The 41,295-nt window shown below is 71.4% G+C and carries 25 protein-coding genes and 5 pseudogenes (1 of these 30 running past the window's edge); 16 read left to right on the top strand and 14 right to left on the bottom strand.

Annotated elements, in window-relative coordinates:
- Positions 1-243: 243 nt before the first annotated feature.
- A complete protein-coding gene (locus ACF09K_RS31700; RefSeq protein ID WP_392248763.1) occupies positions 244-693 on the top strand; it encodes a hypothetical protein in 450 nt (149 codons plus the stop codon).
- On the opposite strand, the gene ACF09K_RS31695 is transcribed toward ACF09K_RS31700, so the two are convergent.
- Both ACF09K_RS31695 and ACF09K_RS31690 read right to left on the bottom strand, forming a co-directional pair.
- Positions 675-1,259, bottom strand: coding sequence for a YrhB domain-containing protein (locus ACF09K_RS31695; protein WP_392248762.1), 585 nt, complete (start codon positions 1,257-1,259; stop codon positions 675-677). The two genes, ACF09K_RS31700 and ACF09K_RS31695, sit on opposite strands and share 19 nt — an antisense overlap.
- Positions 1,260-1,424: 165 nt before the next feature.
- Positions 1,425-2,087: a hypothetical protein gene (locus ACF09K_RS31690; protein ID WP_392248761.1), complete on the bottom strand. Its 663-nt coding sequence runs from the start codon at positions 2,085-2,087 to the stop codon at positions 1,425-1,427.
- Between the two features lie 85 nt (positions 2,088-2,172).
- Here ACF09K_RS31690 and ACF09K_RS31685 point away from each other — a divergent pair.
- Positions 2,173-2,316 (top strand): annotated as a pseudogene (locus ACF09K_RS31685) (IS982 family transposase); the annotation flags it as partial.
- 14 nt (positions 2,317-2,330) lie between these two features.
- On the opposite strand, the gene ACF09K_RS31680 reads toward ACF09K_RS31685, so the two are convergent.
- Positions 2,331-2,534: a transposase gene (locus ACF09K_RS31680; RefSeq protein ID WP_392248760.1), complete on the bottom strand. Its 204-nt coding sequence runs from the start codon at positions 2,532-2,534 to the stop codon at positions 2,331-2,333.
- Between the two features lie 137 nt (positions 2,535-2,671).
- Positions 2,672-3,052: a beta/gamma crystallin domain-containing protein gene (locus tag ACF09K_RS31675; protein ID WP_392248759.1), complete on the bottom strand. Its 381-nt coding sequence runs from the start codon at positions 3,050-3,052 to the stop codon at positions 2,672-2,674.
- Between the two features lie 685 nt (positions 3,053-3,737).
- Here ACF09K_RS31675 and ACF09K_RS31670 point away from each other — a divergent pair.
- The 4 genes from ACF09K_RS31670 (at position 3,738) to ACF09K_RS31655 (ending at position 6,704) form a co-directional block, all read left to right on the top strand.
- The gene (locus ACF09K_RS31670; RefSeq protein WP_392248758.1) at positions 3,738-4,145 is read left to right on the top strand and encodes a GNAT family N-acetyltransferase; all 408 of its coding nucleotides are present in this window, start codon (positions 3,738-3,740) and stop codon (positions 4,143-4,145) included.
- A gap of 198 nt (positions 4,146-4,343) precedes the next feature.
- The gene (locus tag ACF09K_RS31665) at positions 4,344-4,490 is read left to right on the top strand and encodes a hypothetical protein (protein WP_392248757.1); all 147 of its coding nucleotides are present in this window, start codon (positions 4,344-4,346) and stop codon (positions 4,488-4,490) included.
- Between the two features lie 496 nt (positions 4,491-4,986).
- Entirely contained in the window at positions 4,987-5,619 is a 633-nt protein-coding gene (locus ACF09K_RS31660) for an RNA polymerase sigma factor (protein WP_392248768.1), read from the top strand.
- On the top strand, positions 5,616-6,704 hold the full coding sequence (locus ACF09K_RS31655) for a CU044_5270 family protein (RefSeq protein ID WP_392248756.1): 1,089 nt from the start codon (positions 5,616-5,618) through the stop codon (positions 6,702-6,704). Before ACF09K_RS31660 ends, ACF09K_RS31655 begins: the two co-directional genes overlap by 4 nt.
- A 578-nt stretch (positions 6,705-7,282) precedes the next feature.
- Here ACF09K_RS31655 and ACF09K_RS31650 read toward each other — a convergent pair.
- Positions 7,283-7,747, bottom strand: a complete 465-nt coding sequence (locus ACF09K_RS31650) for a hypothetical protein (protein WP_392248767.1) — start codon at positions 7,745-7,747, stop codon at positions 7,283-7,285.
- 286 nt (positions 7,748-8,033) lie between these two features.
- Between ACF09K_RS31650 and ACF09K_RS31645 the strand changes: the two are divergent.
- From ACF09K_RS31645 to ACF09K_RS31635, 3 genes and pseudogenes are all read left to right on the top strand, one after another.
- Positions 8,034-8,151 (top strand): annotated as a pseudogene (locus ACF09K_RS31645) (transposase); the annotation flags it as partial.
- Between the two features lie 189 nt (positions 8,152-8,340).
- Positions 8,341-8,781, top strand: a complete 441-nt coding sequence (locus ACF09K_RS31640; protein WP_392248755.1) for a MarR family winged helix-turn-helix transcriptional regulator — start codon at positions 8,341-8,343, stop codon at positions 8,779-8,781.
- 83 nt (positions 8,782-8,864) lie between these two features.
- Entirely contained in the window at positions 8,865-9,755 is an 891-nt protein-coding gene (locus ACF09K_RS31635) for an NmrA family NAD(P)-binding protein (RefSeq protein WP_392248754.1), read from the top strand.
- A 689-nt stretch (positions 9,756-10,444) separates the two neighbouring features.
- Here ACF09K_RS31635 and ACF09K_RS31630 read toward each other — a convergent pair.
- The 3 genes and pseudogenes from ACF09K_RS31630 to ACF09K_RS31620 all read right to left on the bottom strand — a co-directional run bounded on the left by ACF09K_RS31630 (position 10,445) and on the right by ACF09K_RS31620 (position 15,411).
- Entirely contained in the window at positions 10,445-11,206 is a 762-nt protein-coding gene (locus ACF09K_RS31630; RefSeq protein WP_392248753.1) for a hypothetical protein, read from the bottom strand.
- A 1,031-nt stretch (positions 11,207-12,237) separates the two neighbouring features.
- A pseudogene (locus tag ACF09K_RS31625) lies at positions 12,238-12,619 on the bottom strand (VOC family protein); the annotation flags it as partial.
- Positions 12,620-12,708: 89 nt separating this feature from the next.
- Positions 12,709-15,411, bottom strand: a complete 2,703-nt coding sequence (locus ACF09K_RS31620; protein ID WP_392248752.1) for a phosphatidylinositol-specific phospholipase C domain-containing protein — start codon at positions 15,409-15,411, stop codon at positions 12,709-12,711.
- A gap of 242 nt (positions 15,412-15,653) precedes the next feature.
- Here ACF09K_RS31620 and ACF09K_RS31615 point away from each other — a divergent pair, with 242 nt between their 5' ends.
- On the top strand, positions 15,654-16,616 hold the full coding sequence (locus tag ACF09K_RS31615) for a helix-turn-helix domain-containing protein (protein ID WP_392248751.1): 963 nt from the start codon (positions 15,654-15,656) through the stop codon (positions 16,614-16,616).
- Here the strand turns inward: ACF09K_RS31615 and ACF09K_RS31610 are convergent.
- Positions 16,586-16,732: a hypothetical protein gene (locus ACF09K_RS31610; protein WP_392248750.1), complete on the bottom strand. Its 147-nt coding sequence runs from the start codon at positions 16,730-16,732 to the stop codon at positions 16,586-16,588. The genes ACF09K_RS31615 and ACF09K_RS31610 overlap by 31 nt on opposite strands.
- A gap of 89 nt (positions 16,733-16,821) precedes the next feature.
- A pseudogene (locus ACF09K_RS31605) lies at positions 16,822-17,133 on the bottom strand (hypothetical protein); the annotation flags it as partial.
- A 367-nt stretch (positions 17,134-17,500) separates the two neighbouring features.
- Between ACF09K_RS31605 and ACF09K_RS31600 the strand changes: the two are divergent.
- Both ACF09K_RS31600 and ACF09K_RS31595 read left to right on the top strand, forming a co-directional pair.
- Entirely contained in the window at positions 17,501-17,809 is a 309-nt protein-coding gene (locus ACF09K_RS31600) for a hypothetical protein (RefSeq protein WP_392248766.1), read from the top strand.
- Positions 17,794-22,548: a glycosyl hydrolase family 18 protein gene (locus ACF09K_RS31595; protein ID WP_392248749.1), complete on the top strand. Its 4,755-nt coding sequence runs from the start codon at positions 17,794-17,796 to the stop codon at positions 22,546-22,548. Before ACF09K_RS31600 ends, ACF09K_RS31595 begins: the two co-directional genes overlap by 16 nt.
- Positions 22,549-22,737: 189 nt before the next feature.
- Here ACF09K_RS31595 and ACF09K_RS31590 read toward each other — a convergent pair.
- Positions 22,738-22,998, bottom strand: a pseudogene (locus ACF09K_RS31590) (transposase family protein); the annotation flags it as partial.
- A 1,587-nt stretch (positions 22,999-24,585) separates the two neighbouring features.
- Between ACF09K_RS31590 and ACF09K_RS31585 the strand changes: the two are divergent.
- The 4 genes from ACF09K_RS31585 (at position 24,586) to ACF09K_RS31570 (ending at position 38,937) form a co-directional block, all read left to right on the top strand.
- Entirely contained in the window at positions 24,586-28,560 is a 3,975-nt protein-coding gene (locus ACF09K_RS31585) for an amino acid adenylation domain-containing protein (RefSeq protein ID WP_392248748.1), read from the top strand.
- Positions 28,560-37,649, top strand: a complete 9,090-nt coding sequence (locus ACF09K_RS31580; RefSeq protein WP_392248747.1) for an amino acid adenylation domain-containing protein — start codon at positions 28,560-28,562, stop codon at positions 37,647-37,649. The genes ACF09K_RS31585 and ACF09K_RS31580 overlap by 1 nt, the downstream gene beginning before the upstream one ends.
- Positions 37,650-37,839: 190 nt before the next feature.
- Complete coding sequence (locus tag ACF09K_RS31575) at positions 37,840-38,715, top strand: TauD/TfdA dioxygenase family protein (protein ID WP_392248765.1); 876 nt, start codon at positions 37,840-37,842, stop codon at positions 38,713-38,715.
- Positions 38,716-38,745: 30 nt separating this feature from the next.
- The gene (locus tag ACF09K_RS31570; RefSeq protein ID WP_392248746.1) at positions 38,746-38,937 is read left to right on the top strand and encodes a hypothetical protein; all 192 of its coding nucleotides are present in this window, start codon (positions 38,746-38,748) and stop codon (positions 38,935-38,937) included.
- 40 nt (positions 38,938-38,977) lie between these two features.
- Here the strand turns inward: ACF09K_RS31570 and ACF09K_RS31565 are convergent, their stop codons facing one another.
- The 3 genes in view from ACF09K_RS31565 to ACF09K_RS31555 are tightly spaced (at most 16 nt apart) and all read right to left on the bottom strand, a layout consistent with a single transcriptional unit that may run on beyond the window.
- Complete coding sequence (locus ACF09K_RS31565; protein ID WP_392248745.1) at positions 38,978-40,048, bottom strand: MupA/Atu3671 family FMN-dependent luciferase-like monooxygenase; 1,071 nt, start codon at positions 40,046-40,048, stop codon at positions 38,978-38,980.
- Positions 40,049-40,064: 16 nt separating this feature from the next.
- Entirely contained in the window at positions 40,065-40,433 is a 369-nt protein-coding gene (gene acpS / locus ACF09K_RS31560) for a holo-ACP synthase (protein ID WP_392248744.1), read from the bottom strand.
- Positions 40,430-41,295: the 3' portion of an acyl-CoA dehydrogenase family protein gene (locus ACF09K_RS31555; RefSeq protein ID WP_392248743.1), read on the bottom strand. Its footprint extends 289 nt past the window's final position; 866 of the gene's 1,155 nt are visible here — the last part of the coding sequence; the start codon falls outside the window, past its right edge; the stop codon is at positions 40,430-40,432. Before ACF09K_RS31555 ends, acpS begins: the two co-directional genes overlap by 4 nt.

Below are 41,295 nucleotides of genomic sequence, written 5' to 3'. Positions count from 1 at the left end.
CGCCATCGAACGATCCTCTTCCGTCGGCTGTGGCCCTGACCCTATCGAGCGGCCTCAGATCACGGCACAGCCGCACTTGCGGGACAGCCCTTAGGTTCATATGCGAGAGGACGAGTGAGGCAGGTGTCTGGAGACGGGCAGACAGATCTGACAGAGCTGTGGCAGCAGCGTTGGCCCCGGTGCCCTCCGGTCGGGTACAAGCTCCGCGACCCGTATGGGGACGTCTGGGTACGTTTTCACAGCTTGCCGGAGTCGAAGCGGTACCCGGAGGACGAGAGCGAGTACATCATCGTCCTGGAGCGGTACAACACCGTCCTCGACGAATTGTTCGCTGGTGCGGACGTGTACGTGATCACCCCGCTCTGGACGACCGAAGCCGAGGCTCCGCCAGCGGAACCCGGAACGGGGTATTGGCAGAGCCTGCTGGTGGGGGACGACCCCGACCCTGAGTTCCGCACGTACTGCCACCTCTTCGCCGCCCGCCGGCCCTGGCAGCGCGGCTGCATCGACGACTTGCTCCGAGATACCGCCGACCACAAAGTAGCGGGAGTCCTCATCACCGATACTCTCATGCAGCGCATCCACCACCCCTACGACGGTGGCGCCGACGTCTTCCTCACCACATCCGAAGAACGGGACCGGATGCGCAACCGGCACGCCGACTGGCTTTCCCGTCACCCTTCAGGTCTCTGACCGGCCTGAATCGCCGCTCCGCTCACAATGGTCTTCACCGCAAGGACAGGGTTGAGGGGCTCCACGAGTTCCTTGGTGGCGACGGCTACGAGGTGGGCGGGCATATCACCTTCCAGCAGGGCGCTCACGTATGCGATGGCCTCCGCGGGCGAGAGCACAGGCAGCCTCTGGCGCAGCATCCGCACAGCATGCATGCGTCCACGCGTGGCGGCGACCCGGCGGAGCGCATCGTGCAGATCGTCCACTGCGGTGCGCACCGGCAGCCCGCGTATGCGGGCTCGGTAGTCGGCCTCCCATTCCCCGGTCGCCGCGGAGACGACGCCGATCTGATGCAGTCCCCCGTCGACGCGGTCGACCAGATACGGCCCATTGCCGATCAGTGCGTACTTCCAGTCCCGGGTGCGCACGAAGTCCTCGGACTGCCAGGAGACGATCCACACCAGCTCGTGCTCCTTGACACGAGTCACAGTCATCCTCATCGCGTCCGCGCTCACAGCCTGCCACTGCCGATAGTCGCGCTCCAACTGCTCTTCGACAGCACGAACGGCGGCTTCTCGCTCGATCACGCGTGCAGCATCCCCTGCCGGCCCCTCTACCGGCCAGCGAATTCCCACAGTCCAGCGCCCCCTACGAGGAGCCTGACGAACCTTCCTGCTCAAGCGAACAGCTTCCTGAAGCCCCCTGAACGCTCGCATCCCTCTCTGACCACCGATGCCGAGTGACTTCCCGCTCTACCGCTCGGCGGTGCCGTCCGCACCGTCCATCTCATAGATCCGCCCTTGAAGCCGTTCACCGGCCCAGTCCAGCCCGACACCCAGGTCGAACCAGTGCCGATCCTTGCGGACTTCAGGCGGTGAGAGGTTCACCGCCACCCACGAGAACACCCCCAGAAGGACGGAACGCCCGTGCTGCGTGGTGCGCACGGACAACGCAAACGGTGCGGCGAGTGCCGCACGGGTCACCAACATGACCTGCTCGTCCTCAGAATGCCGCCGCCCAGCCGTGAGAAACCGAGGCGTCTCCCGGATCTTGACCCACTCGACCACCGCGTCCGCCACCTGGGCACGCAAGGACTCTTCGATGCCCTGCCGGACAACGGTCGCAGGGTCGTCGCCGAGCCAGCCAAGCCAGTGATCAGGGTCAGTGAGCTTGCTGAAGTCGTCCTGCGGCACCCCGTGACGGGGATTCTCCTGGTACTCCCCTGTCAGCTTTCCGCTGCTGTCCACCAACCACGCGCCGCGGATCGCCTCGGGCGGCACGTAGCCGTTCGGGTCGTCGATATACGCCGGATCGATCTCGGCAACGCTGCCACCAGGATTCTCAGCAGCCGCCGCCAGCAGCGCCGGCTCGTCCGGTATGCCCTTACGCCGGCTTCGCGAGCCAAAACGCCCCACGCCCCCACCCCCACCGTTGCCTGTCCAGTTGACCGCGATTGTGCCGCACTGGTCAGAACCGCATGCGAGGGCTGTGCGTGACGACGACCTCGAACGCCACGGAGCGAGAACCCCGGCCGGCGTCCCCGCCCGCGTCGGACAACGCATCCTGGCCATGACGGCCGCCATCTGGCACAACCGCGACACGGGCCGAGCCATCACCCGATCACTGACCGCCTACGACCACTGACCAAGCCTTCGGACTTACTCGTCCAGCGGCCGCCGCCAGCAGGTCTGTCCGGAGCCGAACCCCACCTCCAGGGGAAGCAGTTGCCAGGCTGTGTCGTTGTGGAGCACGTACAGGACGCCCTGGAGAAACAGCCGGTCCGCCACCGGCCGAGGCCCCGGAGATCGCTCCGGCCAGGGCGGCGACAGCGGCTCGATCAGCGTCCACAAGTCGTCATCCACGATCCACGGCCGAGTACTCGTACCTTCCCGAACGGCCGAATCGTCACATCGGTCACGCCCGGCCAGGACACCTCAACAAGATCGTGTCACGAGCTCGTCAGGACTGCCGGGTCAGTTCTGCGGTGCTTACCGGCGAATCAGAGAATCCTGATCTTCTCCATCCTGACGCCGCCGGGATGGTTCGGCCAGGTGAAGGTGGTCCACTTGTCGATAGGGGTGTCGGGCTGCCACCTCCCGTCCCCGTACCACTGGACCCGGTTGTTGCCGGTCTGAATCTGGTCGACCCATTGGCTGCCGGGCCTTTCGAAGGACCGTTCTCCGGCGTTGGCATAACACGTGTGAAAGGCGCTCCAGGAGCCGCCGGAGTAACTGTGCCAGTACACGTGGAGGTACTCGCTGATGTTGTAGCACTCGACGGAGTCGATCGCGGACGCGGACTGGGGGGCGACGATGAGCGAGGACCCCGCGATGGCAGCTGCCAGTGTGGCCTTGGCTGCCCGTCGGATAATTCGCCTCACGTGAGTTCTCCTCTACGAAACTGCGGAATTTCAACGACTGCCCGTCCTGGTTCGTTGAAACCACACAGTTGAATGGTGTCTTCAGATCACGAGGCTATGGGTGCAACGGCCCGGAGCCGTCCCCCTGCGGTGGACACTTCGGGTAGCTCGCACGGGGGACAAGCACTCCAGAAGCGGCGGGCGACCTGCTCGTGCATGGGAACCGGGGGCCCTTCGGCCGCTTCGGCACCTGAGGCTTCATGTTGGTCCCCTGCTGGTCACCGACCAACGCGAAAGCGCGGTTGCCGGCTAGGTCGGCGCCGGCATGACCCAGGAGCAGACTGGACGGCGTCCACCGGATGTCCTCGAACGCCGCCACCTGCCCCGCATCCGGCGCCGTCAGACCACCGGCGAACTCGTTGCGCGTGCCCGGCGCGAGCGGGCACGCCGGCAGATCCATGCCACCCCCGGTACCCGCCCCGCCCCGTGAGCGCGGGTACGCGTTCTCCTCACCCGTAGCCGCCGCCGTTCCTGACAGCGCGCTGGGAGGCGAAAGCGGCGAGGGCCTCGAGCAGCCGCACATCGGTTCCCTCATCCGCTGGATACTGGCCGCGTGACGAACTCTCTGCCTCGCATGGTTACTTCCGCCGATGCTCCTGAGGTGGTCCGGCTCCTGGCTCAGGTCCCCACGTGGCAGGAGAGCAATGTGGTCCGATGGAGCGAGGACCTGCAGCAGTACGAGGAATACGGACTGCGCGCCCGGCGCGGGGGATGGGTGATCGATTCCGGTGGTGCCGTTATTGCCGTGCTCACCGTCGGGTGGAAGAGTCCGCGGACGATCGCCGGCCGTAACTGGCCGGTCTACCTGGAGTATCTGGTCACCGACGAGCATCACCGCAGCGGCGGCCATGGCTCGCGGCTCGTGCGATATGCGATCCAGGAGCTCGCCCGTCAGGGCTGTCAGGGCGTCTACCTCAAGGTCTTCAAGGGGGACGACGGCTGGGAGAGCGCGCTGAGGTTCTGGGAGCGCCACGGCTGGACGGAACACTGCGACCTCACCACCGACAGGCACATCGTCATGACCAAGGAGATCGCCTCCGCCCCGCCGCCTTGAGCACCGCGACCTCGTCCGTCCCCCGCCGCCCTCGCCCCGATCCTGGCGCGGTGATCCGGTGCGGTCTGTCATTGTTCGAGCGCTGTGGTTTCATGTCGCGGGGCAGGCCCCCTGTGCTAAGGCCGGCGCCCTCGGACACCGCGTGACGGTCACGGGCGTCGACTTCGCCTTCCGGCCGCAGTCGACGATCTACCTCCTGTGGGCGCTGGGGGAGACACCCGCGTCTCGGTGGCCGGGGCGCGCATCATGCGCCAGTTGGTGCGCGGCGCGGTGATGGCGTGGGCCAGGACGACAGCCGGCCGCCCGGTGTCGCCCCGTACCCACGCTCTGGTGAAGCGGACCTGATCGGCCGCCCAGTCGCTCAGGCGCCGCTGCGGACGCAGCCGCCCGAGCGGATTGCCGACCGGCGGTGCGACGACGGCCGCGTTGACCACGACGCCCATCACGACCACCGCATCCCGATCGTGGACAGCAACTGTCCAGAGGCGGCTTCTCTGATCAGTAGGTCGTGGTTCGGCCTGGGCTGATCAGGTGGTGCAGCTCGCCGCACGCATCACGGGCGTCATGCGGGACGGTCTGGAGGAGCTGGACCTCACCGAGCCGTTGGTCGATCTGCTCTGGATCCTCGACCCGGCGGCAGACCCGCTCCCGCTGCGCAAGCAGGCGCTACGACTGCACTGCGACCCGTCCAACATCTCCCAGTTGAGCGGAAGGGCGTCGCTCCAGGGCGTGTGCCCGTTTGCGCGGGTGCGGGAGAGATCCCCCTGTGGAGTTGTGCCGGCTCGGAAGGGGTGTGACGCAGGCCACGGGAACCCCGGAGTGGCTGTGGAGAGTAGATGATGTGAGAGACACAGATCGAGATGATGAGCTACGTGCGCGTATAAGAGCCGGGGACCGCGATGCGTTCGGCACGCTGTACGACGCACACGCGCGTGCGGTGTACAACCATGGGCTGCGGCTGACCGGGGACTGGTCACTGGCGGAGGACGTCATGTCCGAGACGTTCCTCGCCGCGTGGCGGACCCGGGCTTCCCTGAACCCCGAGGGCGGGTCGCTCAGACCGTGGCTCCTGGGGATCGCCACTCATAAGGCGCACAATGCCACACGCCGCCTGCGCCGACAGCGCCAGTTTCTCTCACGCCAACCGGCTCCACCTGCGGTGACGGACTTCGCCGAAGAGAGCGCGGGCCGGATCGACGACGCCCGCAGGCTGGCCGTGGTCCGCAGCGCCCTGAGCGGACTGCGCAGCCAGGACCGTGAAGTTCTCGTCCTGTGCGTGTGGTCCGGCCTCAACTACCAGGAATGCGCCGAGGCACTGGATATTCCCCTGGGCACCGTGCGCTCCCGGCTCGCGCGCGCCCGCCGACGGCTCGATCGGCTCAGTGCAAAAAACATGGAACCGCACGGCCCCCGCCGAGAGGTGAAGAAGCAGGCCGCATTCGCGGCCGCGTGCTCACAGGAGGAAAACCGATGACTGCCTCGAACCGCCATGACGGTTCCGGCGACGACGCCGCACATCTGCGCGGGCTGTTGCCGGACGCACCCGAATGGGACCTCCCGCCCACCCGCCACCTCCACCACCGGAACGTGCTGCTGCGCGAGATCGACCAGGAGCAGACGGCCGCCCCCACCCCGGCGACGCCCGCGCTTCAGCGGCGGTGGCTGCGTCCGGTCTTCCTGCTGCCCGCCACGGCCATGGCCCTCGCCGGCGCTCTGATCCTCACGCTTCCCGGCACGGAGCAGGAACCTGGCGCCAAGGCAGAGGCGACCGACGCGAAGCACGCCGCAGCGAACGGCGTAGTGCTCACGCTCGACCGCATCGCCGCCGCGTCCATGGAAGCCGACGTCAAACCGGTCCGCGACGACCAATTCGTCTACGTCCGAAGCCTGGTCCGCAGCAACGAAGGCACCTTCGACGGCCCGGTGAAGCTCGGCGCTCCACACCGCCGCGAAATCTGGGTGTCGCAGGACTCCGCACCGATCACTCGCACCGGGGTGATCCGTGAGTCCGGAAAGGGTGTTCCCCTGTCTGGGCAGCGGATTCCCATCGAGACGGCCGCCCCTGACGGCAGTGCCGAGCAGGGAGTCCCAGCCGGAATCGACCGGCCCACCTACCAGTGGCTGGCCAAGCTACCCACCGACACCGACGCTCTGCGCAAACTGCTCTACGCCCGGACTCGACCCCTCGAAAACGAATCGAAGGACCAGGCCGTCTTCAGGAAGATCGGCGATCTCCTGAACGAAACAGTCATGCCGCCGGCCAATGCCGCGGCCCTGTACAAGACCGTCGCCACGATCCCCGGCGTGAGCGTGACTCCCGACGCCACCGACGCCGCCGGGCGCCACGGGATCGGAATCACCCGCGAGGAGACCGGCACCGCAACTCGAGACGAGTGGATCTTCGACCGAAACAGTTTCACACTCCTCGGCTCGTGCTCCTACCTCACGTACACAGCCGGAACCAAGCCCCCCACCCTCTACAACAGCACCGCCATCATGGAAACCGGCGTCGTGGACCGGGACGACCGCGAACCCACGGACAAGCAAAAGACGGCCTGAACAACGGGACAGTGCGCATGTGGCGGCGGGTCTGTCCGCCGACCGGCCGGGAGGGCCTGGTGCCACTCGCGTTCGTGTTCGCAGACACCACCGAGGCGAAGGTCGCCAACACGGTCGCCGTGCTGGAGGAGGCCGGCCGCCGCTACTGGGCTCCGCCGCCGGTACCGGAGCATCCACCGGGGGATCACGGCGAAGGACCACAGCCAGGCGGTGCCCGTCGTCATCATCACCTTGGACCAGCTCCAGAAGCACGGCGCGGATGCGGCGGTGCGGCGGCGCCTGGGGCGCAAGCGGTGTGGGCAGAAGTTCACCGACCAGCGCTGGGAGGAGCCCACCGCCGGACGCCTTGGACCGCCGGGGACCTGCCAGTGTGCGGCACCTGCCACACCGACGACGTCGCCCGCAAGGAAGCCGCCGCCGAAGCCGCCCGCCTCCAGCCGGTGCAGGGTATCGGCGACGTCCTCGTGGTCCTCGGTGAGGAACTGCGTGGCGAAGTCGATACCCACGCGGGCGATGGCCTCCGACGCGCGCGAAGTTGGACAGGACGGGCGTGGCGGGATCCTGCCGGAAAACAGCGATCAGGTCCCGTTTGCCTGCTGATCTGGAGGAACGGTGCCGAGGTCGACCGGCTCGGCGGCGATCCTTTCAAGGGCGTCCTGGAGCCGGCGCACGGTCTCCTCCGCCTCCGTGTATTCCTCAGGACTCGGGAGGACAGTGCCGAAGGCGCCGCCACGGTCAGCCGGCAGGGAACGCCAGCGCAGGACCGGTTCGAGCGCATGGAGAGCACCGGAGAGGAACCAGGCCAGACGGCCGTGGGTGCGTGCAAGGGAGATGGCCAGGACGGCGAGGGTCTCCCGCAGGTGTTCGAGCCGCTTGATCTGCGGCAGGGTTTCCTGGACGTCCGGCGGGCCGACAACTTTGCGCAGGCCGGCCTCGGTCTCGAGAGCGAGTGCGCGGTCGCTCGGCGCCAGCTTCCACACCTGGTCCTGGATCTGCTGTTCAGCTTCCTCGACCAGTACCGCGACGATCCTCCGCATGTCCATGAAGATCACTCTAAAGGAACAGCTCCTGCCACCTGAGATACCCTTCGCCGTGTCCGGTCCGGCCTGCGCCCGGATCCGCAGCGAGGTCACGGAGACTTGCCCGAGGGCCTCCGGGACGACGCTGTCCTCGCTCGGCTCCGCCCGTGTCCGGTCCGGGCAGCGCGGTGACCGGGACGACGAGCCGCCTGGCAGGCTCGACGAGCGGCTCGGGCATCTGCGGCGTGGCGCCGGCGAGCTCGCGGGCGGTACCAGTGTCGTCGGCCTGGACGCCCCGGAGGTAGCTGAAGGTGCTGACGGCGCCAAGCACTGGCTGCACATCCTCAACCTGGATCAAGAACCGCGGCGTCAGCGATGTCCTCATGCTGGTCTGCGACGGGCTCAAGGGCCTGCCCGAGGCGGTGGAGGGCGAGCGGCAGTTCGCGCACCTTGCCTGCGGGGCTCAACGCCAGGACCGGCCAGGAGGCGGCCGGCGGTACCGTTATTACCCGCATTGTGGGACGAATACCAATGGTCGAGCCTGGAAGGCCGCCCAGTGCGGACTGCCGGCCCGCGATGAGTAGGCTGATCGTTTGTTATCGGACCGGGAGGTCGGCGTGGACTATGGCGACAAGCTCTTCTGGCTCTCGGTCGTGATTCAGCGCAAGTACGCGCAGATCTGCGCCGGGTTCGACCTGACCCCCTCGCAGGCCACGCTGCTCTGCGCGGTCAGGAACGAGCCGCGGCAGATGGCTGATCTCGCCGCGTCGTTGGGTATGACCAAGAACGCATTGAGCCAGCTGGTCGATCGCACCGCGCGGCGCGAGCTGGTCGGCCGGGCGAGCTCGGCGCAGGACCGACGGGTCGTCATGCTCAGTGCGACGCCCGCGGGGAAGGTGCTCGGCGAGGCCGTTTACGCCGAGGTCGCCAAGCGCCTGCCCGAGATCGCGAGGAACCTCGACGCCGACGACCAGCGGGACTTCGAGCGCGTGGCCACCGCCATCGTGGACACCTCGGACCTCTCTTCGCCCGCCTCGAACCGGCCCATCACACCGTGAGGTCCCGCTACACCCGTACCTTGACGACGTTCATGCCGTGAACTAATTTTGTTCACGCCATGAACCAGTGAAGGGTGGCAGCGATGAGCACACAGACGACCGGCACGATCGCGGTCTTCGGCGCGACGGGGCAACAGGGCGGGGCGGTGGTCGACGCGCTGCTGGACCACAAGGCGCGGGTGCGGGCTTTGGTCCGCGACCCGCAGTCCGACCGGGCTCAGGCGCTGGCCGCCCGCGGCGTCGAGCTGGCGGCCGTCCGGGCCGACGACCCGGCGTCGCTGGCCGCCGCGCTGGCGACGGTCGAGGGGTTCTCCTTCATGACCCCGGAGGCGAACAGTCTCGAAGAGGTCGAGGCGGAGATCCGCATCGGTACCGCGCTCGTCGACGCGGCGGTCGAGGCGGGCGTTCCGCACGTCGTGTTCAACTCGGTCTTCGGAGCGGACCGGGAGTCGGGTGTGCCGCACCACGACTCGAAGCACTCGATCGAGGAGTACCTGAGGAAGTCCGGCCTCAGGGCCGCGATGGTTCGCGCGACCGCCTTCATGGAGAACTTCGCGAGCGTGATGGCACCGAGCCTGGAGCACGGGGAGATCGTGCTGAGGCTGCCGCTGCCGGAGGACGTCGCCCTGAAGATGATCTCGGTCAGGGACATCGGCCGGGTCGCCGCCGCGCTCCTGCTCGACATCGCGGAGGCGCCCGGCGGAGCCGTCGACCTCGTCGGCGACGAACTGACGGGCCCCCAGATCGCCGCGGCGTTCGGCGCGCGCGCCGGGCTCCCGGCGCGGTACGAGGCCCTCCCGTTGAGTGTGCTTCCCAACGACCTCGACAAGGCGATGTTCCGCGAGTTCGCGAAGGCGGCGGCATACCCTTCGGACCTCGCGGTGGTGCGCTCGATCGAGCCGGCCACCCTGGACCTGGCCGAGTGGATCCGGGCTACCGGCTGGACCGCGCCCGCAAACGTGGCTGGTTCCTGAGCCTCCGGCCGCGATGAACGCCCCGCGATCGTGTCCACGCTCTCGGCGCTCTGGGCGCGGCAACGCATCCGCCAACGGTTGAAGTGGTCACGAAGCTCCCGGGGCGTGCCCGAGGCCGAGACCGGCACACTGGTTGTCGGGAGGCCGCCAGTCGACGACGAGGTGAAGATCCACGTCCAGGAGGCCCCGGGCCGTCCCGCCGTGGACGCCCCGGCCCCCTCCACCGGGTACCCCATGGCAGGTCAGCGGGCCCGTCCTGTGCGCAGAAGGCAGGAGGAAACAGCGCGGCTCCTGCGCCCCGTGCGGGGCGTAAAGGCCCCTGCCGGGGCGAATTCCAGGGGTCGTAGCAACACCGCGGTGAGTTGATCAGGTCGCGAGCAATTTACAGGCTGTCCCGTAACCGCTGATTGCGGCGGGCGCCGGGCTGCTTGCCTGTGTTGGGCACCCTTGAGCAGGCGGGGGCGTCGTCAGTTTCATCGAGATCCGGGCCCGCCCACCAGAGCGGGGACCGGCCTCATGGTCCGTACGGCGCACCGGCTCACGTTGCGCCGAGGCCCGTGCACGGCCGCTCAGAGTCGGCCAGGACGCAAGGACGTCGGGTCCGCCACGATCGTGGCGGACCCGACGTCTGGACCGTCGCAGCCGTTACCGCCGGCTCGGCCCCCACCAGCCCGCCGGCACCGCGGACATCACTTCACCACGACGTGGTCCCCGGACGACGTCGACGGTCCGGTGGTGGTGTTTCCGTTGTACAGCCAGCGCCACGTACCCGTCTTGGAGGCCTTCACGGTCGTCTTGAGGTTGCCCGAGCCGTTCGAGTACACCTTCTTCACCGTGGTGTAGGAGGTAGTGCCGGCGGGCTTGAACTGCAGGCTCACCAGACGGTCTCCGTAAGAGGCGTACTTCCTGGTCTCCCAGTTGGCCCGGGTGACCTTTCCGGTCACGGTGATGGTCTTGCCCTTGGCCACGGGTCCGGGCGAGGCGTTGACGGTGAGACGGGAGTTGCGCTTGACGTGGACCGTCAGCCCCTTGTCGTCGACGTCCCCGCCGCCGCCCTTGAAGTACACCTCGGCCCCGACCTTCCAGGCCCCGGCCTCGCTGTTGTGCATGTCCCACACGCTCGGGTCGAAGTACATCGTCTCGTTGAAGTCGCAGACGCCCGAGCTCACCTTGACGCAGTCACTTGTCTCGATGGCGTGCCACAGCCGGTCGGCCCCCTTGCGGTACAGGAACACCGCCGGCCACTTCCACTTGTGCGTGGTCGTCATCCGGAAGGAGGCGGGCACCGCGACCTCCCCCGACGCCCCGATCACAATCGGCTTGCCGCCGTTCACCTGGACACGGGAGAACGAGGCCCCACCCTCGGCCGCCCCGGCCGGCACCGCGGCCACGGCCGTGAACGCCACCGCCGCGCCACCGGCCACGACGACTCTCCAGACCTGCTTCCCCACCTGGTCCCCAATCTGTACGGAAAGACACCGGAGGCTCATCCCTCCAACGCCTTACAGACAGCCGGCACCCACAGGGGGTTGTACACACGCGAATCACAATGGGGCGTCAGACAATCCCCGCCTCCCGCGAGACCGAGAGGTCGGTGTGGTTCCTCAGCACGAGGGCCCGCTGTGCTCTTCCGGGCAGGAAAGCGAGATGCCCCGCGCACGAGGCCTCTTCGGGCGTAGGGGCCTTCACGTGGTCATCCGGCTCGGACTGTGAGCAGTTGGGTTCGTGTGCAGGTCGCCGTGTCGGGGGCCTCACTCACCATGGTGTCCCGGGCTCTGCTGGCTCGTACGTACATGTGGAGACCGTCCACCCCGAGATCGCCACCACAGCCGACCACCAGGTCCGGATCTCGCTCTTCGACGTGCTGGATCAGGGCTGCGTCAACGGCCGAGACCTTCATGCCGATCAGTCGGATGCCCGCGAACTCGACCTGAGGCCCAGTCCGTCCGTACCGGCGATCAGCTGCCTGCGGAGAGGTCCCCGTCAAGGAGTTGTGCCGTGAGTTCCGCGACGGGTTCCTTCCCCACGTTCTCGACGACGACGAGTCCGTCTTCGAGCCGATGCTCGAACCGTCCGCTGACCAAGGGCTGTCCTACGGGCGTCACGGTGCACCGGCCACACGACAGCCCTCATCGGAGCATCCAGCATGAGGGCTTTGCCGCTTCCCCGGCCCTGATCAGCAGCCCTCGGAAGACACCTGTGCAGTTGGACAGGAGGGGAAGCGCGTGGCGGGGACGGCGTCGGCAGAGAAGACCGCGGCGGCGTCGGAGGGGATGTCCTGCTGCCCAGGCGCGTACCGCGTCCGCGTTCATCGGGTACGGCGCGGACGCGCCGGACAGCGGGACGTCGTGGACGACGCCGGTGGCCGCCTGGCTCTCGACCGTGTCCGGCGACCCTCCTTCAGCGCGGCGCGCGTGGCCTTCAGGAGCATTCCCTCGCCGGCCGCCGGGTCGTTGCCGGCCTTGCCGCAGGCGAAGGCCCGGAGCAGGTAGTCGTCCTCGAACCGGGCAATCTTGCCCACGAGTTCACCGCCGTGCGGGCGCAGGGCGAGCGACGGTGTCCTCGATGTCGTCGACGGCACATGACACGGTGGGTGCCCAGGACGTTGTGCGGCCGGTCGCGCGGCCCGCCCTCGATGACCTCGGGGCCGCGGTGCTTCGCCGGCTCCAGCCGGCTGTGCCCGTCCGGGATCCTGAGCATCGCGATGCCGCAGTGGACGCCGTCGAGCCAGGTGCACCGGTCGGGGAAGCCGTCCCGCACCTCTGCCCGGCTCTCCAGTCCATGCCGAGCTCCTCGAAGAACGCGGCGGCGGTGTCCCTGTCCTCGACGACGATGCCGACATCGTCCATCCGCCTGATCGCCACGCTGTGCCCTCCTCGATGCCTGTGGCCGAGCGCTCCACCCGGAACGTGTCCCCGGACGGAGCGCTCGGCACGGACGGCGCATCCGGTCGCTAGCCCGGGACCACCGTGTCGCTCATGCTCGGCTTCCCCTCACCCGACGCGTTCCAGGCGCAGACCAGGATCACGTACTCGTGACCCGCCGTGACCCCCGTGATCCCGGCGGAGCGGGCGGAGGCCGGGTAACCGATGATCCGGGAGTGGTTCATCGGGGTGCTCTTGTCGTACACCCACACCGCGTACCGGACGATCGAGCCGCTGTGCGAGTCGGTCGGCGCCGACCAGCGCACGTCGATCGAGCCCGCGCCGGCCGTCGCGGTGAGCCCCGGCGGCCGCCCCGCCGTCGTCGGCGCCGCCTTGCCCCGGACCGCCGAGGACCACGGGGAACGGTTGGCCGCGCCGTCACCGGCGACCGCGCGGGCCCGCACCTCGTAGGTGTGGCCGTCGTAGGGCTGGTCGGTGAACTGCCAGGACATGTCGTAGCGCGGGGAGCTCACGCCGGGCACCACGTCGTGCCAGTCCGCGTTCGGGTCGGCGGTGACGTCGCGCCACTGGACGTCGTAGGTGTGCGCGCCGAAGACCTTGTTCCAGGTGGCGGTGACGCCCTGCTGGGAGCCGTCGAACTTCATGCCGGACGGCGTGGCGAGCGACCGGCTGGGTGTGCTGTCCGGTACGTCGGGCGCGGCGGCGCCGATGCCGAACTCCTTGTGCAGCACGGTGCCGAACGCCTGGGCGATGCGGTACTCGCCGAGGGCGTTGGGGTGCAGTCCGTCGTAGGTGGTGGCGCAGGCCGTCGCCTTCGGGTCGCAGCCCATCGCCTTGTCCAGGTCGGCCAGCTCCACCGGCGAGGCGCTGGTGCTCCAGCCGGGGGCCGCCTCGGCGAGGGCCGCGTTGTAGTCGCTGATGCGCTGGGGGAGGCCGGGGTTCGCGTCGCCCAGGGTGGTCCGCTGGGGGACGTTGGCCAGGACGATCCGCACGTCCGGGTTGACCGCCCGCGCGTTGTCCACGAACTTCTTCATGGTGCCGACCAGATCGGCGCCCGCCCCGTACCAGCCGATGTCGTTGAAGCCCAGTTCGACCAGGAGCAGGTCGGGCGTGCGGCCCTCGGCCCTCAGCTCCTGCATCGCCGGCTTGACGGTCGGCACGGTCCGGGTCAGTGAACGGCCCCAGAGGGCGTAGTGAGCCGAGCCGCCGGCGGAGAACGCGGCGTTCACGTCCTCGGCGTACTCGCCCTGGACGCGCGCGTCGCCCGGAAAGGGCTCCGTCGGCTCGCCGCCGCTGCTCTCGCCCAGTACCGGCGGTCGCGGCGGCTGCGCGTCGGCCTGCTGCACGGTGCCCCGGTACGGTCCGACGAAGGTGACCGGCCACTTGCTGCTCCTGGCCCACTCCCACAGCCGGTAGCGCCAGGTGTGGTCGCCCTCGTACCCGTGGCTGATGGAATCGCCGACCACCATGACGTCGCGGATGTCGGTGTGCGTCACGGAGTTGCGGGCGATGATCTCGTCGATGAGCTTGCCGCCGGGGAAGTCCATCATCATGACGCCCGTACGGTCCAGGTCGGACCGCCCGCCGAACCGGTCGTCCCGTCCTGCGTAGAACTCCGGGCACCGGTCCTTCTCGGCGCGCAGACACTGGATGAGGAAGTTGTTCACACCGGTCGCCGTCGGGGTGCCGCCCGCCGCTGTGTAGGGGTGGACGCCGGTCCCGGAACCGCTGGTGTAGTTCACATACAGGGAGTCCTGCTTGTACTCGTGGTCCTTCTCACCCGGGCGGCTGCCGTCCCAGGTGCCGTTGGTGCGGCGCAGGTGCGCGCGGACCTTCTCCCACTTGTCGTCGATGTCGCTGATGGTGGACAGCTCGAAGTCGTCCTGCACGTACTCCTCGTTGGAGCCGCCGGACGGGTAGGGCTGCTCGAGGCCGTAGCCGCCGAAGATGCCGCCGCCGGTGTTCCGGTAGCCGAGGAGGACGACCTTGCCGCGTACCTCGCCGAGCGTCGGGACGCGGCTGGACTGGCTCTTGCCGGTGACCGAGGGGCCCCAGAACAGGTCGCGCCAGGCGGTCGACGGGGTGCTCTCGTCACCGTCCCCGGTGTACGAGCGGCCGTCCAGGTAGGAGTCGAAGATCTTCTTGCGCCACTCGTCGGTCCCGAACCCGTCGGCGTCCTTGCAGGAGAAGGTGGAGCCGGTGCACTCCGCCTTCAGGTTCATCAGGACGGTTTCGCCGGGGTGGTCGCTCAGGAAGCCGTAGGTGGCCTTCAGCACGTCGGTGAAGTTGGCGTACTGATAGGTGGCGCCGTGGTGGACGGTGAACTTCAGCCCCTCGTCCCCCTTGTCGACCCGGACCCGGATGTCGAGCGCCCGGATGCCGGCGTCGAACTGGGTGGTCAGGGTCTTCGCGCTGAAGCCGTGGTTCTCCTGCGTCTGGGTGATGCTGGTGACGATGCCCGAGCACCGGCCCGTGTCCGGGTCCGGTGTGTCCCCGCAGAGCGCGAGGCTGTCATGGGTGCCGGGCACCGAAAGCCAGGCGAGATCGGTCCCGTCCGGGAGGCGTGACATCCAGTCGACGTTGGCCGCGGAGGCTTCGGTGATGCTGCTGTAGTAGTCGTTCGCCCGGGCGGGGGTGGCGGAGAGGAAGACGCCGGAGACGGACAGCAGCAGGGCGAGGAGCACACCGAGCACGGTGCTTCTCGCCACCGTCGCCGGCCGGCGCATCAGCAGTCTTCGGGACGAGCGGGTCTGGCGTATGACGGTGATCATTTCCATCCTGGGGCGGATCGGTCGTTCCACTGGAGGGCCGCGCGTGCGCGCGAGTCGTCCGGCGAGATGTGTGATGATCCCTTTGTCGGGCTCGCCGGTTGCTGATCGCAGCCTGCCCGGGGCGTCCGTCCCGGGCCAGCCCGGACGGCCGTTCCGGGACGCTGGGACGTTCCGCGTCCCCTGACCAGGCGGGATGCGGCCGCATGGGACACGGGGTGGGACGTATGGGTGGGGTGGGGACGGTGAGGGACGCCGATACGGCGGCCGGGCTGGGCGAGATGCTGCGCTCGCTGAAGGAGCGCGTAGGCCTCAGCTACGGCGCTCTCGCGGGCCGGCTGCACCTGAGCACCTCGACGTTGCACCGCTATTGCACCGGTGACTCGGTGCCGGCCGAGTTCGCCCCGCTCGAACGCTTCGGCCGGATCTGCCGGGCGGACCCCGAGGAGCTGCTGGAGCTGCACCGGCGATGGGCGGTGGCGGACGAGGCGCGGCGCGGGAGGGGGGCGAGCCCGTCGGAGGGCGCGGAGGTGCCGGTGCCCGCGCCGGTACCGGTCGTCCAGAGTCCGCCGACCGTCGCGGAGCCGACGCCGCGAGCCCGCCGACTCGTCTCGCGGTACGTCCTGCTGGGGGCCGCCGTGGTCGCCCTCAGCACCTCCGGAGCGCTGGCCATCGACCGGTTCCGCGCCGAGTCGGTACCGGACCTGACGGTCCCGGCCGTCATGGTGCCCGACCCGTTGGCCGAGGAGGTCGGGACGACCGGAGGAAACGCCCCCCTCTCGGCGGCCGTCTTCCCGTCCGACGACGACTGCCCCCGGACGGACGGCGCTCGGACCCGTCCCACGACGTTCCGCCTGGAGGTGCGAAGCACGGCAGAGGGCCCCGTGACCATGACCGCCATGGACGTCCGGGTACTGTCCGCCGAAGCCCCGCCCGCCGAGGTCACCTACGCGGACTGTCAAGGCGCAGACGCACAGCACCCGTTCGCCGTGGACCTGGACGCTCCCGCGCCTCGGGCCGTGAGCCCGAGGCGCGGCTTCCCGTACCAGGCGTCCGCCGGGACCCCCCTGGTCCTGGACGTCACCGCGCACACGTCGAAGAGCGAGGTGCGCTGGTACCTGGAACTGAGATGGACCCAGGGCCCCCGCTCGGGCACGCTACGGATCGGCGACGGCGGTCACCCGTTCCGCACCGGAGCGGTGAAGTAGCGCCGCCCCTCTCCGGCCTGCACCGCCGGGTACTGCCAGCCGCCCCAAGTGCCCACGTCGGCCATGTCCTTGGAGCTGCGGACGTACTCCGAGCGGACGCGGGCGGCGGGAGCCACGTCCGCACCGTGGAGACGCCCCGGCCGGAGGCGCCGCTCGTTCGGTGCGATGTGTCCGTCCGGGCCGGCGCGTGAGCCGCCCCCACGCCTCAGGGGCGCGGGGGACGGTGGTGCCGCCGTAGCCGGCAGCGAGGCCGGTGAGCCTCGCGTTCGGCGTGATCGGTGGCGAGGTTCCAGATCAGGGTGCGGTCCGGCAGCTCGCGCCGGCAGGTCCGCACCCACCGTTCCATGATCGAGTTTATGGGCGGCATCCGTGCCGGGTCGATCCCAGCCTCCTGGAGGATCTTCCAGACGGTGGAGGCGGCCACCTCGATCCCAAGAACGAGGAGTTCGCCGTGGACGCGGCGATCCCCCCAACCAGGATTTTCCCGCGCAAGCCGCAACACCAGGAGCCGGGCGGACCATGGCGAACGCTTGGGGCATGATCAGGTAAGCCAGTCGCAGCAGCACGACCGACCCTCATGTCGGTACAACCACCAGGTACGCGAGAGCACCCCCTCGGGCACCCGTGCACCCGTGCACCCGTGCACCCCCGCGCACCGCCTTTCACCAGGGCGGATGAGGTTTTCGGCAGGGGCAGCGCCGCTGGCTGCTGGAATTGATCGAGTCACTGTCGGCCCGTGCCCCGCGCCTGGACCGCGCCCTGAAGGAAATCGCCTGGAAGGGTGGCGTCGTCGTCCTGCTCGACGGCACCCTCGTCCGCACCCGCCGACGCACTGGGGATAAGAACCGGCCGAACTATTCTCGGGCAAACACAAAGCCCACGGCCTGCTGTTCCTCGCCCTGACCGACGAGACGGGCAACCTGATATGGATCTCGGCGGCGAAGCCGGGACGCTCCAGCGAGGTCACCACCGCCCGCCACAATAGGATCACCACCCGCCTGCGGGAAACCGGTCCGGGCGCCCTGGCCGAGAACCGCATCCGCGCTGCCCGCCATCGGACTGCGCCAGGGGAAACCTGCCGAGACCACGCTGCAAGCGCTTACAGTTGGGCCACCATCCAATTTCCAACGATTCGGTCGTACCCGCTCTGTTGGATGCGAGAAACGGGGGGGAGCTCTTGTTCCGCCGATTAATCTCCGCAGTGGTGATGATGGCCGGGCTGGCAGCGTTACTCGTCGTTCCGGCCGCCGCCACCGATTTCCCTGCGGCCACCACGCCCTTGATCTCCTGGAACATGGAGGGGGCCAATAACAAGGACGAGAACGGCAGCAAGTGGTCCAACACGGTCCAACAGCTGGCCTTGCAGGCACCGATCCTGATGCTTCAGGAGGTCGGCCCGCACCCGCCCCTGAACAGCAACGCACAGCCCAACCAGACCTTCACCACGGTCGACAGCCAGGGCGCCACGCACCAGTTCACCGTGCTGCACCGGACCTGGATCGTCGGCAGCGGTTACCGCAATGCCATCCCGACCCGTGAGGTCTACTTCCTGCAGACCGACGACGACGTGACCAACGTGCGCCGGATCGGCGGCCGGGTCAACACCGCGCTCGTCCTGAGCGAGGCGCCCGACGAGCTGATCGTCGTCGGCAACCCGATCGACGCCGGCCGGAACGCGCTCGGTGCGCGGTTCGGCAACGAGTGGTACTTCACCATGCACGGCCTGTCCAACGGTGGCGGTGACTCCGGGACGATGCTGAACGCCATCGACGACCGGATCGAGGCCCTCGGGAACCAGCGTGGTGTCACCTACCACGCGACGATCGGTGGCGACTTCAACGTCGACCCGCAGGTCCTCGCAGGCCGGGACAGCTTCCCGCCGACCATGCGGATCCGCCGCTCGGGTCAGGCCACCCACCAGAACGGTGGTGAGCTGGACTACTTCGTCACCACCCACTTCGACGACACGCCGCCGCCGGTCACGGTCCGGCCCGAGGGCAACTCCGACCACCGGCCGGTCCAGTCAGGCCAGCTCAACGCGGCCGGGACCAGCCCGTCGCCCAGCCCCAGCCCGTCGCCCAGCGCCAGCCCGGAGATCGACGAGCTCCGGGTGATGCCGGTCGGTGACGGGATCACGGTCGGTGCGAACAGCACCGACCAGACCGGCTACCGGGGCGGACTGGACACCCAGGCGAAAAACATGACCATCGCCGCGTTGTTCGGTGGCGCGCTCAGTCTCATCTTCAAGCGCACGGATTTCGTCGGTGAGCAGAAGAACGGCAAGCGCGGCGACCCCGACCACATGGGGTTCGCGGACAAGGGGATCGACGACATCAAGGCCCAGACGATCCCCGCGCTGACGACACTGCGGCCGAACATGATGACCCTGATCGCGGGCACGGCCGACCTGACCGGCGGTGCCGACGGCGACGCGACGGCCGGGAAGATGCGGGGCTTCCTGGACGAGATCCACCGGACCTCGCCGACGACGACCGTCCTGCTCGGCACCCTGCCGCCGTCGACGAACCCGACGTACCAGGCCCGGATCGACGCCTACAACAGCGCACTCCGCACGATGGCCTACGCCAAGATCCAGGGCGGCGCACGGCTGGTGCTGGTCGACATGGGCGCGGTGACCACGGAGGACATCACCAACGAGATCTACCCGACCGACGCCGGCTACAAGAAGATCGCGGACGCCTTCGCCGCAGGCATCCGGATCGCGCTCCTGCAGCACATGATCAGCGGCCGCTCGTACGGCTGGAAGCCGATCGGCAAGATCCGGGACGCCGCCGCGACCGGCTCGAAGATCGCCTTCCCCGACCTGAACGGCGACGGCAAGGCCGACTACGCGGTGGTCGGTACGGACGGCAAGGTCACCGGCTGGCGCAACGACGACCCGACCAAGGAAGCGGTCTCACTGGGCGACATCAGCCCGGCCGACCGCGGGAACGACCCGGATGAGGTCTACTTCGCCGACCTGGACGGTGACGGCAAGGACGACTACATCCGGATCCTGCCGCCGGACGACTCGCCGACCGGCATCGTCGCGATGCGGATGTCACGCAACACCAGCAGCGGCGACAGCATCAGTTGGGGCACCGCGACGATCGTCGCGAACAACCTCGGCTACCCGCCGCAGATGTACTTCACCGACCTCGACGGTGACCACCGCGACGACCTGATCACGGTGGACCGGATGAGCTTCCCGACCGCCTGGCAGAACAAGGGCAAGGACATGCCGACTCCGGGCGGCTGGAGCAAGATCTCGGGTTTCGGCACTCCGGGTGAGTCGCCCGCCGCGCAGGTCGCCTTCGCCGACATCACCGGTGACGGCAAGGCCGACACGGTCCGGGTCGAGTTCACCACCGGTGACGTCCGGGCCTGGGAGAACACCGGCTCGCCGTGGAGCGTCACCTCCGGCTGGAAGTCGCTGGGCGTGATCCGCGCCGGCGACCCGTTCCAGGGCACCACCGGCACCTTCGCCGACCTGAACGGCGACGGGATCCAGGACTTCACCCTGACCCGCTCCGGGGGTACGACCACGGCCTCGAGGGCGAAGACCGCCCTCGAGGCAGCCAAGGCGGCCCAGGAGGCCGCGGCGAGTGGTGCCGGTGACATCGAGGGCTGGCTGGTGCCGAGCTACGGCGACGGCAGCCGCACCGACGGCGGTGCCGGTGATCCCGGTGTCAACGGCGGTGTCGGCGACCCCATGGAGTCGCACCCCGGTGGCGACGACGGGGGTACGCGGCCGGCCGCGACCGGCGACTGCCGTCCGGAGGGGCTCGCCACCACGCCGGGCGTGGCGACACCGTACTGCAAGGTCTACCAGAGCGACGGCCGCGAATGGCTCGGTCAGGGCCGGGGACGCCGGGTCGTGGGTTACTTCAACGGTGGCCGTACGGGCGCCGACGGCACGCCGCACTACCTCGTGAAGAACATCCCGTGGTCGAAGGTGACCCACCTCAACTACGCGTTCGCGTCGGTGGAGAACAACAAGATCAAGGTCGACTCGAACGCCACCCAGAAGGAGTGGCCCGGCGAGGTCGGCGCCGAGATGGATCCCTCGCTGCCCTACAAGGGGCACTTCAACCTGCTGACGAAGTACAAGCGCCTGCACCCGCGAGTGAAGACGCTGATATCCGTCGGTGGCTGGGCCGGTTCCGGTGGCTTCTACACGATGACCACCAACGCCGACGGCTCGGTCAACCAGGGCGGGATCGACACGTTCTCGAGCTCGGTCGTGGACTTCCTGCGGACCTACGGGTTCGACGGTGTCGACATCGACTTCGAGTACCCCACGGTCCTCGAGGACACCGGCAATCCGGCCGACTGGGCGGTGTCGAACCCGCGCCGCAAGGGCCTGCCCACGACATACGCCGCGCTGATGAAGGCGCTGCGGGACTCGCTGAACCGGGCTTCGGCCGCGGACGGCAAGTACTACCTGCTCACCTCGGCGTCGTCGGCCTCCGGCTACCTGGCCCGCGGGATGGCGAACCAGACCGCGCTGAAGTACCAGGACTTCACCAACCTGATGGCGTACGACTACCACGGCACCTGGAACGACGTCGTGGGCCCGAACGCGGCACTGTACGACGACGGCAAGGACCCCGAACTGGCCGACCAGTACGCCACCCCGGAGAACGGGAGGATCGGGTACTTCAACACCGACTGGGCGATGAAGTACATGCGCGGCGCGATGCAGGCCGGGCGCGTCAACATCGGTGTGCCCTACTACACGCGCGGCTGGCAGAACGTCACCGGCGGCACCAACGGCCTGTGGGGTACGTCGTCCAAGCCGAACGGCTGCGAGCCGGGTACGGGCATCAAACGGCCGTGCGGTGACGGTGCCTTCGGCATCGACAACATCTGGCACGACGAGACCAGCAACGGCAGCGAACTCGGCTCCGGGACGAACCCGCTGTGGCATGCCGAGAACCTGGAGAAGAACATCACCCCGGTCTACGCCCCCAGCGTCGGGCTGAAGCCGCACACCGACGTCACCGACCGGCGCACGGGCCACTACACCCGGTACTGGGACGACACCACCAAGACGTCGTGGCTGTGGAACGCCGAGAAGAAGGTGTTCCTCTCGACCGAGGACGAGCAGGGCATCGACGCGGTCACCGATCTGGTCAAGTCGACCGGTGCGGGCGGCGTGATGATGTGGGAACTCGGCGGCGACTACGCCTGCCCGGCCGACGTCCAGCCGGACACCCCGTGCGGGATGGGGTACACGCTGACCACCCGGCTGAACGAGAAGCTGGGCAATATCGGCGTCTACGACAACAGTCTGCGCACCGGCAGCAGCGGTGCCGCGCCGACGGTGACGGCCGACGTGAGCGTCGAGCTGGTCAACTACCCGACGTCGACGGCGAACCTGTGGCCGTTGCAGCCGACCGTCCGGATCACCAACAACACCGGGCGCACGCTCGGCGGTGGCAAGGACACGAAGCTGTCGTTCGACATCCCGGCCTCGACGTCATGGCTGGTCAAGGACGGCAACTGGCAAACCGACGCCCAAGGCGGCCAGTGGAAGCTGACACCCGGTATAACGCTCCACCGGATCAGTACGACGCTGGACTACTGCCAGATCATCCCGGCCGGGAAGTCGCTCGACCTGCCGATCATCTACTACCTCCCGATCACCGGTCCGGTGAACACGAGTCTGTCGATCGGCGGTACGGCGTACGCGCCGGCGACCGACAACCTCAAGGGACTCGGTTCGGCGACCCCGCCGGCCGGTGGATGCAGCGCCGGGAACTGGGACGCGACCAAGGTCTACTCCCCGGCCAGCCAGCCGATCGAGCAGACCACGGTCAAGTACAACGGCAAGGTCTGGAAGGCCAAGTGGTGGACGCAGGGCAATGCCCCCGGCACCGGGGCCGACGCCGACCACGAGCCCTGGAAGCTGATCGGCGACGCCGGCTGACCGTTCTCAGCCACCCAGCCTGACACTCCACGTTCTGACCGCATAACCGGAGAGTGCTTCTGACCCGCAACGATGGGACATGTCCAGGGTCCTGTCGGCTGCACGGAAAGAAGCACTCTCCAGGTGAGCAAGCGTGTCGGGCTGTACCCGCGTGCTCGTGTCGAGGGCGGTGGCAGTGAGCCTTTTCCCTCATCGGCCTGAGCCGGCCGGACGCAGGGTCAGGACGGCTTGGACGAGGCTCGTGATGCGGGTGGTCGAGCACCGCAGCTTGCGGAGGAGCCGCCAGGACCTGAGGGTGGCGACGGCCTGCTCGACCAGGGCTCGGATTTTTGCCCGAGACCGGTTGACGGCCTTCTGGCCTGTGGAGAGGTTCTCCCGACGTCCCCCGTACGGAACCCGGACTGTGCCCCCGGCGCCTCGGTATCCCTTGTCGGCCCAACTGACGTGCCCAGTAGCCAGGTTGGAAACGGCTCAGTGTCTCGCGTGTCCAAGGTCAGGGGTCAAGGCCCGTCCGTGGAACGTCATAGGGCGGGGATGCTCCGGCAGGTCGCCCGTCAGCAGGACATCGTCGAGATCGCCCCCCAGGGCTCCCCTCCGGAGGCGGCCGCCCTGGCGTACGTACGCGACGAACAGGGCGCCCAGCGGTTCCTGCGCCCGGGGCGGCAGTCGCCCGGCCACACCGACCCGTTCGCCGTCCGAGGTCCTGGCCTGCGGCGCCCGCCCGCCCCGCTCCACCGCCCGGACCACCACGACGACCGCACCCGCGCAGGTACCGGCAGTCGCCCGGGCCACGGGCTCCGGGCTCCCGTACCCGTCGACCGGGAGAACACCCCGGAAAAGGCCTGTCCGGCATTTTCCGGAATTCATCGGGCTCCTTCTCGCGCACTCCCGATGATGCTTTCCGGTGGATTTTCCGCTGCCGATGCGATGATTCCCAAAGGGAATGCAACTCCTTCCGGTGAAGCTTTTCCTCCCCGCTTCTTTTAATGCGTCCCGGTCAACTTCGTTTCGTTCCCGGAAACATGGGGAGCGACAGCGCCGAAGCCCACGGGTCTCCGTTCTTCGACCGCTCCCTCGCTCCCACCCCGGGGCTCTGCGCGGCCGGGTCCGACCGGGCGGAGGCCGGGCGGGCGAACGGCTCCGGTCCTTCGGCGGGGCCTGGCAGGTGCTCCGGGGCGGGCGGGCCGGAAGGGAATCCGGCCCCGTCCGTGTCCTTCACGGCGCCCGGTCCCGGCGTGCCGATTCGGATTCGGGCCGGTCCGCCGACGTGGGTGCCGCCGGCTCGATCGCGGACTCCCGCGACGGCGGATAGCGGACGGTCGGCGGCGGATAACGGACGGCTGGCGACAGGAGACCGGCAACTGCCATGGTCGAAAAGGAAATTGACGAGGTGACGGCCGGCGCGGGTCGGCATCTCCCGGCGAAGCCGTTCGCGGGGCAATACCCTGCGAGGACTTCGGCCGGATCGAGCGGACGATCTTCCGGCGGAGCGTGCGGTGAGCCGAGGGAACTGAGGGAGCCGAGGGGGCGGACACCCCACCGGGTCCGCCGCGACCCCGTGCGAGACCCGCCGCGACCCCGCGCGGGGCGCCGCCGGACGGACCGCCGCCGTCGCCGTCCGTGCGACCGGGGCGGCCCGGAACACAAGAGGGAAAACCCTGACAAGTCAATTCGCACGAATGCGGTCCCCCGAAGGGTGCTTCTTCGTCCGGAGTCTCCCGTTCCGTCACGTGCGGCCGCGAATCGGCACCGGCGGCCATGCGGACGGGTCCGCCAAAGTCAAGTGTTGACATGCGCTCCGCCGGTAAATGACGATCTCAGCCATGTCACGAGAACCCCGGAATTCGCGTGACCGCACGACGACATGACCAGGTGACCGACCGCCACTTTCCCGGACCCCCGGAACCCCGACGGGGGATTCCTCCGCTTCACGGCATCACGCGTGATGCCGTTCTCCACTGCGCCCGGGTCCCACCCCGACAGGAAGGCCAGGTCTTACCGGTGCAGCACGCCCCCCACCCCGCTCGGCCCGCTCCCGTGACGAGCCCCGCCTCCTTCGCCCAGCAACGCCTGTGGTTCCTGGCCCAGCTCCCCGGCGCGAGCGTCGCCTACAACGAGACCATCGCCTTCACGCTCACCGGTCCGCTCGACCGGCACGCCCTGAAGGCGGCCTTCGACGCACTGACGGTGCGTCACGCCACCCTGCGCACCCGCCTGGTGGCCGAGGCGGGCGGCGTCAGCCAGCACATCGACCCGCCGGGCGCCGGTTTCGCGCTCACCCTCGAGGACCTCGGCGCCGAGGCCGACCCGCAGGAGAGCGTGCGGATCCGCCAACTCCAGGAAGCCGAGAAGGCGTTCGACCTGGAGCGCGGCCCGCTCGGACGCGGCCGCCTGCTGACGGTCGGCCCCCGGCACCACGTACTGCTCCTGACGTTCCACCACAGCATCTACGACGGCGCGTCGATGAACGTGATGATGCGGGAGGTCACCGAGCTCTACACGGCGTCGCTGACCGGCGCCCCCGACTCCCTGCCCGCGCTCCCGTCCCAGTACGCCGACCACGCGCGCGCCCAGCGCGAGGCCGTCCTGGGCGGCGCTCTCAGGGCTCAGGAGGAGTACTGGAAGCAGGCCCTGCGGGACGCGCCGGGCGCGCTCGAACTGCCCGTCGAGCGTCCGCGGCCCGCCGAACAGGACTACGACGGCGGGCGCGTCGAGTTCACCCTCGACCCCGCCACCACCACCGCTCTGCGCGGCCTGGCGCGCCGGCACGGCGCCACCCTGTTCGTCGCCGTCCTGACCGGCTGGGCCGTGCTGCTGTCCCGCCTGTCCGGTCAGGAGGACATCGTTGTCGGGAGCCCGGTCGCCGGCCGTCGCGGGCCCGGCGCGTCCGCTCTCATCGGATTCCTCGTCAACTCCCTGCCGCTGCGCATCGACCTCTCCGGCGCACCCACCGCGTCCGAGGCGCTGACCCGCACCCGCACCGTCGTGCGCGACGCCCTCGACCACCAGGACCTGCCCTTCGAGCGCATCGTCGAACTCGTCAACCCCCCGCGCAGCGCCTCCCGGACCCCCCTGTTCCAGACCATGCTGGCGTGGGTGCCCGACCGGCGGGACCTGCTGCGACTGCCCGGCGTCGAGGCCGAACCGCTCCCGATCGCCCACGCTCCGGCCAAGTTCGACCTCGCCCTGTCGGCGACCGAGTCGCAGGGCGGGATCACCGGACACCTGGACTACGCCACGGCGCTCGTCGACCACGCCACCGCCCGGCGCTGGGCGGCGCACCTGCGCCGTCTGCTCACCGACCTGGCCCGGCACCCCGAGCGCGACGTCAGGGACCTGGAACTGATGGAACCCGGCGAGCGGCTCCGGCTGATCCGGGAGGGCGACACCACGGCCCCCGCCCCCTCCGACACCGCGGCCCCCGCCCCCTCCGACCCCGCGGTCCCCGCCCCCTCCGACCCGACGGCCGCCGCCCTGCGCACCGCCGACGGGATCGCCTCCCTCTTCGAGGACCGGGCCCGCCGGCATCCCACCTCGACCGCGGTCGTCGACGGGGACGGCACCCTGGACCACGCCACGCTCGACCACCGCGCCAACCGGCTCGCCCACGCCCTCGCCGCCCGGTCCGTCCGTCCCGGAGACGTCGTGGGACTGCACGCGCGCCGCACCCGCGACCTGGCCGTCGGCATCCTCGGCATCCTCAAGGCGGGCGCCGCCTATCTCCCCCTCGACCCCCAGCAGCCCCGCGAACGCCTCGCCGGGATCGTCGCGGACGCGGCCTGCCCCCTCGTGCTCAGCGACCACGCGCCGCAGGACCGCCCCGAGGACTGGCTGGACCTCACCGCCGTGGAGGCCGAGGGGACGACCGGGGAGCACCCGCCGGCCGACGCCGGCCGGGCCCCGGACCGGACCGCCTACGTCATCTTCACCTCCGGGTCCACCGGACGGCCCAAGGGCGTCGCCGTGGAACACCGCAGCGTCCTCAACCTGTTCGCCGTCTGGCACGAGCGCATGGGCACGGCGCCCGGGCAGGCCGGTTCGGCCTGGTCCAGCATCGGCTTCGACGCCTCGATCCACGAACTGCTGCTGCCCCTGACCACCGGCGGGGTCCTGCACATCGTCCCCGAGGAACTGCGCGGCGACCCGGACGCCCTGATGGCGTGGATGCGCACCCACCGCATCGTGCAGGCGTTCCTGCCGCCCGCCTACGTCAAGTGGATCGACGAGGACCCCGCCGAACGCCTGCGCGGCCTGTCGCTGCGCACCCTGCTGACCGGCGTCGAGTCCCTGACCGAGGCCGCCCTGCACCGCATGACGCAGCACCTGCCCGGCCTGCGGATCTGCTTCGGCTACGGTCCCACCGAGGCGACCCTGTACAGCACCGCCTACTACGACCCGCGCCCGCTGGAGCGGCCGTGCCCCATCGGCCGCCCGCTGCCCGGAACCCGCTTCCACCTGCTCGACAGCCGCATGCGGCCGGTTCCGCCCGGGGTGGTGGGGGAGGTCTACCTCGGTGGCGCGTCCCTGGCCCGCGGCTACCTCGGCCGCCCCGACCTGACCGGGGAACGCTTCGTGCCGGACCCCTTCGTGCCCGGTGAACGCCTCTACCGCACCGGCGACCTCGCCCGCCGGGACCAGGACGGCCAGGCCCATTACGCGGGGCGCGCCGACGACCAGATCAAGCTGCGCGGCTTCCGCATCGAACCGGCCGAGGTCGAGGCCGCGCTCATGGCCCTGCCCGGTGTGCGCGAGGCCGTGGTCCTGTCCGACCGCGACGCGGCCGGACAGCCCCGGCTGGTCGCCGGCATCGGCAGGGGGAGCGCGCCGGACCGCACCGCCGGCGACCGGCGCACCGCGCTCGCCCGCCGGCTGCCCGACCACATGATCCCTGCCGTCGTGCTCGAACTGGACTCCCTGCCGCTGAACCGCAGCGGCAAGGTCGACCGGGCGGAACTCCTGCGGCTCGTGCAGGAACGGACCTCCGTCCAGGTCAACACGGCGAGCCCCCGCGACCACGTCGAACACGCCCTGTACCGCATATGGCGGGACGTCCTGGTCCACCCCGGCATCGGCGTCGGCGACAACTTCTTCGACATCGGCGGCACCTCGCTGTCGGCCATCAAGATGGCCCACCGGGTCACCGAGACCTTCGGCCGCCCGCTGCCCGTCGCGGAGGTCATGCTGCGGCCCACCATCGAATCGCTCGGCGCCCTGCTGCGCGAGGAGGGCGAGCACCGCGCCCCCGGCAGCCTCGTCGAGTTCCGCCGCGGCACCGCGAGCCGGGTGGTGTGCGTCCACCCCGCCGGCGGCACCGCCTTCTGCTACCTGCCCCTGGCCGCCTTCCTGCCCCCACGGACCGGGCTCTACGGCATCCAGTCACCCGGAGTGAACCCCGGGGAGGACGTCCTGCCGACTGTGGAGGCCATGGCCGAGGAGTACCTGCGCCTCCTCGAACCCCTCGGAGACGGCCCCCTCGTCCTCACCGGACTGTCCTACGGAGGCCTCGTCGCCCACGAGATGGGACGCCTGCTCGCCGTGGCCGGACGCCGGGACGTGAGCGTCGTGCTGCTCGACACCCAGGCCACCGACGACGCCTCCGCCCGGGCGGGGATCACGGCCGTCGACGCCGCCGAGTTCCGCGACAAGCTCGTACGGTTCAACGGGATGTACCCCGGTATCGACGACGCCCAGGTCGAACGCTACTTCCGGATCTACAACCACAACCGGCTGACCGCCCGGGACCACCTGCCCGCCGCCTCACCGGCCCGCCTGGTGCTCGCCCAGGCCGTGCCAGGCGGCGCCGACACCCCCTTCCACGCCGAGGTGCGCGACTTCTGGCGACGCCGCGCCGAGGGCGACTTCCACGTCGAGACGCTGGAGTGCGACCACTGGGAGGTCCTCGAGGGCGACCGGGCCGCCCGCGTCGGCGCGCTGCTCGCCGCCGAACTGGCCCACCACGACACCGGTCACGCCCCCGCGCGACCCCTGACCACGTCCACGCGGGAGGCGTGATGGACCAGCCCGTACCCCCCGGCCCGCTCGCCGCCGCCGTCCTGGCCCAGGCCCGCCGCACCCCCCGCGCCGTGGCCGTCGAGGACGGCGCCCGGGTGCTCGACTACGCCGAACTCGACCTGCTCAGCGGCCGGGTGGCCGCACGGCTGCGGGCACTGGGCATCCGCCCCGGACACTCCGTCGCCGTCGCTCTGCCCCGCTCCTGGCAGCTCGTCTGCGTCCTGCTCGGCGTCCGCCGGGCCGGGGCCGCCGTCGTCCCCCTGGACCGCCTCAGCCCGCCCGACCGCCGGCGCCACATCCTCCGGGACAGCGCCGTCGTGGCGGTGGTCCGCGAGGAGGCGCACGCACCCGACGACGTGTCCGCCGAGGCGCTCCTCGCCCCGCACGAGCCGGCCCCCCGCACCCACCCGGCCGAGGACGCCGCCGCGCGCGACGACGACGGCACCGCCTTCGTCTTCTACACCTCCGGCAGCACCGGCCGTCCCAAGGGCGTCGAGGTCACCGACGACGGCGTGCTGCGCCTCGCCCAACCCGGCTACATCGACCTGCGCCCCGGCGCCCGCTACGCCTGCCTGTCCAACCCCGCCTTCGACGCCCTCAGCTTCGAGATCTGGACCCCGCTGCTGACCGGAGGCGCCTGCGTCGTCCTCGACGACACCCGGGTGCACAGCCCGCACCGGCTCGCCGACGCACTGCGCGCCCGCCGCATCGACACGCTGTTCATCACCGCCGCCCTGTTCGACGCGGTCGTGGAGGAGGTGCCCGGCTGCTTCGCCGGCGCCGCCCAGGTCCTGATCGGCGGCGAACGGCTCAACGCGCCCCTGGTACGCCGCTGGTACGAGGCCAACCCCTCCTCACGCACCGTCCTGCACAACGTCTACGGGCCGACGGAGGCAACGACGTTCGCCCTGTGCCACCCCGTCCCGCGCGACCTCACCGGCGACGAGATACCCGTCGGCACCGCGCTGCCCGGCACCGGCGTCCTGCTGCGGACCGACGACGGACGCACCGCCGGACCGGGCGAGGTGGCCGAACTCTGGCTGTCCGGGCCGGCCCTGGCCCGCGGCTACCGCAACCTGCCCGAGCAGACCGCACACGCCTTCGTCCGGCTGCCGGACGACGACGGCACCCCACGCCGCTGGTACCGCACCGGCGACCTCGTCCGCCGGGACGCCGACGGCCCGGTGACCTACGTCGGCCGGGCCGACCGGCAGGTCAAGGTGCGCGGCTTCCGCATCGAACCCGGCGAGGTCGAACGGCAGCTGCTGGCCCACCCCGCGGTCCGCCGGGCCCACGTGTGCACCCGGCGCGACAGCGCGGACCGCAACGAGCTGGTGGCCTTCCTCGTCCCGGGCGACGACCTCTCCCACGACGCCTACGAGCGCCACCTCACCGCGTCCCTGCCGGTGTACATGCGCCCGCACCACACCCACCTGGTGACCGAACTCCCGCTGACCCCCAACGGCAAGGTCGACCAGGCCGCCCTGCTGCGGGACGCCGGCGCCCCCTGGCGCGGCAGCCGCGCCGGCGAGGTCCGCATCACCGCCGGACAGCGGCCCGTGCTGGAGATCGCCGAGGAGATCCTCGGCATCACCGGCCTGTGCCCCGACGACCGCTGGATCCCCAGCGGCGGCGACTCCCTGAAGGCACTGCGGTTCCGCTTCGAGATCCTCGGCCGCCTCGGCGCCGACCTCCCCCAGGACCTGGTGCTGCGCGCCGACTTCGCCGCCCTGGCCGACGCCGTCCACACCCCCGGCGCCGCGACGGACGGCCACCCGCCCGTGCCGGCCGGCGGGTCCGGACCGGACGCCCCGGCCACCAGCGAGCAGGAACGCCTCTGGCTGCTGCACCAGCGCGACCCCGCGGACCGCTCCTACGACGTCCCCCTCGTCTTCCGGACCGAGGGCCCCGTCGACACGACCGCCCTGCGCCGCGCGCTCCGCACGCTGGTCGAGCGGCACCCGGCCCTGCGCACCCGGCTGGTCCCCACCCCCGACGGCCTGCTCCAGCGCACCGAAGCGCCCTACGACCCCTGGCGGCAGCCGGACACCGGTCCCGGGGAACCCTGGCAGCGGACCGCCGACCGCTTCTTCGCCCACCGCTTCGACCTCACCGAACCGCACATGCTGCGCGCGGGATGGGTGCGCCGGCCCGACGGCGGCCTCCTGCTGTTGCACCTGCACCACGTGGCCGTGGACGGCTGGTCCCTCAACCTCCTCCTCCGCGACCTCACCGACGCCTGCCGGGGCGACGTCCCCGAGCCCGAACCCGCCACCGCTCCCGCCGACTTCGCCCGCTGGCAGGGCGCCTGGCACGCCACCGAGGCCTACGCACGCCGCCGCACCGGGCTGCTCGCCCGCTACGACCGCACACCGCGGCCCGCACCCCCCCTGCCCGCCCCCGCGGGACCCGGCCGGCCCCGGGCCGGACTGCTGCGCACCTCCCTGGACCTGGTCCGCCGCACCGCGCTGGACCGGCGGGCCGCACAGCTCGGCCTGACCAGGTTCCAGCTCCTGGTCTCCGCGTTCACCGCGAGCGTCCACGGCGTCACCGGACAGGACCGCCCGCTGATCGCCGCGCCCGTGGCGAACCGGCCCCGCCCCGAGTTCGCCGACACCGTCGGCATGTTCGCCAACACCGTGCTCCTCGACCTGGCCACGACGCCGGACGACTCCCTGACGGCACACCTGAGCGCGCACGCCGACACCGTCCGCGCCGTCCTCGCCGCGGACGACGTCGCGCTCGCCGACGTCCTCACCGGCCCCGCCCTGCGCGAACGCACCCCGCTGTTCGACTACCTGTTCGTCCTGGAGAACACCCGGTTCTCCACGCTCCGCCTCGACGGCTGCGAGACACGGCCGCTGTGGCCCGAACCCCTGGGCGCCAAGTGCGCGCTGACCCTCTCCGTGGTCGAGCACGAGGCCGGCTTCGACTGCCTGTGGGAGTACCGCGACGACCTCGGCGCCGAGCGCGCCGAGGCGGCCGCCGGCCTCTTCCGACAGGCCCTGGACCACCTCGTCGCGGACGACGGCACCACCCTGCGCGAACTGGTCGCCCCCTACCGGCACTCCCTGCCCGACCACGGCCGGGGCGGCACACCGCGGCCCGACTTCACCACCGTCGCCGAGGGCTTCGCCCGGCAGGCGGCCCGCACCCCCGGAGCACCCGCCGTCCGCTCCGGCGAACTGAGCCTCACCTACGCCGAACTCGACGCCCAGGCGAACGAACTGGCCGCCGCCCTGCGCACGCGGGTGCCGTCCGACCCCGCCGCGCCGGCGGCCGTCGCGCTCTACCTCCAGCCGTCCGCCGAGCACGTCGTGGCCCTCCTGGCCGCCGCCCGGCTCAACGTCACCGTCGTCCCCCTCGACCCCGCCTACCCGCCGGCCCTGCTGCGCCGCGTACTCGACCAGGCCGACCCCCTGTGCGTCCTGGCCGCCCCCGGGGACCTCGACGCGCTCGACGCCCTCGCACCGCCGTCCCTGCCCAGGCACCCGCTCACCCTGGCCGGGGACCCGCAGGCCGCGCCCGTACCCCACCGGCACCCGGCGCTGCGCCCCCTGTACACCCTGTTCACCTCCGGCTCCACCGGCACCCCCAAGGGCGTCCAGGTCCCCGACGCCACCCTGTGCAACCTGCTCACCTGGCAGCGCACCGAGGGCGGCCTCGACCGGCCCGCCGTCACGCAGCAGTTCTCCATGCTCTCCTTCGACGTCTCCTTCCAGGAGATCCTCACCACCCTGTGCTCCGGCGGACTCCTGCGGCTCGTGGACCCCGCCTGGAGGCAGGACGTGCCGGCGCTGCTGGAACAACTGGAGACCGGGGGAGCGGAACGGATCTTCCTGCCGTACGTGGCCCTGCAGCTCCTCGCCGAACACGGCGTGTGCACCGGACGCTTCCCGTCCCGCCTCCGTGAGGTCGTCACCGCGGGCGAGCAGCTGGTGTGCACCGACGCGATCCGCCGCTGGTTCGCCGGCCTGCCCGGTGCGCGCCTGTTCAACCACTACGGGCCGACCGAGACCCACGTCGTCACCGGCCTGTGCCTCGAGGGCGACCCGGCCCGCTGGCCCGAGCGGCCCGCCATCGGCAGGCCCGTCTCCCACGCGGTGCTGCGCGTGGTCGACGAGGGCGGCCTGCCCGTGCCACCGGGCGCCACCGGCGAGCTGCTCGTCGGCGGTCCGATGGCCGGACGCTGCTACCTGGGCGACGCGGCCGCGCACGAGGACCGGTTCCTCGACGACCCGGAACTCGGCACCCTCTACCGCACCGGGGACCGCGCCCGCTTCGACGACCGGGGCCTGCTCCACCACGTCGGCCGAGACGACGGCCAGGTCAAGCTCGGCGGACACCGGCTGGAGCTGGGGCAGGTCGAGGCCGCGCTGCTGCGGTACCCCGGCGTGACCAACGCGATCGCGGTGGTGCAGGACGGCCGGCTGGTGGCGGCCCTGCAGTGCCGGGGTGAGGACCCCGACCCCGCGGACCTCGCCGCCCACCTGGCCCGCCTGCTGCCCGCCCACGTACGCGTCACCCGCTTCCGCCGCCTGACCGACGTGCCGCGCACTCCCAGCGGCAAGGCGGACCGCCGGGCGGCGCTCACCGCCCCGGGCCGCGACCTGCGGCCGCCGGCCGGCGCGACCGCCTCCCTCACCCCGCTGGAACAGCGGCTGACCGGCCTGTTCGAGCAGGTCACCGGCCGGACGATCGCCGCGGGCCAGCGGTTCTTCGACGCGGGCGCCACCAGCCTGGACCTGATGCGCTTCCAGCTGCGGTGCGCGGGGGAGGGGGACCTGTCGTTCGGCGTGCCCGATCTGTTCGAGCACGTCACCCCGCGCGCCCTGGCGCGGCTCCTCGACGGCCGGGACCGGCCCGGGCGGCCGGCGCCGCGGACACCGGAACACGGGACGCCGCAGCGGCGCACCGACGACCCCGTGGCCGTCGTCGGCATGGCCGTCCGGCTGCCCGGCGCCCCCGACCTCGCCGCCTTCTGGGACCTGGTCACCTCCGGCCGGCGCGGCATCGAGCACTTCCCCGCCGCCGGCCGCGTCGGCGCCCGCAGCCAACTGCGGGGCCCCCTCGCCTTCGACCCCGGCCGCTTCACGATCAGCCCGCAGGAGGCGCGGCTGATGGACCCCCAGCAACGGCACCTGCTGATGAACTGCGTCGAGGCCCTCGCGCACGCCGGGCTCGGCGACCCGGGGGCACAGCGGATCGGGCTCGTGGCCTCCTGCGGGGAGAACACCTACTTCCGGCGCATGCTGCGCGAGGGCGCCCCCGACGCGCTGCCCGACGACTTCCGCCTGGCCCTGCACCACGAGAAGGACTTCCTCGCCACCAAGGCCGCCTACCACCTCGGCCTCACCGGTCCCGCGCTGACGGTCCAGTCCGCCTGTTCCAGCTCGCTCGTGGGGGTGCACGTCGCGGCGGGCATGCTGCGCGAGGGCGACGCCGACGTGATGCTCGTCGGCGGTGTCCTCGTCGACACCGAACTGACCGACGGCTACACCTACCGGCCGCAGCACATCTTCTCGCCCGACGGGCACTGCCGGCCCTTCGACGCCGAGGCGCAGGGCACCGTCGGAGGCAGCGGCGCCGCCGTGGTCGTCCTCAAGCGGCTCTCCGCCGCCCGCCGCGACGGCGACACCGTCTACGCGGTCGTCACCGGCTCGGGCGTCAACAACGACGGCGGCGACAAGCTCGGTTACAGCGCCCCCTCCCGGTCCGGGCAGCGGGAGGCGATCCGGACGGCCCTGGCCCGCAGCGGACGCGAGGGCACCGACGTGGGATACGTCGAGGCGCACGGCACCGGCACTCGGCTCGGGGACCCGGTGGAGGCCGCCGCGCTCCGGGAGGCCTACGGCCTGGCCGACGACGCGCGCATGGCGCTCTCCTCCGTGAAGAGCCAGATCGGCCATCTGGGCGCCGCCGCGGGAGTCGTCGGCCTCGTGCGGGCCGTGCTCGCCGTGCACCACGGAGTCCTCCCGCCCACGGTCGGCTTCGGCCGGCTCAACCCCGAGATCGCCGACGGCCCGTTCCGCGTCCCCGCGGCGGCCGAGACCTGGCCGCACGACACGCCGAGAGTGGCCGCGGTGAGCAGCTTCGGCATCGGCGGGACCAACGCCCACCTGCTCCTGGAGCACCCGCGGCCCGCGGCCGGCCCCGGCCCCGCCCCGGACGAGGCGGTGCCCTGCCTGGTGCTGTCCGGCAGCTCCACGGCCGCGGTCCGCCAGGACGCACGGCGCATCGCCGCCCACCTGAGGACGCATCCGCAGGACTACCCGCGGGTGCTGCGCCACCTCCAGTCGGGCCGGCCGGCGCTGAGCCGGCGCGCGGCGGCGGTCTGCCCGGACGCCGCCTCCGCCGTCGCCTGGCTCGACTCCGCGTTCGCCGTCACCACGCCGGACCCGCGCGACCGGCTCCCGGTCCAGGAACGCGACCCGCACACCCTCGCCCGGGCCTGGACCGACGGGCACCTCCTCGGCCTGTCCGCCGCCTCCGCCCCCGCGCCATGGAACTTCCCGCCGCCCGCCTTCGACACCACGGACCACGACTTCCCGCGCGCTTCCGGCACCGGGCAGACCATGCAGGCCGGGCAGCCGGCCGACGGCGCCCCGCGACGGCTGCCCGCCGAACAGTGGCTGCACCAGCCGGTGTGGACACGGCTGCGCCGCGCCCGCACCGACGCCCCCCGCTCCCCGCGCACCGCCGTGGTGGTCACCGGGGCCGGGACCGACGCCGCGTCGTGGCGGTTCCTGGAGCGGCACTACGCCCGCGTGGTGACCGTGAGCGCCGGTCAGGACCTCACCCGCCTCGCCGAGGACCACTACGCGGCCGACCCGGCCGACCCCGGACAGCTGGCCGCCCTGCTCGACCGCCTCGCCCCGCGGACCGGCGCCGGCGCCGACTGGCTGCACGCCCTGCCCCTGGCCCTCGGCACGGGCCTCGACGAGCACACGGTGGAGAGGGCCCAGTGGGCCTGCCTCGACACCGTCGCGGCACTCGCCCGCGCCCTCGCCGACCTCCCGGAGGCGCACCGGCCGCGCGTCTGGCTGCTGTCCCACGGGGCACAGCCGGCCGGCGGCGGCGTCGACACCCCCGCGGCCGGACTGCTCGCCGCGGCCCTCGAAGTCCCGCGGCAGGAGACGGGGGTCGCGACGCGCTGGGCCGACCTGCCCGCACCGGACCCCGCGCGATGGGCGGACCGCCTGCCCGACCTGCTGCTCGACGACACGCTCCACGACTCCGCGACCGCCCTGCGCGACGGCTTCTGGTGGCACCGCACCGTCCAGCCCGTCACCCTCACCGTCCCCGGCACCCCGCCGGGCGCGCCGCGCCCCGGGACCGGCGGCACCCACCTGGTGCTCGGCGGCACCGGCGGGATCGGCTCCACCCTGGCCGCGCGGCTGCTGGAGCACCCCGGCGACCGGGTCGTCCTGGTGTCCCGCGGAGGCGGCCTCCCGGCCGCGCTGCACGCCCACCGGGACCGCGTCACGCACGTCGCGGCCGACCTCGCCGCAGCCGACCTGCCCGCCCTCGCGGACCGGCTCGCCCCGCACCTCGGGGAACTCGCCGGGATCGTGCACGCCGTCGGCACCGCCGACGGCCGGCTCCTCGCCCGCCGCGACGCCGCGACCGCCCGCCGCACCACCGCGGCCAAACTGCGCGGGGCCCTGCTCGTCGAACTGCTCGTCGCCGCACACCGTCCCGGCTACGTCGCCTACTGCTCGTCGATGGCGGCCCGGTACGGGGGAGTGGGACAGTTCGACTACGCCGCGGCCAACGCCTGCCTGGACGCCTGCGCCCACTACGCGCCCCCCGGCGGCCCGGACACCACCGTACGCCTGAGCATCGGCTGGGACGCCTGGCGCGAGGTGGGCATGGCACAGCGCGCCCCGGTCGCCGGCACCCGCCACCAGGACCACCTCGCGGTGGCGCTGACCCCCGACGACGGCGCGGCGGTGTTCGAGCGGGCCCTGCACCTGCAACTGCCCCACCTGCTGGTCAGCACCACGCCCCTGGAGCGGGCACACCACTTCTACGAACCGGCCGCCACACCGGGAACGGCCCCCGCGGCGGCCGCGCACGGCGACCCCGAGGCCGAACTCACCCGGTTCCTGACCGGCCTGCTCGGCGTGGACGCCCTCGACCCGCAGGACGCGCTGTACGACCTGGGCGCCGACTCGCTGACCCTGCTCGAACTGCTCGACGAGGTCAAACGCCGCTACGGCACCGACGTCGAACTGTCCCGGCTCGGCCACCGGGTGAGCCTCGCCGAGATCCTGCACCACCTGGGCGCGGGCACGCCGGCGTCCGCCGCGGTGGACGTCGAGGTGTGGCAGCGCGGCACCGGCCGGGACGTGCTGTGCCTGCTCCATCCGATCGGCGGTGACGTCCAGGCCTACCGCCCGCTCGTCGCCGCCCTCCCCGAGGAGCTGACGGTCTGCCTGATCGCCGACCCGAGACTGCGCGACCCCGGCCTGCCCGCCCGCTCCGTCGCCGACCGCGCCGCCCACTACCTGGAGGCCGTGCGCGCCGCGTTCCCGGAACCGGACCGCGGACTGCGACTGGCCGGCTGGTCGTTCGGGGCCTGGACCGCCCTGTCGATGGCCGCGCTCGCCGAGGCGGCCGGCCGGCCCGCCGACGCCGTCTTCCTGCTCGACCCGCCCCCGCCCGGCGCGGGCGACCGGCTCGCCGCCTACGACGAACGGCAGATCGACGCCGTGTTCGCGCGCGAGCTGGCCGGCAACGGCGGCGGTGCGCTGACCCGTTCCGGCCGGGCCTACGCCGAACGCCTCGCCGACTGCTGCCGCGCCAACCTCGCGGTCATGGCCGGGCACCGGCCGCCCCGCCTCGAGACGACGCCCGCCACGGTCTGGCTCGCCGAACGCCCCGTCGAGGACGGCGCCATCGCCCCGGAGCCGACCCCCGCGGGCGCGTGGACCGCCCACCTGCCCGCATCGTTCGCCCTCCACCACGTCGACGCCACGCACTACGGAATCGTCGCCGAGCCTCACGTGCGGGCCGTCGCCGCCGCCCTCGCGGCCGCCCCGGGCGACCCCGGCGCCGCTCCGACCCCGTCCGCCGGACACCCCTGAGGAGGACACCGTGCAGCACCCGTACACCCGCCTGCCCGCCCGGTCCTTCTGGCGCACCGCCGTCGCCGAACCCGACCCGCTGGACATCACCGACCTGTGGACGCCGAAGTTCGCCGTCGGCCAGGACGACCCCCGTCCCGCCCGACCCGTCCCACCCCGCCCGATCCACCCCCAGCCACGGAGGCTCCTCATGGACGACTACGCGCTCAAGGCCGTCGAACGGCTCTCCACCCGCCCCGCCGAGCCCTACGAGACCTTCCGCGTCACCCCGATCACCCCGCTGCTGGGCGCCGAGGTCACCGGCCTCGACCTGTCCCGGGAGCTGACACCCCGGCAGGAGAAGGAACTCAAGCACGCCTTCCACACCCACCACGTCCTGGTCTTCCGCGACCAGGACATCACCCCGGAGGAACACAAGCGGTTCGCGGGCGTCTTCGGCGAACTGCACCCCGTCGCCCTCGCGCCCGAGGGATCCGACCCCCACATCCTCGAGATCAAGGCGACCGGGGAGTCGAAGGCCGTCGCCGGCAACGGCTGGCACGCCGACGGCACCGCCGACGCCGAACCCTCCCTCGGCTCGGCGCTGTACCTGACCACCGTGCCCGCGGGCGGCGGCGGCGACACCCTGTTCGCCAACATGCACCTCGCCTACGACCTGCTCTCGCCCGCCCTGCGCGGCTTCCTCGACGGCCTGACCGCCCTCCACGACGGGGCCCTGCCCTGGACCGCCGCCGGGCAGACCCCGCCGCCCGAGTACGACGTGCCGCGCACCGAGCACCCCGTCGTCGTACGGCACCCGGAGAACGGCCGCAGACTGCTGTTCGTCAACGCGCCCTACACCTCGCACATCACCCAGCTCTCCCGTGCCGAGAGCGACGCCCTGCTCGCGCTGCTGCACGCCCACACGGCCGGCACCCCGCTGCTGCACTGCCGGGTGCGCTGGCAGGAGCGGACCCTGGTGCTGTGGGACAACCGCAGCGTCCAGCACCACGCCGTCTGGGACTACTTCCCGCACACCCGCGAGGGCCGCCGCGTGGCGGTCAACGGCACCCGGCTCCAGGCCTGAACGGGCACCCGGCCGCAGAGGAGACGCCCCATGACCCCGACCACGGGAACCCCGGCCGCAGGTCTCGAGGCGTTCCTCGCCGCGCTGCGCGCCCCGGCCGCCGGCGCCCCCGACGAGGACGGCACCGCGGTTCCGTCCTGGCTGTGGCAGGTGGCCACCGTCCTGCGCGAGCACCTGCCTCCGCCGGCCGGCGCGCGCCCCCGTCGGGCAGCGTTCGCCTGATCCGTTGCCCGGCGGCGGGTCAGAATTGCCCGGCGGCGGGTCAGACCCCGATCGGGACGCCGATCCCGGCTGCCCGGGCGCGGACCGCGTCGAGATGGTGCAGCCCGCGCAGCACTTCGTCCCGGTCCACGCCGAAGTCGACCAGGCAGGCGATCTCGTCCACCCCCATCGCCGCGAGCCTGCGCACCGTCTCGACGCCGTCCTGGACGGTGCCGAAGAGGCCCGCGCGGGTGAAGAGTCGATCGAACTGGCGGGCGAGCATGAACTCCCTGTCCTGGTCGGAGATCCGGTTGAGATCAAAGCCGTCGGCGCCCGGCGCGGCGGGAGATGCCGCGATCAGCTCCATCGAGCTGCGCAGATAACCGGTGAGCGGCTCGCGCACCTGCTCGCGGATCCGCTCGCGGTCCTCACCGACCAGAGTGTGCAGCATCACGACGACGTGGCCACGCGCCGCGCTGCCGTGCTCATCGGCCAGCGCGCTCCGGTAGGTGGCGATGTTGCGTTCCAGCGCGTCGTCGGCCTGCCCGAGCTGATGGGTGAGGACGCCCGCTCCGAGAGCGCCCGCGATCCGGAAGCTCTGAGGGGAGGCGGCGGCGGTGATCCACACGGGCAACTCGCGTTGCACCGGGCGGGGGAAGAGCCGGATCCGGCGCCGCTCGCCCTCAGGGCCGTCGAACTCGGCCTCCTCGCCGCGCCAGAGCCGCTGCACCGTGCCGACCGTCTCCACCATGATGTTCTTGCGGTCCTGGTAATTCTGTGGCTGAAGCAGGAAGTCGCCGGCGTGCCAGCCGGAGGCGAAGGAGACGCCCGCCCGGCCGCCGGACAGATTGTCGACGACGGACCACTCCTCCGCGATGCGGACCGGGTGGTGCAGCGGGGCGACCACGCTCCCCGCCCGGATCGCCACCCGTTCGGTCACGGTGGCCAGCGCCGCCCCGGTGAGGGAGGGGTTCGGGTACTGGCCGCCGAAGGTGTGGAAATGCCGCTCCGGGGTCCACACGGCGCGGAATCCGTGCGTGTCCGCGAAGCGGGCGCTCTCCAGCAGCAGGCGGTACCGGTCCCCGTCGTCGGCGGCCGCGGTGTCGGCGAAGAAGAAGAGGCTGAGGTCCATCGGTCCATCCTCGGATTCAAGTGGCAATGGCCACGCAGACCACCAGGCCGGCGTGGTGGCTGAGCGACACGTCGATCCGCTCGATCCCGGCCTGCTCGGCGACGGCCAGGGCCCCGCCGCCGAGCAGGACGCGCGGTGCTCCGTGAGCATCGCTGAGCACCTCGATCTCGTGCCAGACCAGGCCCTGACCGAGACCCCGGCCCAGCGCCTTCGCGCTGGCCTCCTTGGCGCAGAAGCGGCCCGCCAGGAATTCCGTACGGCGCCCGACACCCAGGCCGTCGGCCCGGGCCAGCTCCGCCGCGGAGAACACGATCCGCCGCCCGCCCGGGTGGGCGGCGATCCTCGCGAACCGGTCGATCTCCAGGAGGTCGACGCCGATCCTCATGACGGCCCGCCCCCCGCCGGCATCGGCTTCCTGGCCCGCGCTCGCGAGACGTGCAGCCGCTGGATGTCGCTGGTGCCCTCCATGAACTCGAAGGCGCACACGTCGCGGTTCCACTTCTCCAACAGCGGGTGCTCCACCAGTGCTGCCGGGCCGAGCGAGCGCACCGCCCAGCGACCGGCCTCGCGCGCCGCGGACACCGCGGCGATCTTGGCCACGCTGGAGAGCACCGCGTCGTCGCGGTCGTGGTCCAGGGCTGCGCCCGCCCGGTAGACCAGCCGGCGGCATCCCTCCAGCCGAGCCGCGACGGCCTCCAGCCCCGGCGCGTGCGGACGTTCGGCGCGCACCAGGTCCACGCAGGCGAGGCCGGTGCCGACCGCGAGCGCCGCCACCTGCGGCCGTACGGCGCTGAACACCCGCATCGCGCCCCACAGCCCGCGCCTGGTGGGTTTGAGGTGCCGGCCCAGGAGCAGCTCGTCCGGCACGGCGACCCCGTCGAGCCGGATCTCGCCCAGGGCCGCGCCACGCAGCCCCACCATGTCCAGCTCCCGCCGCCACAGCCCGGGAGCGCCGGCCTCGACGAGCGCGGCCCGGATCGACACGGGGCCGTCACCGGTCCGGGCGAAGACCACGCCGACGCCGCCGCGGGCCCCGTTGCCGACGTACTTCTTCGTGCCGTGCAGCCGGTACGGGCCGGTCGGCGTCGCGCGACGCAGGGCGCACTCCAGACCGCCGGCGTCGCTGCCCCGGTCCGGTTCGGTCACGGCGAAGAAGGCGTAGGCGTCCTCGCCGGCCACAGCACGGTAGAAGTGGTCCTGCTGCCGCTCGTCGCCCAACTGGTCGACCAGGAGCCCGGCCAGCGTCG

Origin of the sequence: Streptomyces sp. NPDC014882 (genome assembly GCF_043081325.1) — a bacterium.
In the GTDB taxonomy this organism is placed as follows: Bacteria; Actinomycetota; Actinomycetes; order Streptomycetales; family Streptomycetaceae; genus Streptomyces.
Note: the sequence above shows the minus strand (reverse complement) of the source record. Positions and strands in the feature narration are given on the sequence as shown.

Bases quoted from the DNA above. Each gene is read 5' to 3' on its own strand.
- ACF09K_RS31580 (WP_392248747.1), top strand. From the start codon at position 28,560: ATGGACCAGCCCGTACCCCCCGGCCCGCTCGCCGCCGCCGTCCTGGCC.
- ACF09K_RS31635 (WP_392248754.1), top strand. From the start codon at position 8,865: ATGAGCACACAGACGACCGGCACGATCGCGGTCTTCGGCGCGACGGGG.
- ACF09K_RS31570 (WP_392248746.1), top strand. From the start codon at position 38,746: ATGACCCCGACCACGGGAACCCCGGCCGCAGGTCTCGAGGCGTTCCTC.
- acpS (WP_392248744.1), bottom strand. From the start codon at position 40,433: ATGAGGATCGGCGTCGACCTCCTGGAGATCGACCGGTTCGCGAGGATC.
- ACF09K_RS31620 (WP_392248752.1), bottom strand. From the start codon at position 15,411: ATGATCACCGTCATACGCCAGACCCGCTCGTCCCGAAGACTGCTGATG.
- ACF09K_RS31650 (WP_392248767.1), bottom strand. From the start codon at position 7,747: ATGGACATGCGGAGGATCGTCGCGGTACTGGTCGAGGAAGCTGAACAG.
- ACF09K_RS31655 (WP_392248756.1), top strand. From the start codon at position 5,616: ATGACTGCCTCGAACCGCCATGACGGTTCCGGCGACGACGCCGCACAT.
- ACF09K_RS31565 (WP_392248745.1), bottom strand. From the start codon at position 40,048: ATGGACCTCAGCCTCTTCTTCTTCGCCGACACCGCGGCCGCCGACGAC.
- ACF09K_RS31575 (WP_392248765.1), top strand. From the start codon at position 37,840: ATGGACGACTACGCGCTCAAGGCCGTCGAACGGCTCTCCACCCGCCCC.